Raw genomic sequence first — 56,680 nt, 5'->3', positions numbered from 1 at the left:
TGATTCCCCCGCGCCCGTGAAATACCTGATTACCGGCCCGTTACTGGTCATTTGAACGCGGCCGGTAGTTTCATGGGCGCTACTCGTGGACCGCCTCGCGAGAGACACCCGTGTGCCCGTTTCGATTCGTTCGGTCTCAGTGTTCCGTCTCGTCGTCCGGGTGTTCGCCGACACCGATGTTCCCGGGGTCGGCCGGAACGTGATCGGCGGCCGGCCGGACCGGAGTAGCGGTCGCCCCCTGTCCGGAAGCCGCCGCTCATCCCCGTGCGGCACGCGCGCAATTCCCGATCGGAGCATCACGATGATCAACGTCTTCCAGCCGAGCCTCGGCTCCGAGGAACTCGAAGCGGTCGCGGCCGTGTTCGAGAGCAACTGGCTCGGACACGGTCCTCGCACCAAGGAGTTCGAGGCCGCCTTCGCGGCGCACGTGGGCGTGGCACCCGAGCAGATGATCTTCATCAACTCGGCCACCGCCGGCCTGTTCCTGAGCACCGAACTCCTCGGCCTCGGACCCGGCGACGACGTGGTCCTGCCCTCCGCGAGCTTCGTCGCCGCCGGGAACGCCGTCGCCGCCACCGGGGCCCGGCCGGTCTTCTGCGACGTCGACCCGCACCTGCTCAACCCGACCGCCGAACACGTCGAACGCGCCCTGACCCCGCACACCAGGGCCGTCCTCCTCCTGCACTACGGCGGCCGGCCCGGCGACGTCGTCGCCATCGCCGAGCTGTGCCGCTCCCGCGGCATCCCGCTCATCGAGGACGCGGCCTGCGCGGTCGCCTCGGCCGTCGACGGCGCCAGGTGCGGCAGCTTCGGCGACGTGGCGATGTGGAGCTTCGACTCCATGAAGGTCCTCGTGACCGGCGACGGCGGGATGCTGTACGTCCGCGACCCCGAACTCGCCCGCACGGCACGCCGCCTGGCCTACCACGGCCTGGAGCAGTCCAGCGGCTTCTCGGCGGCGAAGGTCTCGCACCGCTGGTGGGAGCTGAACGTCAGGGAGTTCGGCCGCCGCGTCATCGGCAACGACGTCACCGCGGCCATCGGCGGCGTCCAGCTCCGCCGGCTCCCCGGCTTCGTCGCCCGCCGCCGCGCCGTCGCCGAACAGTACGACCGCCTCCTCCGGGACGTCGAGGGCCTGCGGCTCCCGTCGGCGCTGCCCGCCGGACACGACTCCACGTACTACTTCCACTGGGTGCAGATGGACGCCGGGATCCGCGACCTCGTGGCCGCCGACCTCCTCGACAAGGGCGTCTACACCACCTTCCGCTACCCGCCGCTGCACAAGGTCCCGGCCTACGGCGACCCCGGCACCCACCTGCCCGGCACCGACCACGCCGCCGACACCACCCTCCTGCTGCCGCTGCACCAGGGCCTGGACGACACCGAGGTGAGGACCGTCGCCGACGAGCTGCGCAAGTCGGTCGAGCACCGCCTCGCAGAACTCGCCCGCTGAACCGGACGCGACCAGGAGAGGCTGTCACCTCCGTGCACATCGCCGACACCGCGGTCCCCGGCGCCCACGTCGTCACCCCCGAGCCGCACACCGACGAGCGCGGCGACTTCTTCGAGGGCCTGCGGACCGACCACCTCGAAGCCGCGACCGGGCGCCCCTTCGTCCCCCGCCAGATCAACTACTCCACCTCGCGCCGCAACACCCTGCGCGGCATCCACGGCGTGGCCATCCCCCCGGGACAGGCCAAGTACGTCACCTGCGTGCGCGGGGCACTGCGCGACATCGTGGTGGACCTGAGGGTCGGATCACCGGCCTTCGGCACCTACGCGACCCACGTCCTCGACGCCGCGTCGGGGCGGGCCGTCTACGTCCCGGAGGGCGTCGGCCACGGATTCCTCACCCTCACCGACGACACGTGCGTCTGCTACGTCCTCTCCAGCGTGTACGTGCCCGGAACACAGATCGACATCAACCCCCTGGACGCCGACCTCGCCCTGCCCTGGGGCTTCACCGAACCCCCGCTGATGTCCCGGAAGGACGCGACGGCCCCCGGCGTCCGCGAAGCCGCGGCCGCGGGACTCCTGGCCTCCTGGCAGGAAGCCACCCGAGACGCACACTCCCCTGTTTCAAGGAAGGCACTGCCATGAAGGCTCTGGTGCTGTCGGGCGGGGCGGGAACACGCCTGCGCCCCTTCAGTTATTCGATGCCGAAACAGCTGATCCCGATCGTGAACAAACCGGTCCTCGAATACGCCGTGGAGAACATCGCCGCGCTCGGCGTGACCGAGGTCGCCGTGATCGTCGGGGACCGGGCCGCGCAGATCACCGAGGCCCTGGGCGACGGCAGCCGCTTCGGCGTCCGCATCACCCCCATCCACCAGGACAGGCCGCGCGGCCTCGCCCACTGCGTGGAGCTGGCGCGCCCGTTCCTCGGCGACGACGACTTCGTCATGTACCTCGGCGACAACATGCTGCCCGACGGCATCACCGCCGTCGCCGACGAGTTCCGCTCCGGCCGTCCGGCCGCCCAGATCGTCGTCTCCAAGGTGCCCGACCCCCGGCCCTTCGGCGTCGTCGAACTCGACGCCGAGGGCGCCGTGGTCGCCCTGGTGGAGAAGCCGGCCCACCCGCGCAGCGACCTCGCCCTGATCGGGGTGTACTTCTTCACCCACGCCATCCACGAGGCCGTCGGCGCCATCGAACCCAGCGCCCGGGGCGAGCTGGAGATCACCGACGCCATCCAGTGGCTGCTCACCCGGGGCCACCGGGTGAAGGCCGGCGAGTACGACGGGTACTGGAAGGACACCGGCAGGGCCGACGACGTCCTGGAGTGCAACCGGCACCTCCTGGCGACGCTGGACCGCCGGATCGAGGGCGACGTCGACGCGACGAGCGAACTCGTCGGCCGGGTCGTCGTCGAGCCCGGCGCGCGCGTGGTCCGGTCGCGGATCGTCGGCCCGGCCGTCATCGGCGCCGGCACCCTCGTCGAGGACTGCCGGATCGGACCGGACACCTCCGTGGCCCGCGACTGCGTCCTGCGCGCCACCCGGCTCACCGACTCCATCGTGATGGCCGGCGCCACGATCAGCCAGGTGCCCGGACTGCACGGCTCCCTCATCGGCCGCTCCGCCAACATCGGCCCGAGCGACCACGCCGAGGCCCACCACCGCCTCGTGGTCGGCGACCACACCCACGTGGAGGTGGCCGCGTGAGGGTGCTCGTCACCGGCGGGGCCGGCTTCATCGGCTCCCACTACGTCCGCACCATGCTCGCCGGCGGCTACCCGGGCTACGAACAGGCCCGCGTCACCGTCCTCGACAAGCTCACCTACGCGGGCAACCGCGACAACATCCCCCTGGGACACCCCCGCCTCGACCTGATCGAGGGCGACGTCTGCGACCGCGACCTGCTGCTCGACGTGCTGCCCGGCCACGACGCCGTCGTCCACTTCGCCGCCGAGTCCCACGTCGACCGCTCGCTGTCCCTGCCCGACGCCTTCGTCCGCACGAACGTCCTGGGCACCCAGACCCTCCTCGACGCCTGCCTCGCCGCACGCGTGGGCCGGGTCGTGCACGTCTCCACCGACGAGGTGTACGGCTCCATCGACGAGGGCTCGTGGACCGAGGACTGGCCGCTGATGCCCAACTCCCCGTACGCGGCGTCGAAGGCGGCCTCCGACCTGATCGCCCGCGCCTACTGGCGCACCCACGGCCTGGAGGTGTCGATCACCCGCTGCTCCAACAACTTCGGCCCCCACCAGCACCCCGAGAAGCTCATCCCGCTGTTCATCACCCAGCTCCTGGAGGGCGGGCAGGTCCCGCTGTACGGCGACGGCCTCAACGTACGGGAGTGGCTGCACGTCGACGACCACTCGCGGGCCATCCAACTGGTCCTCACCCGGGGCCGCGCCGGCGAGATCTACAACGTGGGCGGCGGCAACGAGCAGACCAACCTCTCCGTCACCGAGCGCCTCCTCGAACTGTGCGGGGCCGACCGGTCGAGCATCCGCCACGTCGAGGACCGCAAGGGCCACGACCTGCGGTACTCGCTCGACGAGACCAAGATCCGAGAAGAGCTGGGATACGCGCCGAGCATCGACTTCGGCGAAGGCCTGGCCGAGACCGTCGCCTGGTACCGGGACAACGGGCAGTGGTGGAAGGCGTCCAAGGAGCGAGCCCGTGACTGAGGAGCGATCGATGACGGACCACAAGGCCCTGGTCCTGGACGAGGTGCGCAAGTACCACCTCGACCGGCAGGACACCGACGGATTCGTGCCCGGCGTCACGGAGATCTGGCCCTCCGGCGCCGTCCTGGACGCCGAGGACCGGGTGGCCCTCGTCGAGGCCGCCCTCGACCTGAGGATCGCGGCGGGCCCCAGCTCCCGGAAGTTCGAGTCGGCCTTCGCCCGCCGGCTGCGCCGCCGCAAGGCCCACCTCACGAACTCGGGCTCCTCCGCCAACCTCCTGGCGCTCTCGGCGTACACCTCGCACCTCTTCGAGGACCGCCGCCTGCGCCCGGGGGACGAGGTGATCACCGTCGCGGCGGGCTTCCCCACCACCGTGAACCCGATCGTGCAGAACGGCCTCGTCCCCGTCTTCGTCGACGTGGAGCTCAGCACCTACAACACCACGGCGGACCGCGTCGCGGCGGCCATCGGCCCCAAGACCCGCGCCATCATGATCGCGCACGCCCTCGGCAACCCCTTCGAAGCCGCCGAGATCGCCCAACTCGCCGCAGAACACGACCTTTTCTTCGTCGAGGACAACTGCGACGGCGTGGGCTCCACCTACCGGGGACAGCTCACCGGCACCTTCGGACACGTCACGACCGTCAGCTTCTACCCCGCCCACCACCTCACCATGGGCGAGGGCGGCTGCGTCCTGACCTCCGACCTGAAGCTCGCCCGGATCATCGAGTCGCTGCGCGACTGGGGCCGGGACTGCTGGTGCGAGCCGGGCAAGAACAACACCTGCCTCAAGCGCTTCCAGTACCAGATGGGCACCCTCCCGGAGGGCTACGACCACAAGTACATCTTCTCCCACGTCGGCTACAACCTGAAGGCCACCGACCTCCAGGCCGCCCTCGGCCTCTCCCAGCTGGACAAGCTCGACGGCTTCGTGGACGCCCGCAAGCGCAACTGGCGGCGGCTGCGCGAGGGGCTCGACGGCGTCCCCCACCTGCTGCTGCCCGAACCCACCCCGGGCAGCGACCCCAGCTGGTTCGGATTCGTGATCACCGTGGACGCCGACGCGCCCTTCAGCCGGGCCGAACTGGTCCACCACCTCGAAGAGCGCAAGATCGGCACGCGCAGGCTCTTCGCCGGCAACCTCACGCGCCACCCCGCCTACCTGGACCGCCCCCACCGGGTCGTCGGCGACCTCGCCAACTCCGACGTCATCACCGAGAACACCTTCTGGGTCGGGGTCTACCCGGGGCTCACCGAGCCGATGCTCGACTACGTGATCACCACGGTCAAGGAGTTCGTGGAGGCCCGCGGATGAGCACCGTCCCCCCGATCCTGCGCCGGCGGCACGACGAGACGGTCGCCGCGAGGCTGGAGCGCTCGGCCGGCGTCACCGGCGAGGGGGCCGCGCTGCGGACGGCGGACTTCGACGACTGGCTCGACGGCCGCCGGCGCGCGCACCACTTCCAGGTGCGGCGCATCGCGTTCGCGGACCTGGACGGCTGGTCGTTCCACCCCGACACCGGCAACCTCGGCCACCACAGCGGCCGGTTCTTCACCGTCGAGGGACTCTCCGTCGAGACCGACATCGGCCCCTTCCGGCACTGGCAGCAGCCGATCATCAAGCAGCCCGAGGTCGGCATCCTGGGCATCCTGGCCAAGGAGTTCGACGGAGTCCTGCACTTCCTCATGCAGGCCAAGATGGAGCCGGGCAACCGCAACCTGCTCCAGCTCTCCCCGACCGTGCAGGCCACCCGCAGCAACTACACCAAGGTCCACCGCGGCGCGGACGTGAAGTACCTCGACCACTTCACTGTCCCCGGCCGCGGCCGGGTCCTCGCCGACGTCCTCCAGTCCGAGCACGGCGCCTGGTTCTTCCGCAAGGCCAACCGCAACATGATCGTCGAGACGGACGAGGACGTCCCGGTCGACGACGACTTCTGCTGGCTGACCCTCGGTCAGATCGGCGAACTCCTGCGCCGCGACAACGTGGTGAACATGGACGCCCGCACCGTCCTGGCCTGCGCCCCCGTCGCCTCCGACGAGCCCGGCGCGCTCCTGCCCGACACGGCCCTGCTCTCCTGGTTCACCGCCCGGCGCTCCGGGACCGACGTGCGCGCGGAGCGCGTCCCGCTGGCGGAGATCAGGGACTGGGTGCGCGGCGCGTGGTCCCTCGACCACGCGAAGGGCCGGTACTTCCGCGTGGTCGCGGTCTCCGTCGAGGCCGGCAACCGCGAGGTGCGCGGCTGGTCGCAGCCCCTGTTCGAGCCGCGCGACACCGGCCGCACCGCCTTCGTCACCCGGCGCTTCGGGGGAGTCCCCCACCTCCTGGCGCACGCCAAGTTCGAAGGCGGCCTCCTCGACCGGATCGAGCTCGCCCCCACCGTCCAGTACACCGCCGCCAACCACGCGGACCGCACGGGGGACGACCGGCCCCCGTTCCTGGACCTCGTCCTGTCGGCCGACCGGGCCCGCGTACGGTACGACGTGCTCCACTCGGAGGAGGGCGGCCGCTTCCTCAACGCCGAGAGCCGCTACCTCTTCCTGGACGCCGACGAGGACGAAGCCCCCCTGGACGCCCCGCCCGGCTACGCCTGGGTGACCCCCGGCCAGCTGCGGTGGCTGGTGCGGCACAGCCACTACGTGAACGTCCAGGCGCGCACCCTGCTCTCGCTCCTCAACACCGGCGCGGTGCGGCTGTGACCCCACCCGTACGGATCGCGGTCCTCGGCTCCGCCGACTTCGCCCGGCGGCGGATGCTGCCCGCGTTCGCCGCCTGCGAGGGCGTCGCCCTCTCCGCGATCGCCAGCCGCGACCACGCCAGGGCCCGCGCCCTGGCCGGGGTCCACGGCTGCCGCGCCCTGCACGGCTACGCGGCGGCCCTGGAGGACGACGACGTCGAGGCGGTGTACGTCCCCCTGCCCGCCGCGCTCCACGCCCGCTGGGTCCGGGCGGCCCTGCACGCCGGCAAGCACGTGCTCGCGGAGAAGCCCCTCGCCACCACCGCCGGCGAGACGGCCGAACTCCTGGACCTGGCCCGCACCAGGCGCCTGACCCTGGTCGAGAACGTCCTCTTCCCCCACCACTCCCAGCACGCCCGGGCGCGTGAGCTCGTCGCCTCCGGCGCCATCGGTGAACTCCGCTCATTCCGTGCGGACTTCACCGTTCCGCGGCGGGCCGAGGACGACATCCGCTACCGCGCCGACCTCGGCGGGGGAGCGCTGTTCGACACCGGTGTCTATCCGGTCCGGGCCGCCCTCCACGCCCTCGGCGACGACCTGCGGGTCGCGGGCGCGGTCGCCGTACGGGACGCCGTACGGGACGTCGACACCGGGGGGACGGCCCTGCTCCACACCCCCGAGGGGGTCGGCGCCCAGCTCGCCTACGGCCTCGACGACGCCTACCGCAACACCTACGCCTACGCGGGCACCGAGGGGCGCCTCACCGTCGGGCGGGCCTTCACGCCCCCGGCCGACCACGCCCCGGTGCTCCGCCTGGAGCGCGGCGGCGAGGTCACGGAGATCCGCCTCGACGCCGAGGACCAGGTCGCCCGGGCCGTCGGGGCGTTCGCGCACGCGGTGCGCACGGGCGGGGAGCCCGACCCGGCCGTCCTGCGGCAGGCGGTGCTGCTGGAGGACATCGCCGCCCGGGCCGCCGTCGCGGCAAAGCCCTGACCCGACGAGAACGAGCTGAAAGACTTCCGCCATGTCGAGTGATCTCTTGTCGGGAAAGGTCGTCCTGATCACGGGGGCGAGCAGTGGTATCGGCGCGGCGACGGCACGGACCTGCGCCCAGGAGGGCGCGGCGGTCGTCCTGACGGCGCGCAGGGAGGACCGGCTGGCCGCCCTCACCGAAGAACTGCGCGCCGGGGGCGCCCGGGCGTCGTACGTCGTCGCGGACGTCACCGTCGCCGGGGAGGCCGGGAAGGCGGTGGACTTCGCGGTCTCCGCGTACGGCCGCCTGGACGGGGCGTTCAACAACGCCGGCATAGGCGGGGACCGCACTCCGCTGCACCTGATGTCGGACGAGGTCTACGAGTCGATCATGGACACCAACGTCCGGGGGGTGTTCAACTGCCTGCGCCACGAGCTGGCGGCGATGCTGGAGGGCGGCGGCGGGGCCATCGTGAACAACAGCAGCGTCGGAGGGCTGGTCGCGATTCCCACGGCGGCGCCGTACATCGCCTCCAAGCACGCGGTGATCGGCCTGACCCGGGCGGCCGCGGACGAGTACGCCCACCAGGGCATCCGGGTGAACGCGGTGGCGCCCGGGACCACGCGCAGCGAGATCACCCGCGACTGGTTCGGGCGCAACCCGGGCCTGGAGGAGATCGCCAACTCGCTGACGCCGCAGGGGCGCACGGCCGAGCCGGAGGAGATCGCGCAGGCGGTGGCGTGGCTCCTCAGCGAGCGCTGCCCCTTCCTGACCGGCACGGTGATGCCGGTGGACGGCGGCTTCGTCAACCGGTGACCCGCGGGTGCGCGGGCGGACGGGGGAGGAGCCCCTTCCGCCCGCGCGACGCCGTCCGCCCGTACGCCGTCCGTGTCAGTCCGCGGGCCCGCGCAGGACGGCGGAGAAGGCGAGTTCGGCGTCCTGGGTCCCGTCGACCGCGAGGGCGAACCGGCCCGGCTCAGCGGGCAGCGCACGGGCCCGGAGCAGACACGGCCGGTCGAAGTCCACGTACCGGAGGTAGCGCGTCGCGATGTCGTCGGCGCGCAACGCCCGGGCCCCCAGGACCGCGTGGGCCGCCTGGTCGGCCGCCTCGACGAGGGCCAGACCGGGAACGTGGTCGACGGGGTGGTCGAACAGGGTCGTGTTGGTCACGTCGTTGCGCAGGCGCCACCGGTGCGGTTCTCCGGTGGGGGAGAGGAGCACGTCACCGGCGCAGGTCCGTCCCACGCGCGCGGGATCCACGGGCTCGGGAAGCTCCCAGCCCCCCCAGACGGCCGGCATCCGGTCTCCCCTGAGGCGGCGGTAGACCCGGGGAGGGATCCAGCCGAACTCCGATTCGGCGCGGGCGAACGTGACGCCCTCGTGCCGCAGCCGGAAACGCATGCGCAGGGACCGCCGGGCCCGTCCGGCGGTCCCGGAGGGGGAGACCCGGACGTCGACGTCCAGCCGTGCGGCCTCCTTCCCTCCGGACGGCGGGAGGCGGTCCGATAGGGTGAAGTCCAGGAAGCTCAGCACGGTCTGGTGGTCCAGCGGGACGCCGTACTCCGCGTGGGCGACGACGAGGCCGCTCTGCCGGATGGTCTGGGTGAGGACGCGCGGGTCGTACGGCCGCTCCCCGGCGGCGGGCGGCCAGTGGACGCCCAGGGTCAGGGAGTCCTCCCCGACACGGCTCCAGCCGGTCACCAGGACCGATCCGGGACGCGTCAAGTGGGTGTAGCGGCCCAGGATTTCCGGTGAGCCGGCGGTGCTTCCGGCTTCGGATCCGATTTCTTCCGACGGCTGACGGGCAACAGAGACTGCGGGCAAGGCTCCCCCTCGGGATCTGTCCTGTGAGCGCTGTCATGTGTTGTGGCTGTAAAGTACCGGCCCTCCGTTCGGTTTTACGGGGTCGGTCAACGCGAGTCCAAGTGAAGGCAAAGAAAGTGTCAATTGGAGGCGTAGCGTGGCGAGGCAGAAGCGGGCACTCCGCACCCGCAGGATGATCCTCGAGACCGCCGCGGAGATGTTCGACGAGCTCGGTTACGACGCCACGACCGTCGGCTGTCTCATCGAGCGCATCCAACTCACCCGCGGCGGGCTCTACTTCCACTTCACCTCCAAGGAGCAGCTGGCGCGCGCCGTCCTGGACGAGGCGGTGACGACCGAGGGCGCCACGCCGCAGCGGTTCAAGCTGCAGGAATGGGTGGACCTGGGGCTGCTGCTGGCCCACCGCCTGCCCCACGAGCCCCTGCTGAGCGCCTCGATCCGCCTGTCGGTCGACCCCAGGGCCCGCGGTCTCTTCGGGACCAGGTGGCCCGACTGGATCACCCTCGGCACCGAGCTGCTCGTCGAGGCCGCCGAGCGCGGCGAGCTCCTGCCCCACGTCGATCCCGCCGAGACCGCCCGGCTGTTCGTCGGCGCCTGGACGGGCGTCCAGCTGGTCACCGAGGCCCTTCCCGACGCCGACCTCTCCCAGGAGATCTCCGCCCTGTACGCGATGATGCTGCCCAACGTCGCCTCACCCGGCGTCCTGGCGAAGCTGGAGACCTCTCCGTACCGGGCCGAACGACTGCTCGCCGACGCCCGTGCGAACGATCCCGCTCCCCTCTCCCCGTCCGACCGGCCGTCCGACCGGCCGTTCGACCGCTCCGCCTGAGAGGGGCGGCGGCCCCGGCCTCCGGGGCGCGTCCGCTCGCCGCCGTAACCTGCGGCCTGTACTGTTTCCGACCGTCTCGGCTCTCGATCCCGGGGAGCCGGGCCGGTCTGTCGGCATGCGGTCCGTCATCGCCCGGTCCGGTCCACCGTGCGAGCGGACCGGTCCGGACGGGCCGGTCCGACGGGTGTTTCCGCGCGAGAACGTCCCGGCGCGCACGCACCCGCTCACCGAAACAGGACGGTCGTCCGGTTTCGGTCCGTGCCGGCCGGCACTCCGGGAGCCGCATCCGGACCGTCACACACCATGGGGGAACCTTGAACCGGCACGCTCCGCCCGACGTCCGCGCGCAAGACGGCAGTTCCTCCCCTCCCGCCCTGGAGGCGGGGCTGGGCGAGGCGCTGTTCGGCTCGCTCCCCCGCGCCGAGCAGCGGCGGAAGGCGGGGTGGTACGTACGGGGACTGCTCGCGCAGCCGGGCCGCAAGACGCTCCGCAACATCGCCCGGCAGTTCGGCGGGGGCGCCGCGCAGCAGAGCGTGCACCACTTCATCACCGCCTCTCCCTGGGACTGGATGCCCGTGCGCGACGCCCTGGCCGGGCACGTGCACCGCACGCTCGCCCCCGAGGCGTGGGTGATCAGGCCGACGGTGATCCCCAAGGCGGGGCCGCACTCGATAGGCGCCGACCCGCAGGACCGGGGAGTCTACGGACAGCAGGCGGTCGGGATGTGGCTGGCCGGGAGCCGGTACGCGGTGCCGGTCGACTGGCGGCTGAGGCTCTCCGGGCGCTGGCTGGAGGAACCGCTGCGGCAGCGTGCCGGGATACCCCCCGGTGCCTCCTCCGGCACGCTGGAGGAGTTCCTGCGCGAGGCCGTCGCCGACCTGGGCAGGTTCGAGGGCGTGCCCGGCGGCCCGGTCGTCGTGGACGCCGAGGGGATCGACGGTTCCGCGCTCGCCGGCCGGCTCGCCGCCGGGGGCGGACGCTTCCTGGTGCGGATCCACGCGGACACCCATCTGCGGTTGAACCGGGCGAAGTTACCCCGGTTCGGCGACCGGGACCGGACCGCCGGGGAGCTGGCCGCCGCGCTGCCGCGCCTGCGCCGGAGGGTCGACGCGGCCGGCGGGCCGGCGACCGTGGTCGTCGTGCCCGTCGCGCAGCCCCGCACGCGCGGAAGGGAACTCCTGCTGGTGGGGGAGTGGCTCAACGGCCCTGCCGGAAGCGGGCTGTGGCTGACGAACACCGACCCGGCGGAGCTGTCGGCGCTGGTGCGCCTGATGCGGCTGCCGATCGTCGTCGCGCGCGACTTCGCGGACGTCTCCGTCCGGGTCGGGGTCACCGATTTCGCGGGCCGGTCCTTCCCCGGCTGGCACCGGCACATCACCCTCGCCTCCGTCGCCCATCAGGTCGCCGCCGCGCACGCCCGCCGGGTGACGGAAGGTGACCGGACTACCGTCCGGTAACTTGACACTCTCTTTGCCATCGTGCGGCCACGGGCCCCCGTGGTCCTTAGGGTCGGCAAGGACACCGCAGCACACCGATACAGGCGGTCAGATGCCGGAACGGGAGCGTGCACCGTGCAGTTCAACCTCATCGGCCCCTTCGAGATCGTGACCGATGACGGCCGCTCCCACGTGCCGGGTGCGCCGAAGATCTGTCAGATGCTCGCCGTGCTCGCCCTCCGGCCCCGCACGGCCGTGGCGACGGAGACCCTGGTCCGGGAGCTCTGGGGCGAACAGGCCCCGGCGGGGGCGTTCAGGACGCTGCAGACGCACATCTACCACGCGCGCCGGCTGCTCAAGGAGGTGCTGCCGCTCGCCGACGAGCTCCTGGCGACCCGGGCGCCCGGCTACCTCCTCGACATCGGGGAGGACCAGGTCGACGCCCTCGTCTTCGAACGGCGCGTCCGCCAGGCCCGGTCGGCGCTCGCGGACGGGCACGCCGAACGCGCCGCGGAGTTCCTCGCCGACGTCCAGCGGCTGTGGCGCGGCCCCGTGCTCAGCAACCTCTCCGTCAACGCGGTACTGACCGGACGCATCGCCCACCTCCAGGAACTGCGCATCCACGCCCTGGAGCTACGCGTGGAGACCGAGCTGCGCCTCGGCCGCTCCCGTGAGTTCCTCCCGGAACTGCGCGCCCTCGTCAACGACCACCCGCTCCACGAGTGGTTCCACGGCCAGCTCATCTCCGCCCTGCACCGCGCCGGCCGCCGGGGCGAGGCCCTGCAGGCCTACCAGAGCCTGTACCGCATCCTCAGGAGCGAACTGGGCCTGGAGCCCTCGGCGGAACTCCGGCGCCTCCAGCACGAGATCCTCCACACCGAGGCCCCCGAGCCGTGCCGCGCCCCGAACCGGCCCCCCGCCCGGCTCTCCGCGCGCCGGCTGACGAGCGGCGCCCCCCTGTGAGGGACGTCGGCCCCGCCTCCCCGCGCCCGTCCGCGCCGGGAGGCGCCCCGCCGGTCAGGGGAGGGGCGTGCCGCGCGCCGTGATCCAGAGCTCGTACCACTCCTCGTGGGTGAGCCGGGGCTCGGCGGTGGCGGCGTCCCCGCAGGCCCTGATGCGGGTGGGGCTGGTGGTCCCGACGACGGGGACGATGCGGGCCGGGTGGCGCCGGAGCCACCACAGGACGATCGTCTCCGGGGTCGTCCCCTTGGCCTCGGCCAGGCGCGCCACCAGGTCGGCGGTGGCGTGCTCCTCCTTCGTCTCCTGCCGCCCGGTGAAGCGCCCCTGGGCGAGCGGCGCCCACGCCTGGAGGGCGACGCCGTGGGCCAGGCAGTGCTCGACCGTGCCCGCGGGGAAGCCGTTGGCCGCCGAGGCCGGGGTGTTGACGAGGACCCCGTCCTCCAGCCAGTCGCGCCGGGCCAGGCTCATCTCCAGCTGGTTGACCGCCAGCGGCAGCGAGAGGCGGGCCTGGAGGCGGGCGATCTGCGGGGCGTTCATGTTGGAGACGCCGAACCGGCGGACGAGGCCCTGCGCGTGCAGGGAGTGCAGGGCGTCCGCCACGTCCTCGGGGTCCGCGAGCGGGTCGGGACGGTGCAGCAGGAGCGTGTCGAGCACGTCGGTGCGCAGCCGGGTCAGGGTCTCCTCGACCCTCCGCCGGATCGACGCGCCGCGCAGGTCGTACAGGCCCGGCCGGTCGTCGCGGGAGAGCACGATGCCGCACTTCGACTGGATGCTCATGCGCGCGCGCAGCGAGGGGTGGCGGGCCAGGATCTCGCCGAAGACCGCTTCGGCCTTGCCCTGCCCGTAGATGTCGGCGTGGTCGAAGGCGGTGATCCCGCTGTCCAGCGCGGCCTCGACGGCCTTCTCCGCGGCCTCCACGTCGGCGGCCGTGTACGAGGCGGCGTCCCAGGGGCCGCCGAGCCCCATGCAGCCGAGGACCAGCCGGTCCGTTCTCGGGGGTGTGGTCACGGGGAGGGCCTCCTGCGGGGCACGGGGCGGCCCGGCCCGGCGTTCGGCCGGCCGGTACGCCCGACCGGTGGTGGGCCGGTGGTGGATCGGCCGGTCGAATGGTAACCCGGACGGTGTCCCGCGGAACGGGGCCGCGTTCCCGTCCGCGTACGGCCCGTGGAGGACGGCCGGGCCCGTGCCGCGGCCGGGTGTCGGCCGGCGGCAGCCGACGGCGGGAAAGGCTTCCGGGATCCGGCAGTGAACCTCCGCCCCGCCGCGTGGCAGCATGGGGCGGCCGCGCCGGAGCCGTCCGCGAGGCCCCGTCAGGGCCCGGCCGGGATCCTGGAATCCGAGGGGGAACCATGAGCGCAGTGCCCCGGGCGAACGGGCGGCCGCACGGCGACGGGCACATGGTCGTGTGCGGGGACGACGCGCTCGCGCACCGGATCGCCGCCGAACTCGCCGACGTGTACCGGCAGTCCGTCACCCTGGTCGTACCGCCGCCGCTCGGTCTCGAGGGGGCGGCGAGCCGGCCGACGAGCCTCTCCCGGGCCTCGGCGCTGTTCGGCCGGATGAGCGCGGCGGTCGGGCGGCCCGGCGGACCGCCGGAGGACGTCACGGACACCGCGCCGGGCGCGGGGGTGCGGGAGGTGACCGCCGCCGTGCCCGACGAGCAGACCCTGTCGGCGGTCGGTGTGGCGCGGGCCGCGGCCCTCGCCCTCCTCTACGAGGACGACGAGGCCAACATGCGGGCCGCGTTCCTCGCCCGGCGCCTCAACCCGAGGATCCGGCTGGTCCTGAGGATGTACAACCGGAACCTCGGCCGGCGCATGGCGGAGCTGCTCGACCAGGCCACCGACCTCACGCTGCCCGAGGACGTCCGCGGCCGGCACGACACCTCGACGACCGTCCTCTCCGACGCCGACACCACCGCCCCGGCGCTCGCCGCCACCGCCGTCGCCGGAACCCGCAAGATCGTCCAGGCCGACGGCCTGCTGCTGCGCGCCGCCGAGCGGCTGCCCCACAGCCCCGGGGACGTGGCCCCGCCCGGCCTCGCGACCCTCGCCCTGCTGTCCTCCACCACCAGCGACCCCGCCGGCGCCGAGGGCTCCGACCGCAGCGGCCCGCACGCCCCCCACCTGCTCCCCGACGACGCCGCCGTACGGGCCGCCGCCGGCCGCGGCACCATCGTCCTGGAGGCCGTCACCCACGAACCGGCCACGCCCCGCAGGCGCACGAGCCGGGGGGCCTCGTTCAAGGAACTCCTCTCGCGCCGGCTGCGCTGGGCCCTCGCGGGCGTCGTCGCGGCCGTGACCGTCCTGGCCGTCGTCTCCTCGGTCGTCACGGACGACTCCCCGCCGCACGCCGTCTACATCACCCTGCTCGACCTGTTCGCCATCGCCGAGCCCGCCGTCGACGACTCCGCGCCCCGCCAGATCCTCCAGCTCCTCACCGGGTTCGTCGGCCTCGCCCTGCTGCCCCTGCTCGTCGCCGGCGCCCTGGAGGCCTTCGGCGCCTACCGCAGCGCCGCCGCGCTGCGCCGGCCGCCGCGCGGACTCGCCGGCCACGTCGTCCTGCTCGGCCTCGGCAAGATCGGCACCCGCGTCCTGGCCCGGCTCCGCGAGCTCGACATCCCCGTGGTGTGCGTGGAGGACGACCCCGACGCCCGGGGCGTCGCGCTCGCCCGCAGCCTGCGCGTCCCCGTCGTCCTCGGCGACGTCACCCAGGAGGGCGTACTGGAGGCGGCCAAGGTGCGCCGCGCGCACGCGCTCCTCGCCCTCACCAGCGCCGACACCACCAACCTGGAAGCCGCGCTGTACGCGCGCACGCTCGCGCCGGAACTGCTCGTCGCCCTGCGCCTGTACGACGACGACTTCGCCACCGCCGTCTACCGCACCCTGCGCGCCGCCCACCCCGACGCGCTCACCCGCAGCCGCAGCGTGTCCACCCTCGCCGCGCCCGCCTTCGCCACCGCCATGATGGGCCGTCAGATCCTCGGCGCCATCCCCGTCGAACGCCGCGTGCTGCTCTTCGCCGCGCTCGACGTCGCCGGACAGCCGCAGCTGGAGGGGCGGACCGTCCAGGAGGCCTTCCGGCCCGGCGCCTGGCGCGTCCTCGCCCTCGACACCACCGCCCCCCAGGCCCGCCGCCCCGACCTCACCGCCGCCCACGGCCGCGACGACCCGCCCGGCCTCCTGTGGGACCTCCACTCCGGCTACGTCCTGCGTCCCGAGGACCGCGTCGTGATCGCCGCGACCCGCGCCGGCCTCGCCCAGCTCCTCGAACGGTCCCGTACGCCCGCCTCCGGCCGGGGGCCGTGAAGCGCCGCCGTCACAGCTCCTGACCCGGCCAGCCGAGGAACCGGGCGCCGATGGCGGCGGTCTGGAGGGTGTAGCGCTGGCCGGGGTCGCCGGGGTCGGCGCCCGTGAGGCGGCGCACGCGGTCCAGCCGGTACGTCACCGCCCGGACGCTCAGGGAGAGCCGCCGGGCCGTCTCGGCGGCGACGCAGCCGGTGTCGAAGTACGCGGTGAGCGTGTCGATCAGCGGCTGGGCGCCGCCCCGCGCCTCCCGGAGCGGGCCCAGGACGCTGACCACCAGGTCGGCCATGGCCTGGCGGTCACGGGTGAGGACCGGATAGACGAGCAGGTCGGCGGCGCGCAGCACCGGATCGTTCAGATCGAGCCGGACCGCCAGGTCGAGGGCGTTCAGGGCCTCCTCGTACGAGTGGACGACACCGCCGGGCCCCGAGTGGGCGCGCCCGACGGCGACCTGTCCGCCGTCGGTCGCCGCGTACGCCTGCTTCGCGAAGAAGGACAGCACCTCCGGCTGGTCGGCCGGGGCGACGCAGACGAGGCGCCCCTCCTTCGTGGTGATCAGGATGCGCCGCCGGCCGAACCGGGCCGCGAGCGACGCCTCCACGGTCCGGGTGACGGACGCGCCGTCCTCGTACGGCTCCCTGCCCTGCGCCACGGCCACCGCGTGCGCGTGGGCGAGCAGCAGGCCGAAGCGCTCGGCGCGCTGGGCGAGGCGCCCGAGGTCGCTCCGCCCGTACAGCAGGTCGTCGATGAACTCGCGGCGCGACGCCTCCTCCTGGCGCACCGCCAGGATCCCCGCCCGCTCGTGCCCCTCCGCGAAGGCGTCGACGGCCTGCTCGACGACGGCGAGGAGGTGGTCGCCGGCGGCGCGGGGCAGCTCCGCCCGCAGCTCCCCGGCGGCCGAGAGGTGCGCGCGTATCAGGGCGCGCAGCCCGATCCCGGCCTCGGCGGCCCGCTCACCGCGGGCCCGCAGCGTTTCCAGCTCGTCGCGGGTCAGCCGCCGGCCCGTCGCCGAGGCCCCCGCCAGGATCTCCCCGTACCCCTCCAGGTGCTCCCCGGACATCACCCGTTCCACCGTCTTCCTCCCCGCCCCCGTGCGTCAATCGACCCCCCTCGACGCGCCGGCCCGATCGCGGGACGGCGCCGCCCATGGGCGGTCACCGGCATCAAGGATGCGTCAAGATTGCCGGAAACCGGCAACGCGAACAAGTAGATGGCGATGCCACGATGGTTCCACGGAGGGCCCGTCCACCGGCGGGACGCCGTGGAGGGGCGGCGACAGCCACGCGGCGAGGGGGAGGGAAGCACGATGAGCGGGTTCCCGACCGATGCGCGCTTCCCGGCCGGTGCCGGTTTCCCGGTCCGCCCCGGGTTTCCGGCCGACGCAGGTTGCCCGGTCCGCGCAGGTTTCCCGGCCCGTGAACGCTTCCCGGCCGGCTCCCGCTTCCCGGCCGCGCCGGTGTGCCGTGGCCTCGCGCGGCGCACGGCGAAGCTCTTCCCCGACGAACCGTAGCCGTCCCGGGCGGACTCCGGTCCCCGGGCACGGCTCCTCCACGGCCGGCGGCAGCGCCCCCGCACCCGGTGCGGGTCCTCCCGCGCGGGGCGGCTCCACCGCGGCCCCCCACCGGCCCGCCGCGCGGACGCGGCGCCGCCCTGCTCTCCCACCTCCTTCCTCCACACGGGGTCTCCCATGGATGCCATCACCACGGGCATCGGCGTGCTCGTCGCCGTTGTCCTGCTCCTCGCCCTCCTCCTCGTCCTCGTGGTCGGCAGACTGTTCCGCAAGGTGGAGCAGGGCAAGGCGCTGATCGTCTCGAAGACGCGGAAGGTCGACGTCACCTTCACCGGGCAGGTCGTCCTGCCCGTGCTGCACAAGGCCGAGGTCATGGACATCTCGGTCAAGACGATCGAGATCTCCCGGACCGGCCGCGACGGCCTGATCTGCCGGGACAACATCCGCGCCGACATCCGGATCTCCTTCTTCGTCCGCGTCAACAAGACCGCCGAGGACGTCATCAGGGTCGCCCAGGCCATCGGCACCGCCCGCGCCAGCGACAAGGACACCCTCCAGGAGCTGTTCAACGCCAAGTTCTCCGAGGCCCTCAAGACCGTCGGCAAGCAGCTCGACTTCACCGACCTCTACACCAAGCGCGAGGAGCTGCGCTTCCGGATCATCGAGATCATCGGCATCGACCTCAACGGCTACAGCCTGGAGGACGCGGCCATCGACCACCTGGAGCAGACCCCGCTCGGCCAGCTCGACCCCGGCAACATCCTCGACGCCCAGGGCATCCGCAAGATCACGGAGCTGACCGCCGCCGAGAACGTGCGCACCAACGAGTTCCGCCGGCACGAGCAGAAGGAGATCACCCGGCAGAACGTCGACGCCCGCGAGGCCATCCTGGAGCTGGAGCGGCGCCAGGCCGACGCCGAGATCAAGCAGAAGCGCGAGATCGACACCGTACGGGCCCGCGAGGAGGCCGAGACCGCCCGGGTGGTGGAGGAGGAGCGGCTGCGGGCGCAGAGCGCCTTCCTGAGGACCGAGGAGCAGCTCGGCATCCAGCGCGAGAACCAGGCCCGCGAGGTCGCGGTCGCGCAGAAGAACCGCGAGCGGGTCATCGCCGTCGAGAACGAGCGGATCGAGAAGGACCGCCTCCTGGAGGTCATCGCCCGCGACCGGGAGACCGAACTGACCCGCATCTCCGCCGAGAAGGAGGTCGAGGCGGAGCGCCGGGACATCGCCGAGGTGATCCGCGAGCGGGTCGCGGTGGACCGCACGGTCGCCGAGCAGGAGGAGTCGATCAAGCGGCTGCGGGCGGTCGAGGAGGCCGAGCGCAACCGTCAGGCGATCGTGATCGCCGCCGAGGCCGAGGCCCAGGAGCGGCTGGTCAAGGACATCAAGGCCGCGGAGGCCGCCGAGCAGGCCGCCGTGCACCGGGCCGCCGAGGAGCTCACCCTCGCCGAGGCCCGCAACAAGGCCGCCGACATGGACGCCCGCGCCAAGATCCGCCTCGCCGAGGGCGTCCAGGCCGAGGCCGCCGCCGAGGGGCTCGCGGCGCTCCAGGTCCGGGACAAGGAGGCCGGCGTCATCGAGAAGGCCGGCCGCGCGGAGGCGGAGGCCACCGAGGCCCGGCTGCGCGCCGAGGCCGCCGGCGCCCGCGAGAAGGCGCTCGCGGAGGCCGAGGGCGCCCGCGAGAAGGCGCTCGCCGACGCCACCGCGATCGGGGAGAAGCTGAAGGCCGAGGCCGCGGGCCTGACCGAGAAGGCGGCGGCGATGGCCGCCCTCGACGAGGCGTCCCGCACGCACGAGGAGTACCGCCTCCGCCTGGAGGCCGAGAAGGACATCCGGCTCGCCGGCCTCGACGTGCAGCGCCAGGTCGCCGAGGCCCAGGCCACCGTCCTCGCCACCGGCCTGGAGAACGCCGACATCAACATCGTCGGGGGCGACTCCGTCTTCCTCGACCGGCTCGTGCGGTCCGTCTCGCTCGGCAGGTCCGTCGACGGCTTCGTCGAGCACTCGGGGACCGCGCAGGCCCTCGCCGGCCCGTGGCTGAACGGCTCGCAGCCCTTCACCGAGGACCTGACGAACGTGCTCGGCTCGCTCTCCGGCTCCGACGTGCGCGACCTCAGCGTCTCGGCGCTGCTCGCGAAGCTCATGAAGTCCGGCGTGCTCGACGGCCACCTGCCGTCCGCGCCGGTCGGGGCCGCCGCGCCGAACGGCGCGGCCGAGGACTGACCGCCCACGGGGGTGGCGGTCAGCACGGGTCCGGTGCCGGCGAACGGGGGAGTGGCCGGCACCGGACCCGCAGTCACTACGGTACGAGGGAGCACAGGGATGAGCACCGGAATCGACCAGGACACGTACGCGGTGCTGCGCGACCGCCTCACCGCGCAGGCCGGCGAACTGGCCCGGCGCGCCGAGGCGCTCAACGCCGCCCGCACCGCCGCCTTCGGCTCCGGCGGACTCGCCCTCAACGGCACCGACCGGGTCCGCACCGAACGCGCCGGGACGCTCCTCGACGTCGTCGCCGTCGGGGACGGCGTCCTGCTGTTCGGCGGCCGCGCGGTCGCCACGGGCGGTGAGGGGCCGGCGGTCGCCGACGTCCTCGCCCTGCACGACCGGGACCTGAACCCGCTGCCCGGGGACGCGGTCCCCGGCCTCCTGGACGACCCCGGCTTCGTCCGCGAGTTCGCCGCGCTGCACCGCTACTTCCGGGGCGCCCGGCTGCTCCGGCTGCGGCGCGTGGAGGACCGGCTCCTCGCCGTCTTCCGGACCGGGGAGAAGGCCGACGACCTGCGGGTGCTGCGCTGGGCCCTCGAACCGTCCGGCGGGGCGCGGTTCCTCGACGCCCGGGGCGAGCGCGACCACACCCTCCCGCCCGCGCACGACCTCGACTGGACGGAGAGCACCCGGGACGACCACGTCTCCGGCCGGCACCCCCACGTCTCGCTCGGCGGGCGCCTGTACGTCTCCACGACCGGCGGGACGCTCACCGTCAAGACGGAGAACGACCCCGGGACCGCCGACGGCATCTACTCGGAGCCGGTCGACGAGCCGCTGCAGTCCCTCGCCGACGCCGAGGTCGCCCATGCCGTCGTCGGCGCCCTGACCCTGATCCGCGTCCGCCCGTACAAGGAGGGGGTCGTCCGCCACCTCGTCTTCAACGCGCTGACCGGGAGCGTCGTCCGGCTGGACGGCATCGGGCAGGCCTGTCTGCGGCTGCCCGACGACGAGGGCGTCGTCTTCCCCGGCGGCTACTGCCTCTCCTCCGGCGCCGTGAAGACCTTCGACACCGACACCTCCGGCCTCGCCTTCGACCGCGCGGTCCGCTCGCCCGACGGCGAGGACCTCCTCTTCGCCTTCCACGCCGAGGCGGAGGGCCGCGGCCTCCTCCTGCCGTACAACCTGATCCGCAAGGAGATCGCCACCCCGCTCGTCTGCCGGGGGTACGCGCTGCTCGACGACGGGACGATGGTCGTCCTGCGCGGCGAGTCCGGCGAACCCGGCCGGACGCACCCCGTGCAGCTCTGGACGACGCCGTACGCCTCCGACGCGCACCCGGCCCCCGTGCACGACGGCCCGCTGGGCCGCATCGGCAACGCGGACCTCGTCCGGGGCATCTCCGACTGCCTGTCGATCGCCCGGCAGGCCACCGAACCCACCCCCGCCGGCGAGGTGTACGAGGCGCTCGTCGCCGCCTGCGAGCGGGCCGGCGACGTCCACCACTGGCTGGGGGACCCGGCGGCCGGGGACCTGCGCACCCCGCTGACCGGACTCCGGGCCACCGCCGGACAGGTCCTCGACGAGTTCGCCACCGTCACCACCCTCACCCGGCAGGCCGCCGACGCCCTCGCCGGGGCGACCGAGCGGATCGCCCGGCTCGTCCGGCGCGTCCGCGGCGAGGCGCCCGCCACGGCGGAGGAGTGGATCTCCCGCATCACCGAACTCCGGCGCGCCCAGGGCCACCTGGTGACCCTGAAGGAGACGCGGTACGCCGACACGGACGCCGTCGACGCCCTCGCCGCGGACGTCGAGTCCGACATCGCCGCGGCCGGCCGGCGGGCCGTCGCCTTCCTCCGGGGCGAGGACGCCTTCGCCGGACAGCACGCCGAGGCGGAGCGGCTCGCCGCCGAGGCCGGGGAGACCGCCACCGTCGCCGCGACGGGCCCGGTCGGCGAGCTGATCGACGAGCGGACCACCGGCCTGCGCACCCTCGGCGAGATCGTCGCCGGGCTCGACGTCGGCGACGCCACCGTCCGCACCGCGATCCTGGGCCGCGTCGCGGACGTCCTGGGCGCCCTCAACCGCGCCCGCGCCGTCCTCGCCGCCCGCCGCGCCGAACTCCTCGACCGCGAGGGCCGGGCGGAGTTCGCCGCCGAGTTCGCCCTGCTCGGCCAGGCCGTCACGGGCGCGCTCGCCGCCGCCGACACCCCCGACCACTGCGACGACCAACTCGGCCTCCTGCTGCTCCAGCTGGAGAACCTGGAGTCCCGCTTCGCCGAGCACGACGGCTTCCTCGCCGACATCGCCGGGCGGCGCACCGAGATCCACGACGCCTTCACCGCCCGCGGGCAGTCCCTCCAGGACGCCCGCGCCCGCCGCGCCGAGCGCCTCGCCGGATCGGCCGGCCGCGTCCTGGAGGCGATCGCCCGCCGGACCGCCGCCCTGACCGGCCTGGACGAGGTGCACACGTACTTCGCCTCCGACCCGATGGTCGCCAAGGTCCGGCGCACCGCCGCCGAACTGCGCGAACTCGGCGACCGGGTACGCGCCGAGGAGCTGGAGGGACGGCTCGGCGCCGCCCGCCAGGAGGCCGGGCGCGCGCTGCGCGACCGCACCGAGCTGTTCTCCGACGGCGGCGACACCCTCCGCCTCGGCCGGCACCGGTTCGCCGTCAACCGGCAGGCACCCGAACCGACCCTCGTACCGCACGGGGACACCCTCGCCCTCGCCCTCACCGGGACCGACCACCGCACGCCCGTCACCGACCCGGACTTCGCCGCCACCCGCCCGTTCTGGGACCGGACGCTGCCCTCCGAGTCGCCCGCCGTCTACCGGGCCGAGCACCTGGCCGCCCGGCTGCTCGCCGAGCACGGCGCGGACGGCCTCGTGGGCGCCGACCTGCCCGCGCTCACCCGGTCCGCCGCCGAGGCCGCCTACGACGAGGGCTACGAGCGGGGGGTCCACGACCACGACGCGGCGGCCATCCTGGAGACGCTCCTCGCCCTCCGCGAGGGGGCCGGGCTGCTGCGGTACCCGGCGGCGGCGCGGGCCGCCGCCCAGTTCTTCTGGGCCCGCACCGCCGACGACGCCGCCCGCGACCAGTGGACCCGCCGCGCGGTCTCGCTGACCCGCGCCCGCGACCTCTTCGGCGCCGCGCAGGCCGTCGACGGGCTGCGCGCCGAACTGGCCGGAGAGATCGGCGACCCGACGGCCGCCGAGTACCTGATCGAGGAACTGGCCTGCGCCCCGACCGGCTTCGCCGTCTCGGACACGGCCCGCACCCTGCTGGAGAAGTTCCGCCGCGCCGTGGGCGGTTCCGCGTACGACGACGCCCTCGCCGGACTCACGGACCCCGGCGCGCGGCGCCAGCTCGCCGAGGCCTGGCTCACCTCCTACGCCTCCGCCTCCGGCGAACCGCTCGACGGGGGCGTGCTCGCCGAGGCCGTCGCCGTCGAACTCTGCCCCGGGCTCGAACGGTACGAGGTCGGAGCGCCGACCACCGCGACGGTCACCGGCCTCCTGGGCGCCCACCCCCGCGCACGGAACCGCTCGCTCGACCTGCGCCTTGACGAGTTCCTCGCCAGGACGGGGGAGTTCGCCGCCGTCGACGTGCCCGCCTTCCGCGCCTACCAGGAGCGCAGGGCCGCACTCGTCGCGGCCGAGCGCGCCCGGCTCCGCGTGGACGAGCACCGCCCCCGGGTCATGTCCTCCTTCGTCCGCAACCGGCTCGTCGACGAGGTCTACCTGCCGCTCGTCGGCGACAACCTCGCCAAGCAGCTCGGCGCCGCCGGGGACGCCGGGCGCGGCGACTCCCACGGCCTGCTGCTGCTCCTCTCCCCGCCCGGCTACGGCAAGACCACCCTGATCGAGTACGTCGCCGACCGCCTCGGCCTGCTCCTCGTCAAGGTCGACGGACCGGCCCTCGGACAGCGGACCACCTCCCTCGACCCCGTCGAGGCGCCCGACGCCACCGCCCGCCGGGAGCTGGAGAAGATCGCCTTCGCGCTGGGCGCGGCCAACAACGTCCTGCTGTACGTGGACGACATCCAGCACGCCTCGCCGGAGTTCCTGCAGAGGTTCATCCCGCTCTGCGACGCCACCCGCACCCTGAACGGGCACGACCTGCGGGGCAAGCGCTTCGCCGTCTGCATGGCCGGCAACCCGTACACCGAGTCCGGGCAGTCCTTCCGCGTGCCCGACATGCTCGCCAACCGGGCCGACGTGTGGAACCTCGGCGACGTCCTGACCGGCAAGGAGGACGTCTTCGCGCTCAGCTTCGTGGAGAACGCCCTCACCTCCCACCCCGTCCTCGCCCCGCTCGCCGGACGCGACCGGGCCGACCTGGAGCTCCTCGTCCGGCTCGCGGCCGGCGACCCGACCGCGCGCCGCGACCGGCTCGCCCACCCGTACGCCCCGGCCGAACTGGAGCGCGTCCTCGCCGTCCTCGGGCGACTCCTCACGGCCCGCGAGACGGTCCTCGCCGTCAACGAGGAGTACATCGCCTCCGCCGCCCGCGACGACGCGGCCCGCACCGCGCCGCCGTTCCGGCTCCAGGGCTCGTACCGCACCATGAACAGGATCGCGGCCCGGATCTCGCCCGCCATGAACGACGCCGAGCTGGCCGCCGTGCTCGACGACCACTACACCGCCGAGGCCCAGACCCTCACCACCGAGGCCGAGGCCAACCTCCTCCGCCTCGCCGAACTCCGGGGCACGCTCACCCCGGAGCAGGCCGCGCGCTGGGCCGAGGTGAGGGCCGCGTACGTCCGCGCGCGGGCGCTCGGCGGCTCCGGGGACGACCCCCTCGCCCGCGCGGTCGCCGCCCTCGGGCTCCTCGCCGACCGCGTCGCCGCCGTCGAGTCGGCGATCGACCGCGCGGCGGACCCGAGCAACCCGCTCCGGGCCCCGCGCCGACCGTGATCCGTGGAACCCGCTCCGGGCCCCGCGCCGACCGTGACGGGCGCTACAGGAGGAGCGCGCCCGGGTCCCGGACCAGCGGGGCCGTACCGACGGAATTGCTCACGTTGAAGGTGACGCTCCCCGCCCGGTAGCGGTCCTCGGTCCACTCGATGGGGCGGCCGTCCGGGTTGCTGGTGAGGTGGCGCTGGCGCAGCAGGGGGCTGCCCCGGCGGACGCGGAGCAGCCGGGCGTCGTCGCTGCCGGCGGGCACGGCGTCGATGAGGTGCTCGCCGTAGTGCGCGACGATCCCGGCCTCCCCGGCCATGCTGTCCATGATCGAGGCGCAGTCCACCGGCAGGGCCTCGACCGCGGGGGCGACCCAGGCCGCGTACGCGGTGCGCTCCACCATCACCGGCTCGCCGTCCAGGTACCGCAGCCGCAGCACGTCGAGGACCCCGGCCCCCTCCGGCAGGACCAGCCGCCGCGCCTCCTCGGGGGTGGCGGGGCGCCGCTCGCGGTGCAGGAAGCGGCTCGTCGCCCGGTAGCCCATGGCCCGCGCCCACTGGGCGAAGCTGTGCAGCTCGGCGAAGCTGTGCCGCCGCTCGCGCCGGAGCACGATGCGGCGGGCGCCCTGACGGGAGCCGATCAGTCCCTCCGAGGTGAGGAGGGCGACGGCCTGGCGCACGGTGCCGCGCGAGGCGGACCAGCGGACGGCCAGGTCGCTCTCGGACGGCAGACGGGCGCCCACTGGGTACTCGCCGCTGAGGATCGAGCGGCGGAGTCCCTCCGCGATCTCCACGTAGAGCGCCGGCACGGCCTCCCCCTTCTCGCGCGTGGCTGCGCACACCCGGTCACGGCGTGTGCCGTTCCCCGCCCACCCTAACCCGGGGCGCGGACACGGGGAGGCTTCACGAGAGCATCCCAACTCCACTGCGTTCACCAGGTATTAACCACCACCGGCTCTTCCGGAAGGCGTGGGGGGCCCGTCACGCGCCGTTCACCCGCCGGACAGGACACCCGGGCGAACTGGGGGCGTCTTGTCCAGACAAGTTCCACCCTCGCTCCCGGGAGAACCCGTGCACAGAACCCCCGTCCGCGGTGCCGCCGTCCTGCTCGGCGCCGTCGTCCTCACCACCGTCACCGCCTGCGGCGCCGCCCCCGAGGGCGAGGCCGGAGCGAAGGGCGACGGCGCGAAGGCCGCCACCGCGGCCTCCGCCAAGGACCTCGGCGGCCTGGACGCCCTCACCGCGGCGGCCAGGAAGGAGGGCGCGCTCCACGTCATCGCCCTGCCGCCGGACTGGGCCAACTACGGCGAGCTGATCAAGGCGTTCGAGACGAAGTACGGCATCGAGGTGGAGAGCGAGAACCCGGACGCCTCCAGCGCCGACGAGATCGCCGCCGTCAAGTCCCGCAAGGGCCAGAAGCGCGCCCCCGACGTCCTCGACCTCGGCATCGCCTTCGCCCGCAGCGGCGCCGAGGAGGGCCTCTTCGCCCCGTACAGGGTCGAGGCCTGGGACAAGATCCCGGCGGGCCAGAAGGACGAGGCCGGCCGCTGGTACAACGACTACGGCGGCTACGTCTCCATCGGCTGCGACGCCGAGCGGATCCCGAACTGCCCGACGACCTTCGCCGACCTCCTCAAGCCCGAGTACAAGGGCAAGGTCGCCCTCAACGGCAACCCGACCAAGTCCGGCTCCGCCTTCGGCGGCGTCTACGCGGCCGCCCTCGCCAACAAGGGCTCCTTCGCCGACGTCCAGCCCGGCATCGACTTCTTCGGCGCGCTGAAGAAGAGCGGCAACCTCATCCCCGTCGAGTCCACCCCGGCCACGGTCGAGAAGGGCGAGACGCCCATCAGCATCGACTGGGACTACCTCAACGCCGGCTACGCCGACCAGTTCAGGTCCAAGGGCGTCGACTGGAAGGTCGCCGTCCCCACCGACGGCGTCTACGCCCAGTACTACTCCCAGGCGATCAACAAGGACGCCCCGCACCCGGCGGCCGCCCGCCTGTGGATGGAGTTCCTCTACAGCGCCGAGGGCCAGAACCTCTGGCTCAAGGGCTACGCCCGCCCCGTCCTGCTCCCGGCCATGACCGCCGACGGCACCGCCGACAAGACGCTCGTCGCCAAGCTCCCGAAGGTCGAGGGCACCCCCTCCTTCCCGTCCTCCGCCGAACTCGACAAGGCCAAGGCCACCCTCGCCGAGAAGTGGGACAAGGCCGTCTCCTGATGCCCTCCGCCTCCTCCACCCCCACCACGGGAACCGCCTCCACGACGGAGGCCGCTCCCGCCACGGGAACCGCCGGCGGCCCCCGCCGCCGGCGGCGCGGCCCCCGCCCCTGGCTCGCCGCCCTCCCGCTGATCGCCTTCACCGCCCTCTGCTTCGGACTCCCGCTCGGAGCCCTCCTCTACGGGGCCGTGACCCGCACCGACCCGGCCACCGGAGCCACCGCGCCGACCGGCGAGCACCTGGGCCGCTCCCTCCAGGGCCCCTACCTCGGCTCCCTGATCGGCAGCGTGCAGCTCTCCGCCCTCACCGCGCTCCTCGGCTCCGTCCTCGGCCTCCTCGTCGCCCAGGCCGTCGTCACCTCCCGCTCCCGGGCCCTGCGCGGCGCGGTCCTCACCGCCTCCGGCGTCCTCGCCAACTTCGGCGGCGTCCCGCTCGCGTTCGCGTTCATCGCGACCCTCGGCATCTCCGGCGTCGTCACCCAGCTCGCCGACCTCACCTCCCTCGGCTGGAACCTGTACTCGTTCACCGGCCTCACCGTGGTCTACCTGTACTTCCTGATCCCGCTGATGGTCCTGGTGACCGTCCCCGCCCTCGACGGCCTGCGGCCCCAGTGGCGCGAGGCCGCGCGGAACGCGGGCGCCGGCGGACGGCAGTACTGGCGCCACGTCGGCCTCCCGGTCCTCGCGCCCTCGCTGCTCGGCGGGTTCGTGCTGCTCTTCGGCAGCGCCTTCGCCGCCCACGCGACGGCCGCCGCGCTCGTCGGCGGCTCCGTCCCCCTGGTCACCCTGAAGATCGCCGACGCGCTCTCCGGGAACGTCCTGGTCGGCCAGGAGAACGTCGCCCTCGCCCTCGGCCTCGACATGATCCTCGTCGCCGGACTCGTCATGGCCGTCTACCTCCCCCTCCAGCGCAGGAGCGCCCGATGGCTGCGATGACCCCCACCGCCCCGGACACCGCGCCGGAGGCCGGGGCGAGGGCGGACCGGCCCGCCGCTCCCGTACGGCGCCCCCGCCGCCGTCCCCGCGTGTGGCGCGGACTCGTCCTCGGCCTCGGCGGCGCGTACTTCCTGGTCCCGCTGATCGCCTCGTTCGTGTTCACGGTCCACACCCCCGGCCAGGGCGTCTCCTTCGCCGCCTACACCGAACTCCTGGGCGCCGAGGGCTTCCTGAGCAGCCTGCTGCTCTCCCTCGGCCTCGCCGCCGCAACGATCGCGCTGTCCCTGCTGCTCGCCGTGCCCGCCCTGGTGGCCGTACGGCTCGGCGCGCCCCGGCTGCGCCCGGTGATCGAGGTGCTGTGCACCCTGCCGCTCGTGGTGCCGCCGATCGCCCTGGTCACCGGCGTCGGCACGGTCCTGCGCTGGGGCCCCGACCACCTCTCGCGGACCCCGCTCTACCAGACGTTCCTCGCCGTCCAGAACGAGGACTTCCCCGTCGTCCTGGTCCTCGCGTACACGGTCATGGCCCTGCCGTTCGTGTACCGCTCCCTCGACGCCGGACTGCGCGCCGTCGACGTCCCCACCCTCGTCGAGGCCGCCCGCAACTGCGGGGCGGGCCGGACGTACGTGATGGTCCGCGTGATCCTGCCCAACCTGCGGCCCTCGCTCGCGGGCGCCGCCTTCCTCACCCTGGCCCTGGTCCTCGGCGAGTTCACCGTCGCCTCGCTCCTCGGCTTCCGGCCGTTCGCGGTGTGGATCGTCTCCATCTCCGGCGCCCAGGCCCGCATGTCGGTGGCCGTCTCCCTCCTCAGCCTGCTCGTCACCTGGGTCCTGCTGCTCGTCCTGTCCCGGGCGGGAACGGCGCCGACCGGCGCGCCCGGCACCGCCCGCACTCCCCGTCGCACCTCCCGCCGCACCTCCCCCAAGGAGTCCTGACCCGCCATGACCTCAGCAACAGCGGAACGGACGGGGACCGCCCCCGTCACCGGCGCCCGCGTCGAATTCCGCGGCCTGCGCCGCTCGTTCGGCCCCACCACCGCCCTCGACGGACTCGACCTGACGGTGGAACCGGGCGAACTCCTCGCCCTGCTCGGCCCGTCGGGCTGCGGCAAGACCACCGCCCTGCGCGTCCTCGCCGGCTTCGAACGGCCCGACGCGGGCGAAGTCCTCGTCGACGGCACCGACATCACCCACGTACCGGCCAACCGCCGCGACGCGGGGATGGTCTTCCAGTCGTACAGCCTCTTCCCCCACCTCACCGCCCGCGACAACGTCGCCTTCGGCCTGCGCGTGCGGAAGGCCCGGGCGGCCGAGCGGCACGCCCGCGCCGCCGAACTCCTCGACCTGGTGGGCCTGCCGCAGCACGGCGACCGCTACCCGCACCAGATGTCGGGCGGCCAGCAGCAGCGCGTGGCCCTGGCCCGCGCCCTCGCCCTGCGCCCCCGCGTCCTGCTCCTCGACGAACCGCTCTCCGCGCTCGACGCCAAGGTCCGGCTCAGCCTGCGGGAGGAGATCCGGCGGCTCCAGCTCGACCTCGGCATCACCACGGTCTTCGTCACCCACGACCAGGAGGAGGCGCTGTCCATGGCGGACCGCGTCGCCGTCCTCAACGCCGGACGCCTCGAACAGTGCGCGACCCCGGCCGAGTTGTACCGGCGCCCCGCGACCGCGTTCGTCGCCTCGTTCGTCGGCACCATGAACCGGCTGCCGGGCCGCCTCGCGGGCGCCGGGCTCGTCGAGGTCGCGGGCGCCCGGCTGCCCGTCGACGGCGAGGCCCCGAAGGGCCCCGGGGTCGACGTCCTCGTCCGCCCCGAGAACCTCACCGTGACCGAGGACCCCGACGGCGACGCGACGGTGGTCTCCACCTCCTTCCTCGGCCCGGTCACCCGCGTCCACCTCGACCACGCCGGCACGCCGGTCAAGGCCGACCTGCCGTCGCGGGACGCCGGCGCCCTCGCCCCGGGCGCACGCGTCGCCCTCGGCGTCGTCCGCCACCCGGCCCTGGTCGTGGCGAGGGCGGCGGAGTGACCGAACTCGCCGCCGTCCTCTTCGACATGGACGGCACCCTCGTCGACACCGAGACCCTCTGGTGGGACGCCGCCGAGGAGGTCGCCGCCCGGCTCGGCCACCACCTGACGGCCGCCGACGCCCCCGAGGTCGTCGGCCGCGCCGTCGAGGACACCGCCGCCCACCTCGTACGGACCACGGGCACGCCGGAGGCGGCGGGCGTCGCCTCCGCGCTCACCACCGCGTTCCGGCGGCGCGTCGACGCGGGCGCCCCGCTGCGCCCGGGCGCGGGACGGCTCCTTGCCGAACTGGAGGCCGCGGGCGTGCCGTTCGCCCTGGTCAGCGCCTCCCCCCGGTCGGTGGTCGACTCGGTGACCGGCGGCGCGCTCGCCCACGTCCCGTTCGTCTTCACCCTCTCGGCCGACGACACCGCCCGTACGAAGCCGCACCCCGACCCGTACCGAACGGCCGCCCACCGCTTGGGAGTTCCGGTAACGGCCTGCGTGGCCGTCGAGGACTCGCCGGACGGGACCGCCTCGGCCGACGCGGCGGGCTGCGTCGTCCTGGTCGTCCCCTCCCTGCTCCCGGTGGAGCCGGGGCCGGGGCGGGTCTTCGCGGAGAGCCTGGAGGAGGTCTCCCTCGCCGCCCTGCGCGACCACGTGCGCGGCGGCCCCTCCCCGGCCGTCAGCCCGCCCAGCGTCCCGACATGAACGTGATCGCCAGGACGGTGCTCAGCGGCGCGACCAGACACAGGTAGGCGATCGTCACCCACCGCCGGCGCACGCTCCAGACGGCGAGGCCGACCCACAGCGGCCACCACAGCAGGGTGCTGCGGGCGACGGACATGTACCAGTACGACGTGCCGAGCGCCCACAGCGTCAGCGCGATGTACACGGCCTCCGGCCAGCGGCGCCGCACGACGAGGACGCCGAGCAGCAGCAGGCCGAGGACCATGGCGAGCAGGTCCGCCTGGAACTGGGCCGCGTAGCCGGTGGCCTGGGTGTGGTCGAAGGCCTCGTGCCAGGTCTGCGACCAGGCCTCCCAGGGGGCGCGGAAGTGGCGGTACCAGCCGCGTTCCTGCGCGTGCTTCCACGCCATGGGGTCGCCGGTCCGCCCGTACAGGTACCAGAAGTAGAGGAGCGCGGGCAGCCCGGGGAGGACGAGCCAGGCGGCGGCGCGCTTCCGGCCGGTCCGTTCGTCCCGCCGCGTCGTCAGGAGGAGGACGGCGAGCGCGGCGGCGAGGAAGAGGCCGCTGATGCGGACGGTGGTGGCGCCGGCGGCGAGCACCGAGGCGAGGAGCCACCGCTGCCGCCGGGCCGCGAGCCAGGCCGGCAGGGCGAGGGCGAGGAAGAGGGCCTCGCTGTATCCGGCGGCCAGGAAGACCGCGCAGGGCGACACCAGCAGGAACAGGGCGGCGCGGCGGCCCGCGCCGGAACCGGGCAGGTGCAGCTCGGCGACGCGGGCGAGGGCCACGGCGGCGACGGCCCCGGCGGCGAGGGAGACGAGGAGCCCGGCGGCGGTCCAGTGGGGCACGAGGACGTGCACGGCGCGCAGGACCAGGGGGAGGCCGGGGAAGAACGCCTCCCGGTTGTCCCCCTCGCCCGGCCCGCCGGGGAAGTAGCCGTCCCTGGCTATGTTCAGGAAGTGCCCCCAGTCCCAGCGCTCGAAGGGCGCGAGGACCGGCTCGGGCACCCGGGCGTCACCGGACGCCGGGAACAGCCAGCGGGTGCAGTACGCGGTCGTCCACACGGCCGCCCGCGTCAGCAGGTACAGCCAGAGGACCTCGCGGTCGGCGGGACGGAGACGGGGGAGGAGACGGGGGCGGAGACGGGTCGGCGCGACCCCGGACGGGACTTCCCCGGGCGCCGGGGGCGCGGCGGAGCGCGCCCGTACGGGGGTGTGCCCGGGGGAGGGCGGTGCCGAAATCGCCATGGGTGAGGTCTCTCCGTGAGGACGCGGGTACGCGCGGGCACGCCCGTGGGGAGGTACGGGCGCCGCGGGGGCGCGGGGAAGGGCGGGACGGCCCGGTGGGTGGGTGCGGGGCCGTCCCGGTGGCACGGACGCGGCCGGTCGGTGGACCGGGCTCGTCCGGAAAAGAGCAAAGAAGGGGGAAGGGGGAGGCGGGCGGGTCAGCCCTGCGTCGTGGTCGTCGCCGTCGCCGGCTCCGTCGTCGTGCCCTGCTCCGTCGTCGTCCCCGGGGCGCCGGGCGTCGTGGAGGCCGATCCGTCGGGGCTCGTCGGCGGGTAGGTCCGCAGGCCCTCCGTCGTCGTGCCGCCGGGGTGCGGCGGAGTGGGGTTCTCCGTCTCCCGGGGCGAAGGGCCCGGGAGGTCGGAGGAGCTGGGGCCGGGCAGGGGCGCGGAGGGGCTCGTCGCGGGCAGGGCGGGCCCGGCGGGTCCGGGGGCGAGCGAGACGGCCGTCGCCGTGCCGAGGACGGCCACGATGCCCGCCGTGGCCGTGGCGAGGGCCAGTCGGCGCCGGTGGGCCCGCCTGCCCCGCTCGACGACCTGGCGGACCGGGAGCGTCGTGGCCTCCCGGCTGCCGTGGTCGGCGGCGGCCCGGAAGAGGGCCCTCAGGGAGGGATCGGTGGGGTCGTTCACCGGGATCCGGCCTCCTGCTCGGTGTCCTTGAGCCGGTCGGCGAGGGCGGTGCGCCCCCGGCCGAGGTGGGTCTTGACGGTGCTGGTGGACAGCCCGGTCTCGCCCGCGATCTGCTCGACGGTGAGGTCGCACAGGTAGTGCAGGGTGACGGTGCGCCGCTGCTGGGCCGGCAGGGTGCGCAGGGCGTCGACCAGGACCACGTGCTCCGGCCCCGGCCCGGCCGTGTCGGCCGGGGCCGCCCGCCGGCTCCAGGCGTCGGCCGTACGCCTCCGGAAGCGCCAGCGGCTCACGGCGAGGCGCCAGGCGACCGTGCGGATCCACGCCTCCGGTCCGCTGTCGCCGTCCAGCTGACGCCGCCGGTTCCAGCCCTTGATGAACGCCTCCTGGACAACGTCTTCAGCCTCCTGCAGATCGCCGAGCATGACGTAGAGCTGTCCGGTGAGCCGCCCGACCGACTGGACGTAGAACGCTTCGAACTCTTCGACGGTCAACGGCAACTCCCGGGTCTCTCGCTTCACCGGGCATACGCCTGGCACGGCCTCGACGGTCTACACCGCTTCCGAAGAAAGCACGTGAGCCCGGTCACACCGCCAATCCGCGCGGTCGTCCGCCGACCGTCGACCCTAAGGCCTGCCCGGCGGACCGCACCCCTCAGGCCCCGGGGGAGGCGTCCCGCACGGGGTGCTTGCTCAGGATCGACACCCGGTTGAACGCGTTGATCGTGATCGCCACCCAGATGACGGCGGAGATCTCGTCGTCGGCGAGGGCCCGGCGGGCGTCTGCGTAGGCGCTCTCCTGCGCGAGGGCGTCGGCGGGGCGGGTGGTGGCCTCGGCCAGGGCCAGCGCCGCGCGCTCGCGCGCCGTGAAGAGCCCGGTGTCCCGCCAGGCGGCGAGCACGCCGAGGCGGCGGGTCGTCTCGCCGGCGCGCAGGGCGGCCCGGGTGTGCACGTCGAGGCAGGAGGCGCAGCCGTTGATCTGGGACACCCGGAGGTTGACGAGCTCCACCAGGAGCCGGTCGAGCCCCGCGTCGGCGGCCGTCGTCCGGACCGCCTCGGCCGTCCGGACCAGGGCGTGATAGGCCTGGGGGCTCTGCTTGTCGAGGTGGATCCGCCCGGCCGTGGGGGCTCCTGCCGTGTCGCTCACTGCGCACTCCTTCTCCGGGATTCCCGCGGCTGCGGAAGCTATCATCGTCCATGATTGTTTAAAATGAAACTATAAGCTTGCGGAGGGGTCGAGGATGAGCGGCAAGGCGGAGACGGGGTCCGGGGTCGAGGTGCTGTCCGCGCGGGACGTCCCCCTGGGCGGCCCGAGGGCGATGACCGTACGGCGCACGCTCCCGCAGCGGACCCGGACCCTCATCGGCGCCTGGTGCTTCGCCGACCACTACGGCCCCGACGACGTGGCGCGGTCCGGCGGCATGGACGTGGCCCCGCACCCGCACATCGGCCTGCAGACCGTGAGCTGGCTGTTCAGCGGCGAGATCGAGCACCGCGACAGCCTGGGCAGCCACGCGCTCGTACGGCCCGGTGAACTCAACCTCATGACGGGCGGCCACGGCATCAGCCACTCGGAGGTCTCCACCGCCCGTACCACGCTCCTGCACGGCGTACAGCTGTGGGTCGCCCTCCCCGCGGAGCACCGGGACACCGCCCGCGACTTCCAGCACCACGTCCCGGGGACCCTCCGCCTCGACGGGGCGGACGTCAGGGTCTTCCTCGGCTCCCTGGCCGGCGAGACCTCCCCGGTACGGACCTTCACCCCGCTGCTCGGCGCCGAACTCCTCCTCGACCCGGGGGCGACCGTCACGCTCCCCACGGACCCCGCCTTCGAGCACGGCCTGCTCGTCGACGAAGGAGAGGTCCGCCTGGCCGGAACCCTCCTGCGCCCGGCCGAACTGGGCTACACCGCCCCCGGCTCCGACACCCTCACCCTGACCAACGAGTCGGACGCCCCGGCCCGCACGGTCCTGCTCGGCGGGCCGCCGTTCGAGGAGGAGATCGTCATGTGGTGGAACTTCGTCGGCCGCACGGACGCCGAGATCAGGCGGGCGCGCGAGGACTGGGCGGCCGCCTCCGACCGCTTCGGCGAGGTCGAGGGCTACCCGGGCGACCGCCTCCCGGCCCCGGAACTCCCGACGACCCCGCTGAAGGCCCGGGGCAACAGGCGCTGAACCGCGGCTGCCCCCTCGCGGCCCGGCCCGGCCCGGCGCGACGGCGACGGTCACCGGGCGGGGCGCCGAGGACCCGCATCACGCCATTCCGTCACCGATCGGTGCCCGTCGGCACGTTGTTCGCGGCGATCCGGGGGTAGCGTCCTCGACATGGACTTTCGTACCACTGTTGAGCGCGCCCAGCGCCTCAAGCAGCTTCACGCCGAGTACAAGCCGCTCGTACTGCCGACCGTCTGGGACGTCTGGTCCGCGCGGACGGCGGCCGACGCCGGGTTCCCCGCGCTGACGGTCGGCAGCCATCCGCTCGCCGACTCCCGGGGGGCCGACGACCACGAGGGACAGACCTTCGAGGAGGTGCTCGCCGCCGTCAGGCCGATCATCGCGGCGGTCGACGTCCCCGTGTCCGTGGACCTGGAGGCCGGGTACGGCCAGAAGCCCGCGGACCTCATCGCCGGACTCGTCGAGGTCGGCGGCGTCGGTCTCAACGTCGAGGACACCGACCACTCGGACGGCGGACGCGTGCGCGACACGCAGGAGCACGCGAACTACGTCGCCGGCCTGCGCGCGGCGGCCGACGACGCGGGGGTCCCGGTCTGGGTCAACGGACGCACCGACCTCTTCCTGCACGCGGAGGACGCCTCCGGCGTCCTCGACGAGGCGATCGAGCGGCTGCGGGCCCTGGAGCGGGCCGGTGCCGACAGCGTCTACCCGGTGGGGATCCAGGACGACGACGACCTGCTCAAGGCGGTGATCGGCGCCGTCGGCATTCCCGTGAACTCCACGGCCCACCCCGTCAAGCACGACCTCGAACGCTTCCGCCGCCTCGGCGTCGGCCGGATCACCTACGGCCCGCTGCTCCAGTTCGCGATGACGGACGCCATGAAGGACGCGCTCGGACCGTGGGCCCCCTAGGAGGTGTCCGGAGAGTCCCGCACGGCCGGGCGAAAGCCCGAGTACGTCCCGTACGAGCGCTTCCGCCCGGCGTGCCGACAGCACGCACCGGACACCGCGGACACCGCACAGGACCTTCCGGACACCCCTAGGGTCCGCCTCCGGACGGACCACGCCCCGGGCATGAACGACACCGGGCCGGTCACCGCCTCGCAGGAGGCGGTGACCGGCCCGGTTCCGATGCCGCGGCCGACTTCGCACGGGTCGTCGCCGGACGGTCACGTGACCTCCGGCGGACGGCACTCCTGGTGGGTGCCGGACCGCGCGGCATCCGGGCGGGACGGATTCCAGAGCCGGTCGGCTTCGCCGCGGGCGACGTGGTCCTCGTAGACGCGCACCTTGTACCGCATCACGTCCAGGGTGTCACGCAGCTCGCGGATCTGCGCCTCCACGTGGTGTTCGTGCCGGCGCAGCAGTGCGAGGCGCTCGTGTTCGTTGCCCGGTCCCTGCCGGGCCAGCTCGACGTACCGCCGGATCATCGGCAGGGGCATGCCGGAGGAGCGCAGCTTCGTGCAGACGGCCAGCCACTCCAGGTCTTCCTCGTGATAGACCCGGCGGCCGTTGGACAGACGGCGCACCGGGTTGGCGAAAAGGCCCTCCCGCTCGTAGAACCGCAGCGCGTGCACGCTCAGTCCGCTGCGCCGTGCCACCTCACCGATGCTCAGGTCCATGAACGCCCCTCCCTCGCACAACTGTTGATCTAGACCCGACTCTAGGATCTAGCGTCGGTCCGTCGGCCGAGGGGGCCGCCCGAACAGGGGAGAACATGAGCGTTTGGTTTGTCACCGGGGCGTCGCGCGGACTCGGCGCGGAGATCACTCGGGAGGCGCTGGACCGGGGCCACGGCGTGATCGCCACGGCGAGGGACGCGTCAGCGGTCCTCCGCGCGTATCCGCGAGTGCCGGACGGACTGCTGGCGGTGGACGCGGACGTGACCGAACCGGAGCGGCTGACGGCCGCGGTGGAGGCCGGCCTGGCGAAGTTCGGCCGGATCGACGTCGTGGTCAACAACGCCGGTTACGGCCTCGTCGGCGCGATCGAGGAGGTCTCCGACGAGGCCGCGCGGGCCCTGTTCGACGTCAACGTCTTCGGCGTGCTCAACACGTTGCGGGCGACCCTGCCGACGTTGCGCGCCCAGCGGTCGGGACACGTCCTGAACATCGGATCCGTGGGCGGCTTCGCCACCGCACCGGCGACGGGCCTGTACGGCGCGTCGAAGTTCGCCCTCGAAGGCGTCTCCGAGGCGCTGCACGGAGAGCTGGCCCCGCTCGGCGTCCACGTCACGATCGTGGAGCCCGGCGGGTTCCGCACCGACTTCCTCGGCGCGTCGAGCATGCGGGTCGAACCGGCCTCCATCGCCGACTACGCCGTCGGCGCGGGGCCGGTGCGCGAGGCACTGGCCCGGAACGACGGCCGCCAGCCGGGCGATCCGGCGAAGGCGGCGAAGGCCGTCGTCGACGTCACCGAGGCCGCCGAGCCGCCGCTGCGCCTGCAACTGGGCGCGGACGCGGTCGAGCGCGTCGAGGCGAAGCTGGACCTGGTGCGACGCGAACTCGACCAGTGGCGCCACGTGGCCCTCTCCACCGGCATCTGAGGGGCCACCCCCTCACCGGGCCGTCGTCGTACGCGTCCCGGTCCGCGGAGTCCTCCCCGGAGGGGCGGGAACGCGTGCCGTCGGCGGTGTCAGTGCGCTGAAGTATCGTTCCCGCCACCGCACACCGACTCGGAGGACCGAAAGAATTGTCTGCCCTGTCCGCTTTCCCGCTTCCCTTTCACACGTCCCGTGTCGCGCGGTATTCGGCGCCCCGAACACTGCGGGAACTCCAGATGATGCGGTGCAGCGCGCTCATTCGGTCGAAGCCGGAATGGTTCGACAAGATGAACGACCCCGACATCGTCGCCAGATGGACGCGAGAGGCGATCGACCAGGGGCTCACCGAGGCACAGGTTCGTTATGTGCTCGCCGAACTCGCGCACTACGCCGCGCTGCGGGACGGGCGAACCGGCATCGAGGTGTCCGCCGTCGACGGGGTGTGGCAGTCGGACGCCCTGGTCGACGACGGGCTCAGGTCCCGGCTGCGCGAGGCGGTCCGGGTTCTGGAGGAGGTCCCCGAAGCGGAGAGGGACTGGCACCCCGGATCCGACGGCCAGGTGCTGGATCTGGTTCACCCCTCACTGTTCTGCCTGGTGAGAGAGGCGAGCGGCGCACCCGAAAGCGCTTGGCGGAATCCGGCGAACTCCTACACGAAGTACGAGTTCTCGGAGGAGTTCCAGTGGCTGCCCACGGACGTCGACGTCAGCGAGGACGGCGCCGTCGCCTTCCGCTCGTACGTCAACAACGTCCACCCCGAGAAGCATCGCGAACTCGCCTCCGTCCTGCCGGAACTGTTCGCGCGCATGCTCCCGCTGTGGGAGAACGTGCTCACCGACCTGCGCCATCCGCGGCCCCCGCGCATCGAGGCCGATCCCTACGGCTGGTACGACTCGGAGCCGAAGTACCCGGAGGAATCCTCCTACGGTGATGACATGGCCTACAAGAAAGCCCTCGACGCGTGGGGAGAGGCTCACGAGGACTGGTGGGAGAACCGCCTCCCGGTCGTCCCGGACGCCCCGGCCTTCACCCCGCCCCCGGCGCCCGGCGAATCCGCCCGGATCGACCTGCGCGGCCGCCGCCTCCAGGTCATAGTCAAGCTCGCCACCCTTCACCTCACCCCGGACAAGCCCGAGTACTCCGGCGGTTCCTGGCACGTCGAGGGAATGCTGAACGAGCGGATCGTCTCGACCGGCATCTACTACTGGGACAGCGAGAACATCACCGAAAGCCGGCTGGGTTTCCGGGCGGCCCTCGACGATCCGAGCTACGCGCAGAACGACGACAACGGCCTGCGCGAGGTCTACGGCCTGGAGGACGAGGACGCGCTGAACCAGACGCTGGGATCGGCGTCGACCCCGGCGGGCCGCTGCCTGGCGTTCCCGAACGTCCTGCAACACCGCGTCGACCCGTTCCGCCTCGCGGACCCCACCCGCCCGGGACACCGCAAGATCCTCGCCTTCTTCCTGGTCGACCCGTCGGAAAGGATCGTCTCGACCTCCGACGTGCCGCCTCAGCAGCCGTGGTCCGACACCTCGACCATGACGCTCGAACAGGCCCGGGAATACCGCGAGCAGCTCATGCGGGAACGCAAGTTCTTCGTCGACGAACACAATGAGCAGCTCTACGAGCGGGAATTCTCCCTCTGCGAGCACTGAGCCCGCTCCGCTCCCCGCGCCACGACGCCCGTACGCCGTTCCTTGGGGTACGGGACCCGGGCCCGTCAAGTGTTGCGTGTGCCTCACCAGTGGGTGCTGTTCAAGGAGGGGTCTCGGCGTCAAGCTGAGCGGCGTGCTCCGGACCATCGCGGGCGCACTTCTGATCGAGTCGGAACACGCCGTTGACGGCCAGAGCAGCGAACGGAGAACACTCGTGATTGTCGGAGTCCTCAAGGAAGCGCGGGCAGGTGAGAGTCGCGTTTCGGCCACGCCGGCCACTGTCGAACAGATCCGCAAACTGGGGTACGGCGTGGTCGTCGACCCCGGCGCGGGCGTCGCGGCCGGTTTCACCGACGGCGCCTACGAGGCCGCGGGGGCCACCGTCGGCGACGCGGTGGCGGCGGACGTGGTGCTGGGGGTCAACGCCCCGGCCCCGGCCCAGCTGGACCGGGTCCGGTCGGAGGCGACGGTGATCGCCCTGTTCGCCCCGGCCTTCGACCCGGCGATGGTCGAGGACCTGGGCCGGCGCCCCTTCACCGCCCTGTCGATGGACGCCGTGCCGCGCATCAGCCGGGCCCAGTCGATGGACGTGCTGTCCTCGATGGCGAACATCGCCGGCTACCGGGCCGTCATCGAGGCGGCGCACGAGTTCGGCCGGTTCTTCACCGGCCAGGTGACCGCGGCGGGCAAGGTGCCGCCGGCGAAGGTGCTGATCGCGGGCGCCGGCGTCGCCGGCCTGGCGGCGATCGGCGCCTCGGGCTCGCTCGGCGCGATCGTGCGCGCCACGGACCCCCGGCCGGAGGTGGCCGACCAGGTCCGCTCCCTCGGCGGCGAGTACCTGTCGATCGAGTCCCCCGAGACCGAGGTCTCGAAGACCGGCTACGCCAAGGAGATGGGCGACGACTACAAGGCGCGCGAGGCCGAGCTCTACGCCGCCCAGTGCCGCGAGGTCGACATCGTCATCACCACCGCGCTGATCCCCGGCCGCCCCGCGCCGACGCTGATCACCGCCGAGATGGTGGCGGGCATGAAGCCGGGCTCGGTGATCATCGACATGGCGGCCGCCAACGGCGGCAACGTCGAGGGCACCGTGAAGGGCGAGCGGACCGTCACGGAGAACGGCGTGACGATCATCGGCTACACCGACCTCGCGGGCCGACTGCCCGCGCAGGCCTCGCAGTTGTACGGCACGAACCTGGTCAACCTGCTGAAGCTGATGACGCCGGACAAGGACGCCCGCCTCGTCCTCGACTGGGACGACCCGGTACAGCGCTCGATCACCGTCGTACGGAAGGGCGAGTCGGCCTGGCCGCCCCCGCCGGTCCAGGTGTCGGCGGCCCCGGCCCCCGCGCCCGCCGCCGTGGTGGAGCCCGCGCCGAAGAAGGCGCCGATGACGGCGAGGCAGAAGTTCGGCGGGGTGGCCCTCGGCGCCCTGGCGCTCTTCCTCACCGCCGCGTTCGCGCCGGCGGCGCTGCTGCCCCACGTGACGGTCTTCGTGCTCGCGATCGTGATCGGCTACTACGTGATCGGCCACGTGCACCACGCCCTGCACACACCGTTGATGTCGGTGACGAACGCGATCTCCGGGATCATCGTCGTCGGCGCGCTCCTGCAGATCGGCCACACCGGCACGGCGGTCACGGTGCTGTCGTCCGTGGCGATCCTCCTGGCCAGTATCAATGTCTTCGGCGGCTTCGCGGTGACGCGTCGCATGCTCGCCATGTTCAACCGGAGCTGACATGTCTGCGACCATTGCCGCACAGGCGGCCTACCTTGTTGCCGCGCTGCTGTTCATCCTGGCGCTGGCAGGACTCTCCAAGCACGAGACGGCACGGCTCGGCAACGCGTTCGGCATGCTCGGCATGGGCGTCGCGCTCGTCGCGACGGTCGTGCTCGCGGTGGACGGCGACGTCAGCACCGCGGGCCTCGGCCTGATGGGCGTCGCGATGCTGGTCGGCGCGCTGATCGGCCTCCAGCGGGCCCGCGGCGTCGAGATGACCGGGATGCCCGAGCTGATCGCGCTGCTGCACTCCTTCGTCGGTCTGGCCGCCGTCCTGGTCAGCTGGAACGGCTTCCTGAACGTCGAGTACGACCCGGACGGCCACGAGGCGAAGGCCCTGGACGCCCTCGGCACGCTCGGCATCCACCACGCCGAGGTGTTCATCGGCCTGTTCATCGGCGCGGTGACCTTCACCGGTTCCGTCGTGGCGTACCTGAAGCTCGCCGCGAAGGTCGACTCCAAGCCGCTGGTGCTCCCGGGCAAGAACATCCTGAACCTGGGTTCGCTCGCCCTGTTCGTCGCCCTGACGGTGTGGTTCGTGATCACGCCGGAGCTGTGGCTCCTCATCGCCGTGACGGTCCTGGCCCTCGCCCTCGGCTGGCACCTGGTGGCCTCGATCGGCGGCGGCGACATGCCGGTCGTGGTCTCGATGCTCAACAGCTACTCCGGCTGGGCCGCGGCCGCCTCGGGCTTCCTGCTCGGCAACGACCTGCTGATCATCACCGGCGCGCTGGTCGGCTCGTCCGGCGCCTACCTCAGCTACATCATGTGCAAGGCGATGAACCGCTCCTTCTTCTCGGTCATCGCCGGCGGCTTCGGCATCGAGGCGCCGTCGGACTCGGACGTCGACTACGGCGAGCACACCGAGATCACCGCCGAGAGCGCCGCCGAACTGCTCGGCTCGGCCCGGTCCGTGGTCATCACGCCCGGCTACGGCATGGCCGTCGCCCAGGCCCAGTACCCGGTCGCGGAGCTCACCTCGAAGCTGCGCGCCAAGGGCGTCGACGTACGGTTCGGCATCCATCCGGTCGCCGGCCGCCTGCCCGGCCACATGAACGTGCTCCTCGCCGAGGCCAAGGTGCCGTACGACATCGTCCTCGAAATGGACGAGATCAACGAGGACTTCGCCGCGACCGACGTCGTCCTCGTGATCGGCGCCAACGACACGGTCAACCCGGCCGGGGCCGAGGACCCCGGCAGCCCGATCGCCGGCATGCCGGTCCTCACCGTCTGGGAGGCCGGCAAGGTCATCGTGTTCAAGCGCTCGATGGCCTCCGGATACGCGGGCGTGCAGAACCCGCTCTTCTTCAAGGAGAACACCTCGATGCTCTTCGGCGACGCGAAGGCCCGGGTCGAGGACATCGTCGGCGCCCTCTGAGGCACGACGGGGGCCGGGGCCTCCCGGCTCCGACGCGGAGCAGGACGTCCGCGCCGGAGCCGGGAGGCCCCCGTGCTTCACCCCCCGCCCGGGAACTACTGTCGCGGGCATGCCCGATCACGATGCCCACGCCTCCACCCGCGAGGCCTACGACGCCGTCGCCTCCACCTACGAGCGGATGTTCCGCGACACCCTGCGGGACAGCCCCCTGGACCGCGCGTTCCTGGGCGCCTTCGCCGAGGTCGTCCGCGTGCACGGGGACGGCCGGGTCGCCGACCTGGGATGCGGGCCCGGCCACGTCACCGCCCACCTGGACGGGCTGGGACTGACGGCGTCCGGCGTCGACGCGTCTCCCGCGATGATCGAACTGGCCCGCCGGGCCCACCCGCGCCTGCGGTTCGACGTGGGCTCGATGGCCGCCCTCGACATCGCCGACGGCGCGCTGGACGGCGTGCTCTCGCGCTGGTCCGTCATCCACATCCCGCCGGACGAACTCCCCGCGATCCTGGCGGAGTTCCACCGCGTACTGACGCCCGGCGGCCATCTCCTGATCGCCTTCTCGGGGAGCGAGGGACCGTCGCACCCGACGCAGGTCTTCGACCACGCGGTCGCGCCGGCCCACCGGTGGTGGCCCGATCACCTCGCCGCGACGCTGCGCGAGTCCGGCCTCGCCGAAACGGCCCGGATGGTCCGCGAGCCACGGCCCACCGACCGGCGACAGTTCCAGGAGATCCACCTGCTGGCCCGCAAGGCCTGAACAAGAGCCGTTCGACGGACCGACCACGACGCCGGGTGCGGCGCCGTGAACGGCCTCCCCCGCTGTTCGACACCCTGCTCGCGGGAACGCACGGCGCACACGCGGGAACGCACAGCGCGCACTGCGTACGGGCCCCGCAGACCGCCGACGACGGGAGCGCCCGCCCCCGTCCGATCACGCCCGGGGCGATCCGGTCGACCGGCGCGATCCTGGGCAGACGACGGTGGTGTCGGGCTCCGCCCGCATCACCGTCGACAACAGGAACGGACAGTCGGATGGACTCCCTCGACCGCCTCGACCGCCTCGACCGCCTCGCCTTCCGTGCCGCACGGGCCGCCGCCCGCCGTCGCGGGAACCGGCCGGCCCTGCACCCCCGCGGAGCGGCCCTCACGGGACACCTCGTCGTACCCGGCCGCCGGGACCGCTGGGACGTGCCGTGGCTCGACGTGCCCGGCTCCTACGCGGTGACGGCCCGCTGGTCCCGGGGCGCCGGGCTGCCGCACCCCCTGCCGGACGGGTTGGGCCTCGCGGTGAGGGTCCAGGACGCGGGCGGGCCGGGCCGCTTCCTGGACCTGCTCCTCACGACCGGCGGCCGAGGCCGCTGGACCCGCCACGTACCGCTCCCTCGCACGTCCGCCACGGCAGGTCCGTACTCCACCCTCCTGCCGTACGCCGTCGGCGGGCGGCAGGGGGTGGTGGCCGCGTTCCCGGCGCCCGGAACCCGGAGGATTCCCGCCGACCCCGGGGCGGTGGGAGCGGTCACTGCCGGGCGGCCCATGGTGTTCCAGCTCTGTTTCGGGGCGGCCGGATCCTGGCGGCCCCTGGCCCGGCTCACCCTCCACGGGGAGGCGTCCCGGCCTTCGCCGGACGGCGACGCGTTCGACCCCTATCTCGCCCTCCTGCCGGACTTCCACCCCGTCGACCGCCTCCGGTCACTCCGTATCGCCGCGTACGCGGGGTCACGGGCCGGACGGCACGCGCGTCCGGCTTCCTGAGGACCCGACGGTGGCCGTGTGCGCGACGACGCTCCTCGTTCCGTGCGAGGGAGACGTCATGCCCGGTCGGGGGAGGGGGAGGCCGCGGCCTCCGCCTCCGGTGCGCGCAGCCTCACCTCGACGCGGCCGTCGACGACGCGCGTGTCGAAAACGGGCTGGGGGGCCGTCGCGGGGCCGCGCACGTTCCAGCCGTCCTCCAGGCGGAAGACGCTGCCGTGCCACGGGCAGCGCACACAGCCGTCCTCGATCGTGCCCCGCGACAGGGGACCGGCCGCGTGACTGCACGAATCCACCAGGACGTGCACGCGGTCCGTGCTCTCGCGCACCACCAGGACGGCCACGTCGCCGACGTGCCGCCGGGCCGCCCGCCCGAGCGGAAGGTCCGCGATCGGCCCGATCCCGTGCCAGCCCGGCTCCACCAGGTCCGGCACCGACGCGGTGCGGTTGGCGCCCGAAGCCTGCCGGTAGGCGAGGTGGCCGCCGATCGCGCCGCCGACGCCGACGACGGTCAGACCCGCGAGTCCCAGGGCCTTGCCCAGGGCGGCGCGGCCCTGCACCCGGGCGACCAGGGAACCCGTGTAGAGCCCCACTCCCGTGATGTTCACCGCCGCGTGCACCAGCCCGACCCGCATCTGGCGGCGCTGCAGCTCGGCCCAGTCGACCCAGCCCGCCACGGCCGCCGGAGCCGCGGCCGCGAGCCCCACGCCGATCAGCGCGCCCGCCGCCCGCCGCTGCCCCGGCACCGCGTCGAGCACCGCCGCCGAGAACCAGGCGCCGATCGGCACCTGCACCATCACCGGATGGACGGGGTGGCCCAGCCAACGTCCGTGCAGCACGTCCCTCGCCCGGCCCAGGGGGAGTGCCCGGACCACGCGGCCGAGGCGTCCGGCCGGCCCGTCGAGGGCGGTGGACCGCTCCACGCGATCCATGGCCCGGAGGACCCTGCCGGGGCCCGAGGCCGACGGCAGGACGCGTTCCAGCGCCCGCCGCACGGTTCCGTCGGCAGGGTCATGACCGTCGAGGTCGGGAGCGGAAGTCATGAACCTCGTATAACCGGCCAATAGCGGGCGAAACGGATCGCGGCCATTCTTCAGTACGACGGACCGCGAGGTTCCGCCCCGGGGGACCGGACGACGCTACGCGCTCCCGTCGTCGTCCGGCTCCCGCTCTCCCTCGGCCTGCGACGGCGTGGTGCGCTCCGGCTCGGTGCCCGGGTGCTCCGTCTCCTCCGGGCCGTCTTCCTCGGGACGCTCTCCCTCGGCCTGCGACGGGGTGCTCTCCTGCATGGCTCGGCTCCTTTCCCCGGTGTGGCCCGTACGGTTTCACGGCAACCGCGTACGGGTGCCGGAGGGCGACTACCCACTGCGGCGCGGTTCACCGGCCGTGGGGGTCCCTGCGCGGGGACGTGCGACGGCCCCTCACGGGCGGCACACGAGGTCCGGGGGGAGCCGCGCGGCCCTGCCGCGGACGCTGCCGAATCGGTGGAGGAGGAGCGGGTGCACCCGCGCCGTGACGCGGTGTGACCGTCGCGGTCAGCCGACGAGTGCGAAGTCGATCTCGGAGCGAGCGCGGGCCAGTTGGCGGCGAGAGGTGGCCAGGGCCGCGTCGATGTCACGGGTGCCGGTGGACACGCACAGGGTGTAGGTGACGTCCTCGAGCTGTCGACGCACCTCGGCCGAACCGTTCTCGGCGTACAGGGCCCGCAGCGCCCCGTACTGCTCGACGAGGTTCTCCAGCACCATGGGGTGGGCCATCAGCATCAGTCGTCTCCTTACTCCGAACGGGGGACATCCCGTTCGCGCGTGTGCCCCGGAACGCACGAGGGAAACCGTGTGGTCCGGGGCATCTCGGAGACATGGGGTGTTCGCGCCCGGGCCGGTGGATCCGGCGGTCGCCGGGCAGGCCGCGGTGTCCGCGTGCGCCGGAACCGCCACGCGCGTCGCCGGTTGCGGGGCGCGCGGGGCGCGGCGAGTCGTCGCCCGCATCCGCCGGGTGGGTGCTTCTTGGTCATGGCGCTCGAAAAGTGCAGGTCACGGTCTACGCAATAAGGCACTTTGGGTCAAGTGTCCGCATTTGTTGGTTTTGCCGAAAAAGTTGGTCTACGGTCGCCCTGCCCGCGTGCTTTCCCCTGAACCCGTCGCAGGAGTTCCCATGACCGTCGCCACGGAGCCGCCCGCCCTCGTGCCCGTGAGAGGAAGGGGCCCCGGAGGGGTCGTCGTGGACTGGTTGACGACGACCGACCACAAGAAGATCGGGCACCTCTACCTGATCACGTCGTTCGTCTTCTTCCTGCTGGGAGGTCTGCTGGCGCTCGTGCTCCGGGCGGAGCTGGCGCGGCCGGGCCTGCAGATCGTCTCGCCCGAACAGTACAACCAGGTGTTCACCCTGCACGGGACGGTGATGCTGCTGCTGTTCGCCACCCCCACGTTCGCCGGTTTCGCCAACGCGATCATGCCCTTGCAGATCGGCTCGCCCGACGTCGCCTTCCCCCGGCTGAACATGTTCTCGTACTGGCTCTTCCTCTTCGGCGGCCTGATCGCCTTCGCGGGGATCTTCACCCCCCAGGGCACGGCGGACTTCGGCTGGACCGCCTACACGCCGCTGAGCGGCGGGGAGCACACGCCGTACGTGGGTGGCGACATGTGGATCATGGGGCTGGCGTTCGCCGGTTTCGGCACGATCCTGGGCGCGGTCAACTTCGTCACCACGATCATCTGCATGCGCGCACCGGGGATGACGATGTTCCGCATGCCGATCTTCACCTGGAACGTGCTGCTGACCTCGGTGCTCGTCCTGCTCGCCTTCCCCGTCCTGGCCGCGGCCCTGTTCGCGCTGGAGGCGGACCGGAAGTTCGGGGCGCACGTCTTCGATCCGGCCAACGGCGGGGCGCTGCTGTGGCAGCACCTGTTCTGGTTCTTCGGGCACCCGGAGGTCTACATCATCGCGCTGCCGTTCTTCGGCATCGTCAGCGAGATCCTGCCGGTCTTCTCCCGCAAACCCCTCTTCGGCTACATCGGTCTGGTCGCCGCGACCATCGCCATCGCGGGGCTTTCGGTGACGGTGTGGGCGCACCACATGTTCGCCACCGGGGCGGTCCTGCTGCCGTTCTTCTCCTTCATGACCTTCCTGATCGCCGTCCCGACCGGGGTGAAGTTCTTCAACTGGATCGGCACGATGTGGAAGGGGTCGCTCTCCTTCGAGACGCCCATGCTGTGGTCGATCGGCTTCCTGGTCACCTTCCTGCTCGGCGGTCTGACCGGGATCATCCTCGCCTCGCCGCCGATGGACTTCCACGTCACCGACAGCTACTTCGTCGTCGCCCACTTCCACTACGTCGTCTTCGGCACGGTCGTCTTCGCGACGTTCGCAGGGTTCTACTTCTGGTGGCCCAAGATGACCGGCACGATGCTCGACGAACGCCTGGGCAAAATCCACTTCTGGACCCTCTTCGTCGGCTTCCACGGCACGTTCCTGGTCCAGCACTGGCTGGGCGCCGAGGGGATGCCGCGCCGTTACGCCGACTACCTGGACGCCGACGGCTTCACCGCGCTGAACACGGTCTCCTCCATCGGCGCGTTCCTGCTGGGGGCGTCCACCCTGCCGTTCTTCTACAACGTCTGGAAGACGGCCAGGACCGCTCCCCGCGTCACCGTCGACGACCCGTGGGGCTTCGGCCGCTCCCTGGAATGGGCCACCTCCTGCCCGCCGCCCCGGCACAACTTCGTCACCCTCCCGCGCATCCGCTCCGAGTCCCCCGCCTTCGACCTCAACTACCCCGAGGTCGCCGCCCTCGACCAGGGCAAGGACGGCAAGCGGGACGTGTTCGACGACTCCGACGCCGCCACCCACGGCGGCCCCGACGCCGGCCGGGACGCATGACCGCGCCCGGTCCCGAAAAACCGCGGGCCCCCGTGGACCGGGTTGACGACGGCGCTCACGGGGTGTTCACGGGCAGCCGCGGGGGATCGCGTGCCCTGACGGCGGAGGCGGCCGCGGGCATCGCCCGGCTGGAGGGATACCTGCTGGCACGACGGGCCGGGACCGAGGCCACGCGGGCCGGCGCCGTCTTCGCCGACCGCTTCCCGTGGCTGGGTCCCCAGGAGCGGTCGGAGGTCGCCCGCGAGTTCGCGCGGGAACACCTCGCCGTACGGCGCCGCATGCTCCAGGACACCGTGACGCGTGCGGGCGAACTCCGCCGGGAGTACGGCGACCGCTACGACCGTCTCCGCCGTCGGCTGCTCGCCGTCGCGCTGGGCGCGGCCGGCGCGACGACGGTCGTGGTGTCACTCGTGGCGAGGGGCGCCGGCTGAACACGCCGCACGGACTCCGCCGACCCCGTGGCCCCGGAACCGGGAGGACCGGGTCCCGCGCAAGGGGGGCACCCGGGTCCGGATCACCGCCCTGCCGACCGGGGACGCCGCCCGGTTCCCGCCGGTGCACTACGAGGAGCGCACCGTGACGGGGTCGCCCCTCTCCGTGGTCATCCGTGCTGTCGTGCCCGATCCGCTCCCCGCCCCACCGGGCACGGAGGCTCGGACGCGCGCCGTGCCGTCAGGCGCCGTCCACCGCGTCGTCCCGGCGCCGACGGCAGTGCAGGAAGACGTGCGGTTCCGGGCCGGCGTCCGGGTGGCCCGGCGTGAACAGCGCCTCCTCGCGCTCCAGTACGTCGAGACCGGCCTCCTCGGCCACGGCGGCGAGGTCCGGCGCGGTGAAGCTGGTCACGCGCACGGGCTGCCCCATGAAGACGGCGTCCACGCCCTCCACGTCCAGCGGCACGGTGGCCAGGACCAGGTGACCGCCCGGCGTCAGCGCCCGGGCCAGCCGCCGCACGGTGTCCGTCTGCTCGCGACGGTCCAGCTGGAGCAGCGAGAAGTACACGCAGACCGCGTCGAACGAGGCGTCGTCGAGCGGCAGGTCGCGGATGTCGGCGCACCGGAAGGAGGCGGCCGGCACCTGACGGGCCGCCAGTTCCACCATGACGGGGGAGACGTCGACGCCCAGCACCTCGTGGCCGGCGTCCGCGAGCGTCTCGGCGGTGGGCCGGCCCGTGCCGCTGCCGACGTCGAGGACCCGGCTGCCCGGCGCGAGCCGCCCGAGCAGCCACTCCAGGGAGCACCGGTGCGCCTCGGAGCCGGCGAACGCCTTCTCGTACGCCGCTCCCAGCGCGTCGAACACGACCGCGGCGGGCGGTCGTCGCTGCTCGTCGGTCACGGGGTTCCCTCCGGTCGGGCGGTCCGGTGCCGTGGCATCGTTCCACCGGCGGGAAGCCGCCCACAAGAGCCTTGCGGGCGGGTCGTACGAGAAGGGGGCGCGTGCTCAGCCCTCGGGGTGGAGGAGGCCCCGCTCGTACGCCTTCACCAGCCGCTGGGGGACCCGGTGGACGGTCCCGTCGATCGTGACCGGCACGAGCTGTGACACGGTCGCCTTCCACTGGGCACGGCGGTGACGGGTGTTGCTGCGGGACGTCTTGCGCTTGGGGACGGCCATCGTGGGCTCCTGGGGTGAGGGGGAAGGGGGTGCGGGGGAGAGGCTGGATGGAAATGGGTCTCATTTTCAATTTCGAACCCCTCCCTGGACCGGTCCGGCCGCGCCGGTCCGCGCGGCCGGGCCGGTGCCGGCGACTACCAGGACGACTTGGTCACCCCGGGCAGGAAGCCCGCGTGCGCCTGCTGCCGGGTCCGCACCCGGGAGAGGCCGAACGCGCGCAGATAGCCCCGGGGGCGCCCGTCCACGCTGTCGCGGTTGCGCACCCGGGTGGCGCTGGCGTCGCGCGGCTGCCGGCGCAGCTCGGCCCGCGCGGCCTCCCGTTCCGCCGGGGCGGTCGACGGGCGGCGGACGATCTCCTTGAGCTCGGCCCGCCGGGCGGCGTACCGCGCGACGACCTCCTTGCGCCTCTCGTTCCGCGCGATCTTGCTCTTCTTCGCCATCAGACCTTCCCTCCCCGCGCCCGGATCCGGGTCACGGCGGCCTCGACGCCGATCGCGTCCACGGTCTTGATCGCCCTGGCGCTCAAGGTGAGGCGGACGTGGCGTCCCTCGCTGGGCAGCCAGTAGCGCTTGCGCTGGATGTTCGGGTCGAAGCGGCGTGAGGTGCGCCGGTGCGAGTGGGAGACGGAGTTGCCGAATCCCGGCTTGGCGCCGGTCAGTTGGCAGTGGGCGGACATGGGTGGTTCACCTTTCGGGGGCGGGGGAGTGGCCGGACGGTTTTCGATAATGAAAACCGTTGTCATATACTAGCCCCATGGCACGCAACGAGATCCGCCCCGTCGTCAAGCTCCGCTCCACCGCGGGCACCGGGTTCACCTATGTGACCCGCAAGAACCGCCGCAACGACCCCGACCGCATGGTGCTGCGCAAGTACGACCCCGTCGCCCGCCGGCACGTCGACTTCCGCGAAGAGCGCTGACCCCGCACCGCCGCACGCCCCCCGTCACCCCACCGTCCGAAAGGTTCCCGCCGTGAAGCCCGGCATCCACCCCGCCTACGGCCCCGTCGTCTTCCGCGACTCCGCCTCCGGCACCGCTTTCCTCACCCGATCCACCATCACCGGCGACAAGACGATCGGCTGGGAGGACGGCCACACCTACCCGCTCGTCGACGTCGAGATCTCCTCGGCGAGCCACCCCTTCTACACCGGCACCGCCCGCGTCCTCGACACCGCCGGTCGCGTGGAACGCTTCGAGCGCCGCTACGGAGCCCGCTGATGGAGTACGTCCGCGAACTCCCCGTCGTGATCGTCGCCGGGCTCCACGCCGAGGCCCGCAAGGAGGTCGTCGACCGCCTCCTGCGGGCCGTCCCCGGCAGCGTGGCGCTCCACCACGACCTCGCCTCGGCCCCCGACGGCACCGTCCTGCGCCTCGTCCGGGACGCCTCCGGGCCCGTCTCCCGGGGCGAGGCGCCGCTGGTCGACGACTGCGCGTGCTGCGCGCTGCGCGAGGACCTCGTCCCCGAGCTGGAACGCCTGGCGCACGACGGCCTCACCCGTCTCGCGGTGGTCGAGCTGTGGGACTCGGTCGAGCCGAAGGCCATGGCCGAGGTCATCGCCGGACACGGCGGGGACCGCCTGTCCGTGACGGGCGTGATCACCGCCGTGGACCCCGCGCTCGTCCTGCCGTACCTCGCCGACGGCGACGACCTCGCGGAGGCGGGGCTCGCCGCCGCCCCCACCGACCGGCGGACCGTCGGCGACACCTGGGCCCGCCAGCTGGAGTACGCCCCAGTCCTCGCCGTGGTCGACAGCGCGGAGGCGGACGAGGAGGACCACGCCCTCCTCGCCCAGCTGCACCCCACCGCCCGCCGCGTGCCGGCCGCCTCGGCCGAGCTCGCCCGCGCCGCGTTCGCGGGCTTCGACGTCGAGGCCGCCGCTGCCGCCCAGCACCCCGCGTGCGCGCTCCTGCCCCAGGAGGCGGACGAGGCCGGCGTGACCACCTTCGTCTGGCACCGCCGGCGGCCGTTCCACCCCGAGCGCCTCTACGACGCCCTGGAGGACCTGTGCTGCGCGGCGGCCCGCAGCCGCGGCCGGTTCTGGCTCGCCGACCGCCCGGACACGCTGCTCGCCTGGGACGCGGCCGGCGGGGCGCTGTGCGTGGAGAGCGCCGGGCCCTGGCTCGCCTCGCTGCCGGACGCGGCCTGGGAGATGGTCCCGCCCGTACGCCGGGCGGCCGCCGCGCTCGACTGGCACGCCGACCACGGCGACTGCTGCCAGCACCTCGTCTTCACCTCGCCCGGCCTGGACCGGGACGGCCTCGAACGGCTCCTCGACTCCTGCCTGCTGACCGACGCGGAGTACGCGTCGGGGCCGGAGGGGTGGAAGCGCCTGCCCGCGGCCTTCGCCCCTCTTCTCGACGCCGCCTGACCCCGTCGTACGGCACGTACGACACGTACGACCCGCACGGCATCACGACCCGCACGACATCCCACCCAAGGAGAAACCGCCGTGGCCCGACGCTCCGAGCCCCGCAAGCCCGCCAAGTCCCGTCCCAACCCGCTGGACGCGGCCGGGATCACGTACGTCGACTACAAGGACACCCACCTGCTGCGCGGGTTCCTCTCCGACCGCGGCAAGATCCGAAGCCGGCGCGTCACCCGTGTGACCGCCCGGCAGCAGCGGGCCCTCGCCGCCGCGATCAAGAACGCCCGCGAGATGGCCCTGCTGCCGTACGCGAGCCGCTGACGCCGGTCGCGGCCGGACCCGCTCACCCCCCGGCGGGGAAGCGGTCCGGCGCGAGCGTGGTGAGGAGGGAGTCCAGGGCGAGTTCGGTCGACACGGCCATGTCGACCGCGTCGGGCGCGAGGAGCCACTGGACCTGGAGGCCGTCCATGACGGCGATGATCGCGCTCGCGGCCGGCTCGACGCGGGCGTCGTCGTCGGCGAGGCCGCCCGCCTCGCGCAGCGCGTCGGCCACGAAGGCGCGCAGCCCGGTGTAGCGGTCGCGGAAGTAGGTCTGCGCGGGGTGGTTGTCGGTGACGGACTCGGCCGACAGCACCGCGTACAGGCGCACGATGCCCTCGCGCTCGGCGTTGCGGGCGGCGGTGTCGACGAGGTGGCGCAGGAACTCCGTCCCGCGCGGCCGGTCGGGCCCGAGCTGCTCGATGTCGGTCTGGTCGCGGAGCTCCAGGACGCTGGTGAGCAGCTGGGCCTTGGTCCGGAAGTAGTGCAGGACCCCCGCCTGGGTGAGCCCGGCGCGGTCGGCGATCTCCTGGATCGGCGCGTTGTTGTAGCCGCGGGCGGCGAACGTGTCCATCGCGATGTGCAGGATGTCCTGACGGCGCTGCTTGGCCTCCGCGCTGCGGGGCGTGCGGGGCGGACGCTTCGTCTTACCTGCCGGGTGGTTGCTCACGCGCGACAGCATAGGTGCCCCCGGCGGCCGGGAGATCGTCTCCGGAGACGCCCGGGAGGAGTGTGGGCCGAATCACTTACTAAGTACTTAGCGGGTGTGCTTTCATGTGGCCGTCATCACGACGACACGCCGCCGTCACGGCCGGAGGGAACACCATGTCTGCCCCGTCGCCCGCACTTCCCGTCTCCCCGGCCCGGCCGGAGGCGGCGGACGAGAACCGCTGGGCCGCGCTGATCGAAGGCCTCGAACTGGCGGCCAAGGTGCGGCTGCTGACCGGAGCGACCCTGTGGACGCTGCACGGGGAACCGCGGCTCGGACTCCACCCCGTGACCACGTCCGACGGACCGCAGGGCGTCCGGGGGACCGGCGGGGTGCCCGGCGAGACGGGCCTCCTCGCCCCCGCCCCGAGCACCACCGGCGCCACCTGGGACACGGAGCTCGCCGAACGCCTCGGACGCGTCTTCGCCGCCGAGGCCCGCCGGAAGAACGTGGACGTCGTCCTGGCCCCGCTGGTCAACCTCCAGCGCACCCCCGTCGCCGGCCGCCACTTCGAATGCCTCTCCGAGGACCCCCTCCTGTCCGGCGCGCTCGGCGCCGCGATCGTGCGGGGCCTCCAGGACGAGGGCGTCGCCGCCTGCCTGAAGCACTTCGTCGCGAACGACTCCGAGACGGACCGCACCCGGTACCGCGCCAGGATCGACCCCCGCACCCTCCGCGAGGTCTACCTGGCCCCGTTCGAGCGGATCCTCGCCGAGACCGGACCGTGGAGCGTGATGGGCGCGTACTCGGGCCTCGACGACGGCACCGAGTCGGCGCCGCTCCTCGAACACCGGCGCGTCCTCCGGGGCGTCCTGAAGGACGAGTGGGGCTACGACGGGGCGGTGATCAGCGACTGGGCCGCCACCCGGACGACCGCGCCCACCGCCCTCGCCGGCCTCGACCTGGTGATGCCGGGCCCCGAAGGACCGTGGGGCGACGCCCTCGTCGAGGCGGTCCGCCGCGGCGAGGTGGACGAGGCGGTCGTCGACGACAAGGTCCTGCGGCTGATGCGGCTCGCCGCCCGCGTCGGCAAGCTGACCGAGCCCTGGACGCCCGGCGGGCAGCCCCCGCCCCTGACGGTCGCGCCCGCGCCCGCGCCGGTCGGCGAGGCGGACTTCGCCGCGCTGCGCGAGGTCCTCACCCGGGGCACCGTCCTGCTGCGCGACGAGCGGGCCCTCCTGCCCCTGGACCCCGGCCGGCTGGGCAGCGTGGCGCTGATCGGGCCGAACGCCGTCGAGCCGTACCTCCAGGGCGGCGGCAGCGCCTACGTCCCCGCCGTCCGCACCGTGGGGTACGCCGAGGGGCTGCGGGCCGCCCTGCCGGACGGGGTCGCGCTGACCGTGCACCGCGGCGGCTCGTCCCGGCGGCACGCCCCGTTCCTCGACCCCGCGCTCCTCACCGGGATGCGCGCCCGGTACCTGGACGGGAACGGCACGCCGCTGGGCGAGGAGGTCCGCCGCACCGGCGACTGGGGGGCCTTCGGCGTACCGGACGGGACCACCGACGTGGTCCTCACCGGCCGGATCACCCTCGCCGAACCGGGCGACCACCTCCTGGAGTTCGGCTGCGCCGGACGCTTCACGGTCGCCCTCGACGGCGAGCCGGTCCACACCGGCGAGGACGACCGGGGCGTCGAGCTGATCCTGGAGTCGAGCCACAACCACCCGGAGACCCACCGCCACACCGTGCGCGTGGACGCCGACCCGGTGCCCTTGGACCTGAGGATCGACCTCCGGGTCGTCGACGCCGACGCCTACGGCCGCTTCGTCACCGCCCACGTACGCCACCGGCCGCCCGGCCCGGACGTCGAGGACGAGATCGCCGCAGCCGTCGGGGCGGCCCGCGCGGCCGACGTCGCCGTGGTGGTCGTCGGCACGAACGAGGAGGTCGAGTCCGAGGGCTGGGACCGCCCCGACCTGGAGCTGACCCCGCAACAGCACCGGCTCGTGCGCGCGGTCGCCGCGGCCAACCCCCGTACCGTGGTGGTGGTCAACGCCGGAGCCCCGGTCCTGCTGCCCTGGGCCGACGAGGTGCCCGCCCTGCTCTGGGCGTGGCTGCCCGGCCAGGAGGCGGGGCACGCCCTCGCCGACGTCCTGTTCGGCCGCGCCGAACCCGCCGGCCGCCTGCCGTGGACCCTGCCCGCCCGCGCCGGGGACGTCCCGGTCCCCGACGCCGTCCCCGCCGACGGCGTCCTCGACTACCGCGAGGGGCTCCACATCGGCCACCGCGGCTACGACCGCGCCGGCACCGAGCCCGCCTTCCCCTTCGGCCACGGACTCGGCTGGACCACCTGGTCCTACGACCGCGCCGAGGCCCGCGAACCGTCCGCCCCCGCCGTCTCCCCCCTCCCCGCGGACGGGAACGGGCCCCGGATCGCGGTGACCCTCACCAACACCGGCCCCCGGGCCGGGCGGGAGGTCGTCCAGGCGTACCTGGAGGCCCCCGACGGCGCGCCCGGCGAACCCGTCCGCGTCCTGGCGGGGTTCGCCGTCGCCGAGGTCCCCGCGGGCGGCACCGCGACGGTCGCCCTGACCCTGCCCTGGCGCGTCTTCCAGTCCTGGGACGAGCGGCACCGGACCTGGCGCCCGCCCACCGGACGCCGCCGCCTGCGCGTCGGCCGCTCCAGCCGCGACCTGCGGCTGACGCTCGACCTCGACCTCGATCTCGACCTCGGCTGACGCTCCCCGCCCCACCGGGCGCGGTGGGCCACGTTCCACACGGACGCACCACCCCCTCGTGTCAGGTCACCCCCACCGAAGGAGAGCCGCACCGTGTCCCACCGAACGGCCGCACGGACCCTCACCGCGGCCGGGCTGCCGACCAGCGTCCTCGCCTACGACCACAACTGGGACCACCCCGACTACCCGCTGGAGGTCTTCGGCGCCACGCAGGGGATCCAGCGCGTCATCGGGGCGGCCTTCCACTGCTACGGCGGAGCCCCGCCGCCCAGCAGCAGGTCGTCGACGCCGGGAAGCGCGTCTTCTTCACCGAGTGCTCCGGCACCGACAGCGCGAACCCCGCCACCACCTTCGCCGCTTACGTCGTCAACCAGTTCAACTCCCGCGTCTGGGACGTCGACGGCGGCTCCGGCGCCACCGCCGCCGGCGTCAGGGTCCACCTGTGGAGCTACGTGGGCGGCACCAACCAGCAGTGGCGCCCCGAGGCCGTCGGCACCGCCGGCCAGTACCGCTTCGTCGCCCGCCACAGCGCCAAGTGCCTCGCCGTCGACAACGCCTCGACCGCCGACGGGGCCCGGCTGTCCCGGCGGAACTGCGACGGTTCGGCCGCCCAGAGGTTCGCCCTGACGGGCTGACCCCCGGAGAACCACCGCTCCTTTTCCGTCGTTTCCCCGCCCCCGGAACCGGCCGTGGCGAGAATCTGTCCCTGTGGAGGAGGGTCGCCACGGCGCCGGGGAGGGGACGGGGATGAGCGCATGGGTGGTCCCGGGATACACGGAGACCCGGGAGCTGGGGGCGGGTGCCAGTGGTCGCGTGGTGCTGGCCGTGCACGACGCGACCGGTACGCCGGTGGCCGTGAAGTACCTGGGGGAGCGGCTCCGCTCGGACGGGGCGTTCGTCCGCGCCTTCCGCTCCGAGGCCCGGCTGCTCGGAGCCCTGGACACTCCATACGTCGTGGGGTTCCACGAGTACGTCGAGGCGCCGGAAGGCGCGGCCATCGTGATGGAGCTGGTGGACGGCGTCGCCCTGCGCGCCCTCCTCGCCCGCGAGGGCTCGACCGGCCCCGAGGCCGCCCTCGTGGTGCTCAAGGGGTCGCTCCTGGGCCTCGCCGCCGCCCACCGGGCGGGCGTCGTGCACCGCGACTACAAGCCCGAGAACGTCCTGGTCGCCGCCGACGGCTCGTCCAAGCTGGTCGACTTCGGCATCGCGACCGGACGCGACAGCAGGCCCGGTGTCGCCGGGACGCCCGCCTACATGGCGCCCGAGCAGTGGAGCGGCGCCCCCGCCTCCCCGGCGGCCGACGTCTACGCGGCGA

Annotated in this window: 53 protein-coding genes and 1 pseudogene (2 of these 54 cut by a window edge); 37 read left to right on the top strand and 17 right to left on the bottom strand. The window is 73.5% G+C overall.

What is annotated here, in order from left to right:
* The 9 genes from ADL08_RS15630 to ADL08_RS15590 all read left to right on the top strand — a co-directional run.
* Positions 1-3, top strand: partial view of a flavin monoamine oxidase family protein gene (locus tag ADL08_RS15630; protein ID WP_053643233.1) — the final stretch only. It extends 1,389 nt beyond the left edge of the window; only the last 3 of its 1,392 coding nucleotides appear in the window; its start codon lies beyond the left edge, outside the window; its stop codon occupies positions 1-3.
* Between the two features lie 298 nt (positions 4-301).
* Complete coding sequence (locus ADL08_RS15625) at positions 302-1,453, top strand: DegT/DnrJ/EryC1/StrS family aminotransferase (protein WP_053643231.1); 1,152 nt, start codon at positions 302-304, stop codon at positions 1,451-1,453.
* A 32-nt stretch (positions 1,454-1,485) separates the two neighbouring features.
* Positions 1,486-2,100 (top strand): dTDP-4-dehydrorhamnose 3,5-epimerase family protein, encoded by a 615-nt coding sequence (locus ADL08_RS15620; protein WP_053643229.1) that lies wholly within the window; start codon positions 1,486-1,488, stop codon positions 2,098-2,100.
* The gene (locus tag ADL08_RS15615) at positions 2,097-3,164 is read left to right on the top strand and encodes a glucose-1-phosphate thymidylyltransferase (protein WP_053643227.1); all 1,068 of its coding nucleotides are present in this window, start codon (positions 2,097-2,099) and stop codon (positions 3,162-3,164) included. Before ADL08_RS15620 ends, ADL08_RS15615 begins: the two co-directional genes overlap by 4 nt.
* The gene (gene rfbB, locus ADL08_RS15610) at positions 3,161-4,138 is read left to right on the top strand and encodes a dTDP-glucose 4,6-dehydratase (RefSeq protein ID WP_053643226.1); all 978 of its coding nucleotides are present in this window, start codon (positions 3,161-3,163) and stop codon (positions 4,136-4,138) included. Before ADL08_RS15615 ends, rfbB begins: the two co-directional genes overlap by 4 nt.
* 10 nt (positions 4,139-4,148) lie before the next feature.
* Positions 4,149-5,453, top strand: coding sequence for a lipopolysaccharide biosynthesis protein RfbH (gene rfbH, locus ADL08_RS15605; protein WP_053643224.1), 1,305 nt, complete (start codon positions 4,149-4,151; stop codon positions 5,451-5,453).
* Positions 5,450-6,838, top strand: coding sequence for an NDP-hexose 2,3-dehydratase family protein (locus ADL08_RS15600; RefSeq protein ID WP_053643222.1), 1,389 nt, complete (start codon positions 5,450-5,452; stop codon positions 6,836-6,838). The genes rfbH and ADL08_RS15600 overlap by 4 nt, the downstream gene beginning before the upstream one ends.
* Entirely contained in the window at positions 6,835-7,809 is a 975-nt protein-coding gene (locus ADL08_RS15595; RefSeq protein WP_078968477.1) for a Gfo/Idh/MocA family protein, read from the top strand. Before ADL08_RS15600 ends, ADL08_RS15595 begins: the two co-directional genes overlap by 4 nt.
* 31 nt (positions 7,810-7,840) lie before the next feature.
* On the top strand, positions 7,841-8,605 hold the full coding sequence (locus tag ADL08_RS15590) for an SDR family NAD(P)-dependent oxidoreductase (RefSeq protein WP_053643220.1): 765 nt from the start codon (positions 7,841-7,843) through the stop codon (positions 8,603-8,605).
* A 75-nt stretch (positions 8,606-8,680) separates the two neighbouring features.
* Here the strand turns inward: ADL08_RS15590 and ADL08_RS15585 are convergent, their stop codons facing one another.
* The gene (locus ADL08_RS15585) at positions 8,681-9,535 is read right to left on the bottom strand and encodes a ScbA/BarX family gamma-butyrolactone biosynthesis protein (RefSeq protein WP_420709665.1); all 855 of its coding nucleotides are present in this window, start codon (positions 9,533-9,535) and stop codon (positions 8,681-8,683) included.
* Between the two features lie 214 nt (positions 9,536-9,749).
* Here ADL08_RS15585 and ADL08_RS15580 point away from each other — a divergent pair, with 214 nt between their 5' ends.
* The 3 genes from ADL08_RS15580 (at position 9,750) to ADL08_RS15570 (ending at position 12,841) form a co-directional block, all read left to right on the top strand.
* Positions 9,750-10,442 (top strand): ScbR family autoregulator-binding transcription factor, encoded by a 693-nt coding sequence (locus ADL08_RS15580; protein WP_078968475.1) that lies wholly within the window; start codon positions 9,750-9,752, stop codon positions 10,440-10,442.
* A 314-nt stretch (positions 10,443-10,756) separates the two neighbouring features.
* Positions 10,757-11,899, top strand: a complete 1,143-nt coding sequence (locus ADL08_RS15575) for a transposase (RefSeq protein ID WP_053643215.1) — start codon at positions 10,757-10,759, stop codon at positions 11,897-11,899.
* A 114-nt stretch (positions 11,900-12,013) separates the two neighbouring features.
* Positions 12,014-12,841, top strand: coding sequence for an AfsR/SARP family transcriptional regulator (locus ADL08_RS15570; protein ID WP_053643214.1), 828 nt, complete (start codon positions 12,014-12,016; stop codon positions 12,839-12,841).
* A 54-nt stretch (positions 12,842-12,895) separates the two neighbouring features.
* Here ADL08_RS15570 and ADL08_RS15565 read toward each other — a convergent pair whose 3' ends face one another.
* Positions 12,896-13,846: an aldo/keto reductase gene (locus tag ADL08_RS15565; RefSeq protein ID WP_234352150.1), complete on the bottom strand. Its 951-nt coding sequence runs from the start codon at positions 13,844-13,846 to the stop codon at positions 12,896-12,898.
* A gap of 341 nt (positions 13,847-14,187) precedes the next feature.
* Between ADL08_RS15565 and ADL08_RS15560 the strand changes: the two genes are divergently transcribed.
* A complete protein-coding gene (locus ADL08_RS15560; protein ID WP_053643212.1) occupies positions 14,188-16,146 on the top strand; it encodes a potassium channel family protein in 1,959 nt (652 codons plus the stop codon).
* A 10-nt stretch (positions 16,147-16,156) separates the two neighbouring features.
* Here the strand turns inward: ADL08_RS15560 and ADL08_RS15555 are convergent, their stop codons facing one another.
* Complete coding sequence (locus ADL08_RS15555; protein ID WP_053643264.1) at positions 16,157-17,203, bottom strand: PucR family transcriptional regulator; 1,047 nt, start codon at positions 17,201-17,203, stop codon at positions 16,157-16,159.
* A 627-nt stretch (positions 17,204-17,830) separates the two neighbouring features.
* On the opposite strand from ADL08_RS15555, the gene ADL08_RS15550 reads away from it, so the two are divergent.
* Both ADL08_RS15550 and ADL08_RS15545 read left to right on the top strand, forming a co-directional pair.
* A complete protein-coding gene (locus ADL08_RS15550; protein ID WP_053643210.1) occupies positions 17,831-19,876 on the top strand; it encodes a hypothetical protein in 2,046 nt (681 codons plus the stop codon).
* A gap of 99 nt (positions 19,877-19,975) precedes the next feature.
* Positions 19,976-24,784 carry a DNA repair ATPase gene (locus ADL08_RS15545; RefSeq protein ID WP_053643208.1) on the top strand — a complete coding sequence of 1,603 codons (4,809 nt, stop codon included), beginning with the start codon at positions 19,976-19,978 and terminating at the stop codon, positions 24,782-24,784.
* Between the two features lie 43 nt (positions 24,785-24,827).
* On the opposite strand, the gene ADL08_RS15540 is transcribed toward ADL08_RS15545, so the two are convergent.
* Entirely contained in the window at positions 24,828-25,577 is a 750-nt protein-coding gene (locus ADL08_RS15540; protein WP_053643262.1) for a GntR family transcriptional regulator, read from the bottom strand.
* A 295-nt stretch (positions 25,578-25,872) separates the two neighbouring features.
* On the opposite strand from ADL08_RS15540, the gene ADL08_RS15535 reads away from it, so the two are divergent.
* From ADL08_RS15535 to ADL08_RS15515, 5 genes are read left to right on the top strand one after another with little or no spacing between them, the layout of a single operon-like run.
* A complete protein-coding gene (locus ADL08_RS15535; protein ID WP_199837017.1) occupies positions 25,873-26,991 on the top strand; it encodes an ABC transporter substrate-binding protein in 1,119 nt (372 codons plus the stop codon).
* Positions 26,991-27,926 carry an ABC transporter permease gene (locus ADL08_RS15530; RefSeq protein ID WP_053643204.1) on the top strand — a complete coding sequence of 312 codons (936 nt, stop codon included), beginning with the start codon at positions 26,991-26,993 and terminating at the stop codon, positions 27,924-27,926. The genes ADL08_RS15535 and ADL08_RS15530 overlap by 1 nt, the downstream gene beginning before the upstream one ends.
* A complete protein-coding gene (locus ADL08_RS15525) occupies positions 27,914-28,861 on the top strand; it encodes an ABC transporter permease (protein WP_053643202.1) in 948 nt (315 codons plus the stop codon). The genes ADL08_RS15530 and ADL08_RS15525 overlap by 13 nt, the downstream gene beginning before the upstream one ends.
* 6 nt (positions 28,862-28,867) lie before the next feature.
* Complete coding sequence (locus ADL08_RS15520; protein WP_053643199.1) at positions 28,868-29,953, top strand: ABC transporter ATP-binding protein; 1,086 nt, start codon at positions 28,868-28,870, stop codon at positions 29,951-29,953.
* Positions 29,950-30,642 (top strand): HAD family hydrolase, encoded by a 693-nt coding sequence (locus ADL08_RS15515; protein ID WP_267889569.1) that lies wholly within the window; start codon positions 29,950-29,952, stop codon positions 30,640-30,642. Before ADL08_RS15520 ends, ADL08_RS15515 begins: the two co-directional genes overlap by 4 nt.
* On the opposite strand, the gene ADL08_RS15510 is transcribed toward ADL08_RS15515, so the two are convergent.
* The 4 genes from ADL08_RS15510 to ADL08_RS15495 all read right to left on the bottom strand — a co-directional run bounded on the left by ADL08_RS15510 (position 30,617) and on the right by ADL08_RS15495 (position 33,717).
* Positions 30,617-31,864 (bottom strand): mannosyltransferase family protein, encoded by a 1,248-nt coding sequence (locus tag ADL08_RS15510; RefSeq protein WP_078968474.1) that lies wholly within the window; start codon positions 31,862-31,864, stop codon positions 30,617-30,619. The two genes, ADL08_RS15515 and ADL08_RS15510, sit on opposite strands and share 26 nt — an antisense overlap.
* A 197-nt stretch (positions 31,865-32,061) precedes the next feature.
* The gene (locus ADL08_RS15505; RefSeq protein ID WP_053643197.1) at positions 32,062-32,529 is read right to left on the bottom strand and encodes a hypothetical protein; all 468 of its coding nucleotides are present in this window, start codon (positions 32,527-32,529) and stop codon (positions 32,062-32,064) included.
* The gene (locus ADL08_RS15500) at positions 32,526-33,020 is read right to left on the bottom strand and encodes a SigE family RNA polymerase sigma factor (protein ID WP_053643194.1); all 495 of its coding nucleotides are present in this window, start codon (positions 33,018-33,020) and stop codon (positions 32,526-32,528) included. Before ADL08_RS15500 ends, ADL08_RS15505 begins: the two co-directional genes overlap by 4 nt.
* A 160-nt stretch (positions 33,021-33,180) precedes the next feature.
* Positions 33,181-33,717, bottom strand: a complete 537-nt coding sequence (locus ADL08_RS15495; protein ID WP_078967932.1) for a carboxymuconolactone decarboxylase family protein — start codon at positions 33,715-33,717, stop codon at positions 33,181-33,183.
* Between the two features lie 49 nt (positions 33,718-33,766).
* Here ADL08_RS15495 and ADL08_RS15490 point away from each other — a divergent pair, with 49 nt between their 5' ends.
* The gene (locus ADL08_RS15490; RefSeq protein ID WP_053643190.1) at positions 33,767-34,699 is read left to right on the top strand and encodes a pirin family protein; all 933 of its coding nucleotides are present in this window, start codon (positions 33,767-33,769) and stop codon (positions 34,697-34,699) included.
* Between the two features lie 150 nt (positions 34,700-34,849).
* The gene (locus tag ADL08_RS15485) at positions 34,850-35,611 is read left to right on the top strand and encodes an isocitrate lyase/PEP mutase family protein (protein ID WP_053643188.1); all 762 of its coding nucleotides are present in this window, start codon (positions 34,850-34,852) and stop codon (positions 35,609-35,611) included.
* Between the two features lie 257 nt (positions 35,612-35,868).
* On the opposite strand, the gene ADL08_RS15480 is transcribed toward ADL08_RS15485, so the two are convergent.
* Entirely contained in the window at positions 35,869-36,321 is a 453-nt protein-coding gene (locus tag ADL08_RS15480) for a MerR family transcriptional regulator (protein WP_053643187.1), read from the bottom strand.
* A 95-nt stretch (positions 36,322-36,416) separates the two neighbouring features.
* On the opposite strand from ADL08_RS15480, the gene ADL08_RS15475 reads away from it, so the two are divergent.
* The 6 genes from ADL08_RS15475 to ADL08_RS15450 all read left to right on the top strand — a co-directional run bounded on the left by ADL08_RS15475 (position 36,417) and on the right by ADL08_RS15450 (position 43,809).
* Positions 36,417-37,244: an oxidoreductase gene (locus tag ADL08_RS15475; RefSeq protein ID WP_053643185.1), complete on the top strand. Its 828-nt coding sequence runs from the start codon at positions 36,417-36,419 to the stop codon at positions 37,242-37,244.
* A 146-nt stretch (positions 37,245-37,390) separates the two neighbouring features.
* A complete protein-coding gene (locus ADL08_RS15470; protein WP_078967931.1) occupies positions 37,391-38,899 on the top strand; it encodes a DUF4246 domain-containing protein in 1,509 nt (502 codons plus the stop codon).
* 214 nt (positions 38,900-39,113) lie between these two features.
* Entirely contained in the window at positions 39,114-40,637 is a 1,524-nt protein-coding gene (locus ADL08_RS15465) for a Re/Si-specific NAD(P)(+) transhydrogenase subunit alpha (RefSeq protein WP_053643258.1), read from the top strand.
* 1 nt (position 40,638) lies between these two features.
* Positions 40,639-42,057, top strand: coding sequence for a Re/Si-specific NAD(P)(+) transhydrogenase subunit beta (gene pntB, locus ADL08_RS15460; protein ID WP_053643181.1), 1,419 nt, complete (start codon positions 40,639-40,641; stop codon positions 42,055-42,057).
* A 109-nt stretch (positions 42,058-42,166) separates the two neighbouring features.
* Positions 42,167-42,814, top strand: a complete 648-nt coding sequence (locus ADL08_RS15455; RefSeq protein ID WP_053643179.1) for a class I SAM-dependent methyltransferase — start codon at positions 42,167-42,169, stop codon at positions 42,812-42,814.
* A 275-nt stretch (positions 42,815-43,089) separates the two neighbouring features.
* On the top strand, positions 43,090-43,809 hold the full coding sequence (locus tag ADL08_RS15450; RefSeq protein ID WP_053643177.1) for a hypothetical protein: 720 nt from the start codon (positions 43,090-43,092) through the stop codon (positions 43,807-43,809).
* 56 nt (positions 43,810-43,865) lie between these two features.
* On the opposite strand, the gene ADL08_RS15445 is transcribed toward ADL08_RS15450, so the two are convergent.
* The 3 genes from ADL08_RS15445 to ADL08_RS15440 all read right to left on the bottom strand — a co-directional run bounded on the left by ADL08_RS15445 (position 43,866) and on the right by ADL08_RS15440 (position 45,569).
* A complete protein-coding gene (locus ADL08_RS15445; protein WP_053643175.1) occupies positions 43,866-44,849 on the bottom strand; it encodes a Rieske 2Fe-2S domain-containing protein in 984 nt (327 codons plus the stop codon).
* A 96-nt stretch (positions 44,850-44,945) separates the two neighbouring features.
* A complete protein-coding gene (locus ADL08_RS37630; RefSeq protein WP_199837014.1) occupies positions 44,946-45,095 on the bottom strand; it encodes a hypothetical protein in 150 nt (49 codons plus the stop codon).
* A 246-nt stretch (positions 45,096-45,341) separates the two neighbouring features.
* Entirely contained in the window at positions 45,342-45,569 is a 228-nt protein-coding gene (locus ADL08_RS15440; RefSeq protein ID WP_053643173.1) for a DUF5133 domain-containing protein, read from the bottom strand.
* 391 nt (positions 45,570-45,960) lie between these two features.
* On the opposite strand from ADL08_RS15440, the gene ctaD reads away from it, so the two are divergent.
* Positions 45,961-47,688, top strand: a complete 1,728-nt coding sequence (gene ctaD, locus ADL08_RS15435) for a cytochrome c oxidase subunit I (RefSeq protein ID WP_053643170.1) — start codon at positions 45,961-45,963, stop codon at positions 47,686-47,688.
* A gap of 62 nt (positions 47,689-47,750) precedes the next feature.
* Positions 47,751-48,119, top strand: coding sequence for a hypothetical protein (locus tag ADL08_RS15430; RefSeq protein ID WP_107091954.1), 369 nt, complete (start codon positions 47,751-47,753; stop codon positions 48,117-48,119).
* A 241-nt stretch (positions 48,120-48,360) separates the two neighbouring features.
* On the opposite strand, the gene ADL08_RS15425 is transcribed toward ADL08_RS15430, so the two are convergent.
* The 4 genes from ADL08_RS15425 to rpmB form a co-directional block, all read right to left on the bottom strand.
* Positions 48,361-49,020: a class I SAM-dependent methyltransferase gene (locus tag ADL08_RS15425; protein ID WP_053643168.1), complete on the bottom strand. Its 660-nt coding sequence runs from the start codon at positions 49,018-49,020 to the stop codon at positions 48,361-48,363.
* Positions 49,021-49,125: 105 nt separating this feature from the next.
* Positions 49,126-49,296, bottom strand: coding sequence for a 50S ribosomal protein L32 (gene rpmF / locus ADL08_RS15420; RefSeq protein ID WP_053643166.1), 171 nt, complete (start codon positions 49,294-49,296; stop codon positions 49,126-49,128).
* A 134-nt stretch (positions 49,297-49,430) separates the two neighbouring features.
* On the bottom strand, positions 49,431-49,736 hold the full coding sequence (gene rpsN / locus ADL08_RS15415) for a 30S ribosomal protein S14 (RefSeq protein ID WP_053643164.1): 306 nt from the start codon (positions 49,734-49,736) through the stop codon (positions 49,431-49,433).
* The gene (gene rpmB / locus ADL08_RS15410) at positions 49,736-49,972 is read right to left on the bottom strand and encodes a 50S ribosomal protein L28 (protein ID WP_053643162.1); all 237 of its coding nucleotides are present in this window, start codon (positions 49,970-49,972) and stop codon (positions 49,736-49,738) included. The genes rpsN and rpmB overlap by 1 nt, the downstream gene beginning before the upstream one ends.
* 77 nt (positions 49,973-50,049) lie before the next feature.
* Here rpmB and rpmG point away from each other — a divergent pair, with 77 nt between their 5' ends.
* The 4 genes from rpmG (at position 50,050) to rpsR (ending at position 51,981) form a co-directional block, all read left to right on the top strand.
* Positions 50,050-50,214 carry a 50S ribosomal protein L33 gene (gene rpmG / locus ADL08_RS15405; protein ID WP_030036050.1) on the top strand — a complete coding sequence of 55 codons (165 nt, stop codon included), beginning with the start codon at positions 50,050-50,052 and terminating at the stop codon, positions 50,212-50,214.
* 52 nt (positions 50,215-50,266) lie between these two features.
* A complete protein-coding gene (locus ADL08_RS15400) occupies positions 50,267-50,512 on the top strand; it encodes a type B 50S ribosomal protein L31 (RefSeq protein WP_053643160.1) in 246 nt (81 codons plus the stop codon).
* Positions 50,512-51,663, top strand: a complete 1,152-nt coding sequence (locus ADL08_RS15395; RefSeq protein WP_053643158.1) for a CobW family GTP-binding protein — start codon at positions 50,512-50,514, stop codon at positions 51,661-51,663. The genes ADL08_RS15400 and ADL08_RS15395 overlap by 1 nt, the downstream gene beginning before the upstream one ends.
* A gap of 81 nt (positions 51,664-51,744) precedes the next feature.
* The gene (gene rpsR, locus ADL08_RS15390; protein WP_053643156.1) at positions 51,745-51,981 is read left to right on the top strand and encodes a 30S ribosomal protein S18; all 237 of its coding nucleotides are present in this window, start codon (positions 51,745-51,747) and stop codon (positions 51,979-51,981) included.
* Between the two features lie 22 nt (positions 51,982-52,003).
* On the opposite strand, the gene ADL08_RS15385 is transcribed toward rpsR, so the two are convergent.
* Positions 52,004-52,564, bottom strand: a complete 561-nt coding sequence (locus tag ADL08_RS15385) for a TetR/AcrR family transcriptional regulator (protein WP_420709546.1) — start codon at positions 52,562-52,564, stop codon at positions 52,004-52,006.
* A 239-nt stretch (positions 52,565-52,803) separates the two neighbouring features.
* On the opposite strand from ADL08_RS15385, the gene ADL08_RS15380 reads away from it, so the two are divergent.
* The 3 genes and pseudogenes from ADL08_RS15380 to ADL08_RS15370 all read left to right on the top strand — a co-directional run.
* Positions 52,804-55,365 (top strand): beta-glucosidase family protein, encoded by a 2,562-nt coding sequence (locus ADL08_RS15380; RefSeq protein WP_107091953.1) that lies wholly within the window; start codon positions 52,804-52,806, stop codon positions 55,363-55,365.
* A 102-nt stretch (positions 55,366-55,467) separates the two neighbouring features.
* A pseudogene (locus ADL08_RS35565) lies at positions 55,468-56,000 on the top strand (RICIN domain-containing protein); the annotation flags it as partial.
* A 112-nt stretch (positions 56,001-56,112) separates the two neighbouring features.
* Positions 56,113-56,680, top strand: partial view of a serine/threonine-protein kinase gene (locus ADL08_RS15370; RefSeq protein WP_053643153.1) — the 5' end (the start) only. 1,094 nt of this gene lie beyond the right edge of the window; the window shows 568 of its 1,662 coding nt (coding positions 1-568); the start codon lies at positions 56,113-56,115; its stop codon lies off the right edge, out of view.

The sequence above is a fragment of the Streptomyces sp. NRRL F-6492 genome, from assembly GCF_001280125.1.
Lineage (GTDB): Bacteria > Actinomycetota > Actinomycetes > Streptomycetales > Streptomycetaceae > Streptomyces.
The sequence above is the reverse complement of the archived record's forward strand: the minus strand, read 5'-3'. Positions and strand labels throughout refer to the sequence as shown.

What these genes read in the sequence shown, in the direction of transcription:
- ADL08_RS15625 (WP_053643231.1), top strand. Translation starts at nt 302, where the DNA reads ATGATCAACGTCTTCCAGCCGAGCCTCGGCTCCGAGGAACTCGAAGCG.
- ADL08_RS15615 (WP_053643227.1), top strand. Translation starts at nt 2,097, where the DNA reads ATGAAGGCTCTGGTGCTGTCGGGCGGGGCGGGAACACGCCTGCGCCCC.
- rfbH (WP_053643224.1), top strand. Translation starts at nt 4,149, where the DNA reads ATGACGGACCACAAGGCCCTGGTCCTGGACGAGGTGCGCAAGTACCAC.
- ADL08_RS15600 (WP_053643222.1), top strand. Translation starts at nt 5,450, where the DNA reads ATGAGCACCGTCCCCCCGATCCTGCGCCGGCGGCACGACGAGACGGTC.
- ADL08_RS15590 (WP_053643220.1), top strand. Translation starts at nt 7,841, where the DNA reads ATGTCGAGTGATCTCTTGTCGGGAAAGGTCGTCCTGATCACGGGGGCG.
- ADL08_RS15560 (WP_053643212.1), top strand. Translation starts at nt 14,188, where the DNA reads ATGAGCGCAGTGCCCCGGGCGAACGGGCGGCCGCACGGCGACGGGCAC.
- ADL08_RS15555 (WP_053643264.1), bottom strand. Translation starts at nt 17,203, where the DNA reads ATGTCCGGGGAGCACCTGGAGGGGTACGGGGAGATCCTGGCGGGGGCC.
- ADL08_RS15550 (WP_053643210.1), top strand. Translation starts at nt 17,831, where the DNA reads ATGGATGCCATCACCACGGGCATCGGCGTGCTCGTCGCCGTTGTCCTG.
- ADL08_RS15545 (WP_053643208.1), top strand. Translation starts at nt 19,976, where the DNA reads ATGAGCACCGGAATCGACCAGGACACGTACGCGGTGCTGCGCGACCGC.
- ADL08_RS15530 (WP_053643204.1), top strand. Translation starts at nt 26,991, where the DNA reads ATGCCCTCCGCCTCCTCCACCCCCACCACGGGAACCGCCTCCACGACG.
- ADL08_RS15525 (WP_053643202.1), top strand. Translation starts at nt 27,914, where the DNA reads ATGGCTGCGATGACCCCCACCGCCCCGGACACCGCGCCGGAGGCCGGG.
- ADL08_RS15520 (WP_053643199.1), top strand. Translation starts at nt 28,868, where the DNA reads ATGACCTCAGCAACAGCGGAACGGACGGGGACCGCCCCCGTCACCGGC.
- ADL08_RS15510 (WP_078968474.1), bottom strand. Translation starts at nt 31,864, where the DNA reads ATGGCGATTTCGGCACCGCCCTCCCCCGGGCACACCCCCGTACGGGCG.
- ADL08_RS15495 (WP_078967932.1), bottom strand. Translation starts at nt 33,717, where the DNA reads ATGATAGCTTCCGCAGCCGCGGGAATCCCGGAGAAGGAGTGCGCAGTG.
- ADL08_RS15490 (WP_053643190.1), top strand. Translation starts at nt 33,767, where the DNA reads ATGAGCGGCAAGGCGGAGACGGGGTCCGGGGTCGAGGTGCTGTCCGCG.
- ADL08_RS15485 (WP_053643188.1), top strand. Translation starts at nt 34,850, where the DNA reads ATGGACTTTCGTACCACTGTTGAGCGCGCCCAGCGCCTCAAGCAGCTT.
- ADL08_RS15480 (WP_053643187.1), bottom strand. Translation starts at nt 36,321, where the DNA reads ATGGACCTGAGCATCGGTGAGGTGGCACGGCGCAGCGGACTGAGCGTG.
- ADL08_RS15475 (WP_053643185.1), top strand. Translation starts at nt 36,417, where the DNA reads ATGAGCGTTTGGTTTGTCACCGGGGCGTCGCGCGGACTCGGCGCGGAG.
- pntB (WP_053643181.1), top strand. Translation starts at nt 40,639, where the DNA reads ATGTCTGCGACCATTGCCGCACAGGCGGCCTACCTTGTTGCCGCGCTG.
- ADL08_RS15455 (WP_053643179.1), top strand. Translation starts at nt 42,167, where the DNA reads ATGCCCGATCACGATGCCCACGCCTCCACCCGCGAGGCCTACGACGCC.
- ADL08_RS15450 (WP_053643177.1), top strand. Translation starts at nt 43,090, where the DNA reads ATGGACTCCCTCGACCGCCTCGACCGCCTCGACCGCCTCGCCTTCCGT.
- ADL08_RS15445 (WP_053643175.1), bottom strand. Translation starts at nt 44,849, where the DNA reads ATGACTTCCGCTCCCGACCTCGACGGTCATGACCCTGCCGACGGAACC.
- ADL08_RS37630 (WP_199837014.1), bottom strand. Translation starts at nt 45,095, where the DNA reads ATGCAGGAGAGCACCCCGTCGCAGGCCGAGGGAGAGCGTCCCGAGGAA.
- ADL08_RS15440 (WP_053643173.1), bottom strand. Translation starts at nt 45,569, where the DNA reads ATGCTGATGGCCCACCCCATGGTGCTGGAGAACCTCGTCGAGCAGTAC.
- ctaD (WP_053643170.1), top strand. Translation starts at nt 45,961, where the DNA reads ATGACCGTCGCCACGGAGCCGCCCGCCCTCGTGCCCGTGAGAGGAAGG.
- rpmF (WP_053643166.1), bottom strand. Translation starts at nt 49,296, where the DNA reads ATGGCCGTCCCCAAGCGCAAGACGTCCCGCAGCAACACCCGTCACCGC.
- rpsN (WP_053643164.1), bottom strand. Translation starts at nt 49,736, where the DNA reads ATGGCGAAGAAGAGCAAGATCGCGCGGAACGAGAGGCGCAAGGAGGTC.
- rpmB (WP_053643162.1), bottom strand. Translation starts at nt 49,972, where the DNA reads ATGTCCGCCCACTGCCAACTGACCGGCGCCAAGCCGGGATTCGGCAAC.
- rpmG (WP_030036050.1), top strand. Translation starts at nt 50,050, where the DNA reads ATGGCACGCAACGAGATCCGCCCCGTCGTCAAGCTCCGCTCCACCGCG.
- ADL08_RS15395 (WP_053643158.1), top strand. Translation starts at nt 50,512, where the DNA reads ATGGAGTACGTCCGCGAACTCCCCGTCGTGATCGTCGCCGGGCTCCAC.
- ADL08_RS15380 (WP_107091953.1), top strand. Translation starts at nt 52,804, where the DNA reads ATGTCTGCCCCGTCGCCCGCACTTCCCGTCTCCCCGGCCCGGCCGGAG.